Origin of the sequence: Marinifilum sp. JC120, from assembly GCA_004923195.1 — a bacterium.
Classification (GTDB): Bacteria; Desulfobacterota; Desulfovibrionia; order Desulfovibrionales; family Desulfovibrionaceae; genus Maridesulfovibrio.
Genome location: RDSB01000015.1, coordinates 57,672 through 115,129 on the forward strand (window position 1 = coordinate 57,672; position 57,458 = coordinate 115,129).

Below are 57,458 nucleotides of genomic sequence, written 5' to 3' on the forward strand. Positions count from 1 at the left end.
GAAGCGGGGACTCCGCAAACAAGATAAGGAGTAAAACCGCAATTAAGACTCTGCCGGATCATTTCCTGTACATATTTGCCACTCCCGGTAGCATCGGGAATCTGGCTCAAAAGGTGAATAATTCTCATAGCCAAGACATAGGCAGGATTTACTGCCCGGTCAACAGATCAGAGTTTACGCATGATTTGAAAGCCCAGAACCCATCAAGATTAACAATGGAAACCTAGCTGAAGAATAAAATATACCTATTTGATATGGTTTTAAATTTTCTGATACGTATTAAACAAGATGAACACAATGCAGGTTGAATCACTCATAGAACACGGAACCGGAGTCCTGAACGAAGATTACCTCCTGATGGAGGATAATATCTTCGGCGTTTTTGACGGAGCAACCAGCCTGACCCATGAAACATATGAACACGGCTACACAGGCGGTTTTCTGGCTTCGAACCTTGCTGGGGAAGAATTTAGAAAAAACGGCGGAACCATGCAGCAACTGGCAGAACGCGCCAATCGGGAAATCCGCAAGGGCATGGCTGAACGTAACGTAAACATGTCCAGCAAAAGAAATCTATGGAGTACCGGCGCGGCAGTGGTGCGCATTCAGGATAACATGCTGGAATGGGCTCAGATAGGTGATTGCAGAATAGTGTGTATTTACGATAGCGGCGATTTCGAATTCCTCTGCAAATGCCCGGATCAGGATAAGGAAACCCTGAGCATATGGAAAGAAGTGGGACCTTCCACAGAAGCAGCAATTGGGGTCGCCCTGCATGAACAGATAGCTAAAGTCCGCTGCCGCATGAATCTTGATTACGGAGTATTCAACGGAGAACCTGAAGCAATAAATTTTCTCAACACCGGGACACACAATCTCACGGGAGTCCGTAACATCCTTTTATTTACAGACGGCCTGCTAATGCCCAATGAGAACCCTTGCGAAGAACGGGATTACAGCAAACAAGTCGACTTGTTCCGTAAGTCCGGCCTCCAAGGACTCCGCGACCGCATTCGCAGCATTGAAGCCACCGACCTCAATTGCTGCACCTACCCCCGGTTCAAAACTCACGATGATATCGCGGCTGTTGCTATTGGTATGTGATGAAATGGCTTAAACTAAGCCGTTTTACCTCAGTAGATCAGCAAAGATAATTACTGGAAATCCCGTCGGAGCGTTTTGCTCGGGCGGGATTATGTTATTTGATCTCACAATATACTTACTTCACGAAATCAATAATAACTAGAACGGATTCCCCTGATTGATCAGGAAGCTTGTATTATGAAGATATGTTTCCCTAGCGCGTAAATTTACACCACCGACCAACGCAACATTGGCCTTAATATCAGTCGAAGCCCACTTAATTTCAACATAACCTACAGTACGTAACTGACTATTACCGTATCCCATTCTATACAAACGAGTCGAGTGTGCAGGAATCTCCACATCTCCACCATTAGAAACTTGCACCCAAGAACTGCCGCCACCAGCACAAAAACTTCCTCTAGCGGTTATATCTTCTCCATGAGAACCATATACCCTTAGCTGACAAGTAACTGTCTCATTAGTAATATTTGTCAACACAACATCAGGCAGCACCCAGCTGCTGGTACTTTTGAACTGGTACATAAAATTAGGAACGATAATACTTCCCTGAGCATTGAAATCCTGTGCAAATACTCCACCGCACATCGTCAAAACAATTATCAAAGATAGCAAAGCACTAAAGAAACGTCTCATTACAACTCCTTAAACTTTAAACACAAATTATACAAGCAAAAACAAAGACATAGGTATATAAAAAATAATCAAACTACAACCCGAAAAAAGGAAGCCCGAAAAAATGAGCTTCCTTATTCTTCAAGGACTTACAATTAATATTTACTCCACAAACGCCACACTCTTCAAAAGAGTACGCTCGCCAAAAAACTCTTCCAATCTTTCACGTTCAGACTCAAGGATGCGGATTTCGGATAGCCCGACTTCTTCTTTAACCCCGCCGTATATTTTCAGGGCCTGGTCAATGAAGCCGGATTCTACGAAGCAGACATTCATGGAGTAGGAGCGATCATTCCACTTCATACGGATTTTTATAATCGGATTGCGGGTCTCCTGATCGGTGACCAGATTCCCGGTGCGCACGAGGGTGTCGCGCACATTCTTGGGCAGCATAACCCCAAAACGGCTTAGATTTTCGGAAAAAGCAGGCTCAAAAGCCACGTAATAATAGGGGTCCACCTTGAGCGCGATGGATTTGCCCGGAATGTTCAGGATAAACGGATTTTCTACAAAGGCCTTGCCCAGCCCTTCCTGAAGGCGGTCAATTCGAACTTTATAATCTTGTAAGGACATTGGTGTAATCCCCCTTTAATTGAGTCATTACACCAAGTTTAATTGCATATCAAACCAGACAGTCGAGAAAGCACCATCTGCTGCGTTCCTGCAAAAAATACAGAAACTCACACATGCCTAAAGTATATTTATTACGCCTTGCATCTGGCACCTTCTCAACTATCTGGATATCATACCTTATTTCAATTCATCCTTCATACGCCTATAGGTTTCCTCGTCTATCTCGCCTGATGCGTAACGCCTCTTTAAGACATCCTGTGCTGAAGGTGCACTGGGTCCGGTATCCGCTTTGCGAAACATGCGCACGGTAAAATATATGATAAGTCCGATCACTATAAGCTGCAAAATTCCACCAAAATGGAAAGGCATCCAACTACTCATCCCATACCCGGCACCATGTCCAAATCCAGGACCGCCACACCAACTGCTTAATGCACTAATAAATTCCATGTCCTCACCTCATTTCTTTGGGTTTTCCTTAAATCAAAGCATATCCCGTGCCATGAAATTTAAGCTGAAAAACATGACCGTTACAAAAACAGCTACACATAACAGTGCAGGCCATTGCACAAGTAGACATCAAAACTTGCACGACTTAGACAACCATGTGCAGTATACCTTCCGATTTTGTGCAAAACAAAGCCCCGCAACATAACGAATGCTGCGGGGCTTTGAATTACAGATATGAACTATGCGAAACGCTTCTAATCGTTAAAAGCCTGCTTCATAAGATGCTTACCAAGTCCGCCTAAATCCTTCGGTGTGTAGCCGAACACATCCTGCCAGTTTTCGGTGGATTCCATACAGAAATAGAGTTGCTTGTCCATGCCGTGCTTGCGCAGACGGTCGACGATGAACTTGAATTGACGCAGTCGTAAGGGCCGCAGCAGACGCATTTTGTTATCATTCCCGGTGATGAACTCATCATAGATGTAGGTTGTATCCGGGAAATTCTGCTCGATGATCGACTTGAGATTTGGCATATGCCTGAATGAGCCAAGGCTGAAATAAGCGATCTGCTCCGGCTTAACATAATCAAAAATCATGTCGATGATTTCAGCGTATCCTTCGCGCCAGCCGTCAAAGCGGATGATGGGATCGAAATGCAAACAGACCCGGAATCCAGCCTCAGCACAGGTGCGGGCAGCTTCAAGGCGTTCTTTAAGTGTAGAAACCCCAAACTCCTCATGCTCATTGACGAACGGAGCATTGAGGGACCATGCCGGAAGCAGACGGTCGGTACGTTTGACTACATCCATCCATGAAAGGTCGATAATCTTGGACTTAAGCTCCAGAGAAACATTCGGATAGTCACCAAGAAATTCAATCAAATCACGACTGTATCCGGTAACCGCTTCAAGGGCGAGAGAATCGGTAAATTCACCTGTTCCTATACGGTAACGGGTAGAAAGATCAGCAGAAAAAGCCTTGCCCAGCTCATCAAAAAGATCATTCTGATTAGCCCATACTTTAAGCACATTGTCCTGAAAGTAAGCCTGCAAAATACAGTAAGAGCAGGCCATGGGACAGCCCTCACCAATGTGAATAATCCGATAGCCACAACAGTGATAGTAACGGGTTCCGGGACAGAAGCGCAGAAATTTGCCCTTGTACTCTTTCAGATACAAGGACTGCTTGCCGCCCAGTTCACCGTGAGGAAAATTATCCGGGTCCACGATCTCCACGGGAAGTTCAGGCATACGCGAAAGCACACGCTCAGTAAGCGGGACCTGCTGCATACTGCGATCAATATATATTTTTTCAATTCCCTTGAGATGGTCGGGAAGTACAAATTCATTACTCATTTTCTGAATCCAATATTATATGCACGGATTATCAAAACACAACGGCGAAGCCCTAATAAAAAAGTTTGGGATTCTTAAACCCTTTCCAAAGGGTTTAAGCCGCCGGGGGCGAAATATTTTCAATAAAAAGCGCGAAGCGCATCAGATCTTACTTATCCCGGCCCAGTTCGAAAAGATCTTCCCAGCCGTTGAATTTGGCAATTGATTCCAGATCAGCCATAGCCTTTTCCATCATCTCGCGATTCTTGAAACGGGTCTGGATCATGACTTCCCCGGTCTCGAAATTACCCATAGGCTCAACGCGCCATTTGGTCCCGGCACAAACTTCGGAAACAATCTTGTTGTGGGCCTTCTCCAACTCACTCAGCCGGGGATAACGCAACTCTTTTGCTGCCTTGCAGAAACGGGACACCGCATCTTTAGGTGATTCACTCTCACCTGCTGACTCAAATGCGGGCATAGAAATAAGTTCAGTAATAGACTTGTTCTCGCGACGAGAAGTCTCGTACAACCAAGTCAGAAAATTCACCGCATTAGAGCGGGACCAGCTCAGCTTTTCAAAAAAAAGGACCAGCGCGGCACGGTCGGACTCATCAAGCTTTGAAAGCACAGAAACAGCTGCAAGGGGAATGTGCCCGAGCTTGAGCAGTTCATCATATTCCGGCTCGAGTTCCATCCAATCCAGCCAGAATTTCATGTCCCGGGATTTGGGCTTGATGGAGAGCAGAGGAGCCACGTTTTTTGCAATTTCAGCAGCATCCATCCGGGTAGTAAAAAAACGCATAACAGCCAACTTAACAGATTCGTCTGTCAAACGCGCGCTGTTTTCTTCAAGATGTAACACCGCTTTTGAGATATCATCGGCTGCATCAATATAACGGACCAAAACTTCCACTCCGAGCCTTGAAGCGGCGGAAACCCTTGCCCTGCCTGCAATAAGCAACGTTTTCCCGGATTCATCCACTGCCAACACCGGAACAAGCTGTCCGTGCTTTTTAAGCGATGGAATGAGCTTTTCCACCGAGGATTCGGGGTGCAGTAGCCATGGACCGGAACAATCGATATCAGCTGGGGAAAGACTGCAAATACTAGGATTACTCAATTTATTTAACCTCCGAAAAACGGAATAAGATCGTGCTCAATTATTGTTTATGCACGCAATTTAATAATTTATCTACGCTTGACATGTTAGGGCGGCTGTACCTATAGGGATCATTAGGAAGAATTATAAGTTGCACCTTTAGACCTGTACATGCCGGGTCATCGGTCCCGGCTGTGAACATTCAGAGAAACGGAGTTGTTGAATGTCTGAAGCTTTACAAAACCAAAGGACTTTTGCACTTGTGGGCCACGGCGGTTGTGGCAAAACCTCTACCGCCGAGATGATTCTTTTTAATGCTGGCGTCATTGACAGACTCGGTAAAATTGAGGAAGGCACCACCGCCCTTGATACCGAGCCTGAAGAAATTAAACGCCGCGGTTCCATCCAGTCCGGTTTCGCCGGGTACAAGTGGAACAAAAACGACCACTATCTTATCGACACTCCGGGTGATGCAAACTTCTGCGGAGACCGCCCCTACTCTCTAGCCGCGTCCGACGGCGTTGTCTTTACCATTGACGCCGTGGACGGAGTCAAGCCCCTTTCCCGCAAAGCATGGGCAGCAGTTGAAAACGCAAACCTCCCCACAGTTATCTACATCAATAAGATGGACCGAGACCGTGCAGACTTCGATTCTGCCTTCGACAGCCTAAACTCTGCTCTCGGCATCAGCCCCGTACTGCTGCATTATCCCATCGGAATCAAGGAAAATTTTAAGGGCGTAGTGGATATGCTCTCTGGTCAGGCCTATCTTTTCGAAGAGGACGGAAAGGTCTCCAAAGGTGATATTCCCGCCGATATCGCAGATGAAATTGAAATTCTGCGCGAAACCATGATCGAAAACATCGCGGAAAGCGATGAAGATCTCATGGAAAAATATCTTGAAGAAGGTGAACTTACTCCTGAAGAAATCGCCAAAGGACTTACCGCCGGTGTAATGAACCGCAGCCTGTTCCCGGTCTGCGTTGGTGCCGCGCTGGAAAACAAGGGTGGTTCCTTCCTGCTGGACATGATCCAAGCCTACCTGCCATCTCCGCTGGATCATGCCGAGTGGCAGGGTGAAGAAGGCACAACTCGCGAATCTTCCGCCGACGGCCCTGTGGCCTGCTTTGTCTTCAAAACCATCGCCGACCCCTTTGCAGGACAGCTTACCGTCTGCCGCGTTCTCTCCGGAACCGTCAGCGGCGATATGACTCTGACCAACACAAACACCGACGCCAAAGAAAGAATGGGCAACATCCAGCTCATGATCGGCAAGGAACAAAAACCGCTCAAGAGCCCCGCAGGCCCCGGTGCAATCATCACCCTTGCCAAACTCAAGGAAACCTTCACCGGCGACACCCTCTGCGATGACGCTAACAAATTCACCCTTGAAAAGCCGCAGTTGGCTCCGCAGCTGATTACCTTCGCCCTTTCCCCTGCGGAAAAAGGTGACGAAGATAAAGTTTTTCAAGCCATTCAGAAGCTGCTAGCCGAGGACGTAAATCTCAGCCTTTCCCGCGATGAAGAGACCGCTGATATCCTGCTTTCCGGTATGGGCCAGAACCATATCGAAATCTCCGTTGAGAAAGCAAGACGCCGCTACAAGGCTGAAATCGTACTCAACGCACCCAAGGTTCCCTATCGCGAAACTATCAAAGGCTTTGCCGAAGTCAACGGACGTTTTAAGAAGCAGTCAGGTGGACGCGGACAGTTCGGCGATTGCTGGATCAAACTCGAGCCGCAAACCAAAGGCGAGGGATACGAATTCGTCAATAAAATCGTTGGCGGCGTAATTCCCAAGCAGTACATTCCCGCAGTTGACAAAGGTGTACAGGAAGCTGCACAGAAAGGAATTCTTTCCGGCTCCCAGATTATTGACTTCAAGGTCACTCTTTACGATGGCTCCTACCATTCCGTTGACTCCTCGGAAATGGCCTTCAAGGTTGCCGGATCAATGGCTTTCAAGAAAGCTTGCGAACAGGCCGGGGTTGCCCTGCTTGAGCCGCTGATGAACGTTGTGGTCGAAGTACCTGATGAATTCATGGGCGACATTATCGGTGACCTTTCTTCCCGCCGCGGCAAGGTGCTCGGTTCCGACTCCACCGCTGGCGTAACCGAAGTTAAGGCCCACGTGCCCATGTCCGAAATCCTCAAGTACGCACCGGATCTGCGCTCCATGACCGGTGGACAGGGAACATTCACCATGGAACTTTCCCATTACGAAGAATGCCCACCGCCCATCGCGGATAAAGTTATTGGAGAATTCAATGCAGGTAAGGATGAATAACAACATATTCACTCCATAAAAATAAAACAGATAAGGCCGGAACGAAAGTTCCGGCCTTTTTTAATTAAATACGAGTAGATAAAAGTCGATTCACGCCAGAACCTTCCTGCCTATCATTTTGGCCTACCTTGTTATTTTAATGCGAAGCAGTTTGTATCCGTAAATTCTATTTTTTCAAAATTTTGGTGGATTTTTGATTTATAGCTGCGTATGAACTATACCACTTATAATAGCACTGTGGTGTACTTTTTCACCAACTTAACAAGTACGACTCCCCCAGCACCAAAAAAACATCCATGCGGAGTAGAAATGACAAAAGAGCTTTACGGCGAAAGCTTCTATAAAAACCGCCATACAAGATCCTTATATGCTGCAGTGAACGTTCTCACGCTGATTTCAGACATTATTCCCAAAATGGATTCTGTGATTGATTTCGGCTGTGGAGTCGGAACATGGCTTCAAGTTACCCAGAATCTCGGTGCCAAAAACATATTAGGTCTTGAAGGACTTTGGCTCAAAAAGAAAATGCTTGTCATCAAAGAGGATGAATTCATCCATGCCGATCTAAGCAAGAACTTTTCCACGACTGACAAATACGACCTTGCGATATCCTTAGAAGTAGCCGAACACATTGAGAAAGAATATGCCCGACTCTTTGTTGAACGCCTAAGCCGCGCCTCCGACTTCATCTTATTTTCTGCAGCAATCCCCCACCAAAAACCCGGCCCGGAACATGTAAATGAACAGTGGCCGAACTATTGGATAAATATTTTCAATTCCCTTGAATACAAAGCAATAGATTGCATCCGGGGTTTCATTTGGAATGACCCTAAAATTCCCAGTTGGTATCGTCAGAACATCATGCTCTTCGTAAAAGATGATAGAATTGAAGATCTGAATTTGAAAAAAGTCAGCAGCCTACCAAACTTAAACGGCTTGGCCCTAGTCCACCCTGAATACTTTTATGAAGCACTGCACAGATGAAAGATATGGTATGGCATTAATTCACCAAGCCGATTTTAAATTTCCAACAAGGACAAACATGTCTGCATATTCACGCACGTTTCTATCTGCCATATTTGGAATACTCATTCTGCTCAGCCCAGCACTAAGCCAATCCGCCGAAGTAATCCCCTTAACTCTAACCGCACCGGACTCCGCAGGAATAGGCCAGCCATTCCTTGTCCAAATATCTTCAACGCAAAAACTTAATCAACTGCAAGTATACTGGAATGGCAAGACAATCACCCCTACAATAACTACCAACAATGACGAATCACACGCACTTGTCTTACTTGGCACCAGCCTGCGAACAGAACCTGCTGATATGCCACTTGAAATTCAGGCAATCACCCAAGGAATCAAACATAACCTCAATAGAATCATTCACATCGAGCCACATAAATACCAAGGGGAAAAACTTTCAGTAGCCCCCAAAATGATCACTCCGCCTGAGAAAGAACTAAAACGCATCAAGGCTGAAAGGGAAAAAGCTCTCAAGGCCATTAGAACCGTATCCGCTGAGCGCATGTGGGAAATACCTTTCGTCCTGCCCGTAAAAGGCAAAAAACTCAGCAGATTCGGTCTCTACAGAACATTTAACGGGAAGATCAAAAGACGCCATAAGGGCCTAGATTTTCGCGCCTATCTCGGCACCCCAATCAAATCCATTGCCGCAGGTAAGGTCATTCTGGTTGGCAATTTTTACTACGCAGGCAATTGTGTGTTCATAGACCATGGCAACGGGGTTGTCTCCAACTCCATCCACATGTCTACAGTACTTGTTAAAGAAGGAGACCTTATAAAACCGGGACAGAAGATTGGATTATCCGGGGCCACAGGGCGAGCCACCGGGGCGCACCTGCACTTAAGTGTTTACGTACAGGGATTATCGATTGATCCGGAGCCGCTTTTTACTTTAGGGCATACCTAAGCTGCAATTATCCTGACGCTAATAAACATTTACTATCCCACCTTATCACTCAGGAAAACATCATGAAAAAAACAATCGCCGCCTTTCTTCTCGGCGTATTAATAACCCTGATAGGATATATCCCGTTTTACATGCATGTACGAGAAAAATGGTTCGACCTTGGCCGGAACACCGGCCAGATAAATGGACTAGCAACAGCCCTCGAAGCACTGGACAAAGAATTTGGACCATATGACGGAAAATCTGATTACCGGATTTTGTTTTCCGTAAAGGCAACCAGTGTTGTTGTAATTGAAAAAGAAGGCAGGAAAGAAATCAAAATCTACTAATAAATTACTACACTTGATGTTAGAATTTTAGAAAATAGAGCCTTCGCTCAAGTTTAATGATAAATATTACTATTACTATTGACTACACGATCCGATCAACATATCCTCTTCCTACTAATAGCAAAAACATGTTAACTAAGGCTGTAATTCTTAATTCAACCATTCACGGGAGAAAGAAAATGAGTGACGAAAAAAGATGTCCGGTAACAGGGCGTACAGCAAGCCAAGTTGCGGGAAGCGGTACATCAAATAAAGAATGGTGGCCTAATCAGCTTAACCTGAACATCCTGCATCAGCATTCAACAAAATCAGATCCCATGGAAAAGGAATTCAACTACGCTGAAGAGTTCAAAAAACTCGACCTTGAAGCCCTTAAAAAAGACATTTTCGAGCTGATGACCACCTCACAAGACTGGTGGCCCGCTGACTACGGTCATTACGGACCTTTATTTATTCGCATGGCATGGCACAGTGCCGGGACTTACCGCATAGGCGATGGACGAGGAGGAGCCGGTTCAGGCAGCCAACGTCTGGCACCGCTGAACAGCTGGCCGGACAACGTAAACCTTGATAAAGCCCGCAGGCTACTCTGGCCCATCAAGAAAAAATACGGACGCAAAATTTCATGGGCCGACCTGATGATCTTTGCCGGAAACTGCGCCATTGAATCCATGGGCTTAAAACCCTTTGGATTTGCCGGGGGCCGCGAAGATATCTGGGAACCGGAAGAAGATATTTACTGGGGCGACGAAGACACATGGCTTGGAGATGAACGCTACAAAGGAGACCGCAAGCTTGATAATCCGCTTGCCGCCGTCCAGATGGGGCTAATTTACGTTAATCCAGAAGGTCCCAACGGCGAACCCAACGCCGTAGCATCTGGCAAAGACGTCCGCACCACCTTTGCGCGCATGGCTATGAACGATGAAGAAACAGTGGCCCTCGTAGCTGGAGGACATACCTTCGGTAAATGCCATGGCGCGGGTGATGCGGCCAATGTCGGCCCGGAACCAGAAGGTGCCCCCATTGAAGAGCAGGGGCTCGGTTGGAAAAGCAAGTTCGGCAGCGGCAAAGGCGGCGATACCATATCCAGCGGAATTGAAGGTGCTTGGACTCCCACTCCCATCAAATGGGACAACAGTTACTTTGAGACCCTTTTCGGATATGAATGGAACTTGGAAAAAAGCCCTGCCGGAGCATGGCAATGGCATCCCTCTGACCCTGAAGCCCAAAAGGCCGTGCCGGATGCCCACGATCCTGCAAAAACCCACGCGCCCATGATGACTACCGCCGACCTTTCTCTGCGCATGGACCCCATCTACGCGCCCATCGCTAAACGATTCCATGAAAACCCGGAAGAATTTGCTGACGCCTTTGCCCGGGCATGGTTCAAACTGACTCACCGCGATATGGGACCACGCTCCCGATATCTGGGGGCAATGGTTCCCGAAGAAGAACTTGTCTGGCAAGACCCGGTTCCCGCTGTTGATCACGACCTGATTGACGACAATGATGTTAAGAACTTGAAAGATAAAATTCTGACATCAGGTCTATCCGTCTCCAAGCTGGTAAGTGCCGCATGGGCCTCCGCATCCACATACCGTGATTCCGACAAACGCGGCGGGGCTAACGGAGCACGAATCCGACTTGCTCCACAAAAAGATTGGTATGTAAACCAGCCTCTGCAACTGCCTGAATTGCTCAAAGCTCTAGAAAAAATTCAAAATGAATTTAACAGTCAGTCCGGAAACAGAAAAGTATCCCTTGCTGATTTGATCGTGCTGGGTGGCTGCGCAGCAGTGGAACAGGGAGCAAAGAATGCAGGATTCGACGTAACAGTGCCCTTCACTCCGGGCCGCACCGATGCTTTGCAAGAGCAGACCGACCCATACTCCTTTGCCGTACTCGAACCTGCGGCGGACGGCTTCCGCAATTACCAAAAAATAAAATACTCCGTTACCCCGGAAGAACTGCTGGTGGACAAGGCCCAGCTCATGACCCTGACCGCACCGGAAATGACAGTACTCATCGGTGGGATGCGCGTCCTGAGCACTAACTTTGACGGCTCAAAACACGGTGTTTTCACTGACAAACCGGAAACATTGAACAACGATTTCTTCAGCAACCTACTCGATATGGACACGATCTGGACTCCTGTATCCGAAGATGCTGAACTGTTTGAAGGCCGTAATCGTGAGAACGGCGAACTGAAGTGGACCGCTACCCGCATAGACCTCATCTTCGGTGCCAATTCCCAACTCCGGGCCATTGCCGAAGTTTATGGCTGCGAAGATTCAGAAGCAAAATTCGTGAACGACTTTATCGCAGCATGGAATAAAGTCATGAATCTGGATCGCTTTGATCTTGAATGATTTTAGTCAAATAAAACAAATAACGCACGGCATTTCAGTCTAGCTTGAAACGCCGTGCGTTATTTAAATAAACAGAACCCTTTATTTTCATTATTTTCCCTCGCCCCCTTGTCCAGCGACAAAAATTAAACTACTTAATGGATTGCTTATTTGTTATTAATTAATGATTGTCAGTCAGATCGGCGAAATATCCGACCATGAACATATTTTCATAGCAAACAGTTTAACCGTAAATATCACCGTGAGCCTAATTAGAACCTTATTTTTCTACCTTATTTTTTTCCCGGCCACTATTTTCTTTTCCATTGTGGCCATCATCGGACGCAACCAGACTTCCGCTCACTGGAGTGAACGAAACTGGGGAAAGGTCGTTACCTGGCTTTGCGCCAGCACGGATCGAGTAGACCTGAGCGCGCTGGATAAAAACCAGACTTACGTGTTCATGGTTAACCACCAAAGTTTTTACGACATTCCCCTGCTTTTCAAGCACCTTGCTCCTTGGGAATTCAAATTTGTGGCCAAGAAATCCTTGTTTGATTTCCCAGTATTCGGTCATGCCATGAAAGCGGGGAACCATATTTCCATTGACCGCGAAAACCGCAGGCAGGGCATGCGCGACATCCAGAATGCCATCAATGTTGCCGACAGCGGGCTCTCTCCGCTGATCTTCCCGGAAGGCACACGCAACCCCGCCCCTGAAAAAGACGGACTCATGGAATTTAAAACCGGCGGAATGGTACTGGCCCTTAAATGCAATAAACCCATCGCCCCGGTGGTCATGTACGGGGTAAACCGAGTGTGCAAAAAACATAGCCTGTGGATGAACCCTTTTCAGGAAGTTAAAATCAAGGCTCTGCCACCCATTGATACTTCCGAATATAAAGTACGTGACCGCGTCAAACTCAAGGAACAACTTGAAAAAGTCATGGGCGCTGCCTACGCGGAGCTAAAAGATGAGTGATCCTCAACTTAATGTATGTCCACTCGGGGGACTGGGTGAAATCGGCCTGAACTGCATGATCCTCGGCACGGCTGAAAGTGCTGTAGTGGTCGATTGCGGCCTTATTTTTCCTGACGACGCTCTTTTCGGAGTGGACATAGCCATTCCTCGCTTCGACCATATCCTGGCCCAAAAAGACATTCTTAAAGGTATTGTGCTTACCCACGGCCATGAGGACCACATCGGTGCCCTGCCGTGGCTTCTTCCTTATATAGATGTTCCGGTCTACGGCTCAAAGTTCACCCTCGGACTGGTGGCAAACAAACTCCGCGAACATAATCTTGAAGATTACGTTGAACTACGCGAAGTTAAGCCCCATGACCGAATAAAAATGGGCGACATGACTTTCAATTTTTTCCCAGTCTGCCACTCAATCATTGATGGGTTCGCACTGGGTATTGAAACTCCAGTTGGTCGAGTGGTTCACACTGGTGATTTCAAGATAGACCGCAATCCGCTTGACGGGCATGCCACTGATCTTGAATCCATTGCTAAATTTTCCGAACAGGGCGTAACCCTGCTTTTCTCTGATTCCACCAACGTGGAACAGGAAGGACACGCCCTCACTGAAAGTGAAATCAAGAACTCCATGCGTGAACTTTTTGAAGAAGCGGAAGGCCGTATTCTAGTCACGCTATTCTCCAGTCACATCCAGCGCATGCAGGAAATTTTCGATCTTGCCGTGGAAACCGGGCGTAAGGTCGGGGTTAGCGGCAAATCCCTTGCTCGCAACATTGATCTGGCCCGCGACCTTGGAAAACTACGTTTTCCGGGCGGAACACTTATCGATATAGAAGACCTGCCCGACTATTGCGACGATGAGATAGTGCTACTGGTAACCGGATCACAGGGCGAATCCTTGGCCTCTCTTTCACGTCTTTCTACTGGGGACCACCGTCAGCTTTCCATTAAGGAAGGCGATCTGGTACTCATGTCCTCGCGTTTTATTCCCGGCAATACCAAGGCCATCACCCGGGTAATCAACAGACTCTACAAGCTCGGCGCGGAAGTCCTTTATGAAAAAGTTCAGGGCATCCATGCATCAGGGCATGCTCACCGCGAAGAACTGCGTACCATGCTGGAAACAGTGCGCCCCAAATATTTCATCCCGGTCCACGGCGAATACAGACACCTGATCAAACACTCACGCCTTGCAGTTGAGACCGGAGTCGCCCCAGAACGCGCACTGGTTATCGAAGACGGAGAACCGGTAACCTTCCTGCTGCATGGAATTCGTTTTGAAGAAAACGTTCCCGTACAATGCACTCTTGTAGACGGCAAAGGCGTCGGCGACGTGGGACAGACCGTACTCAAAGAACGCCAGTTACTGGCCGGGGAAGGTCTGGTTATTGTAGCTCTCGTGCTTGATGTTAACACCGGGGAAATCCTGAAAGGGCCTGAAGTGACCTCCAAGGGTTTCGTTTTTGAACAGACGTATTCACACCTGCTGGAAGACGCCAAATGCATTGTACTTGATGTTTTTGAGAACATTCCTCCGGGACATACCAACAAGCTCAAGGAACGTATCCGCTCCGCCCTACGTCGATTTTTCCGCAAGGTACTGGGCCGTGACCCCGTGGTCATCCCCCTTGTCATCTCCCTGACCGGAGATGAAGACAAAGACATTGATGCCAAATGCGAGAAGTGCATGCTCTAAAAATCCAAACCTTATTTGGATGATTTCCCCATTTGTGCTATTTTTATTTTTGCGACTGAACCAGATCATGCCGGGAGTTTAAATGAAAGTTTACAGAATCAGACATGGCGAGCAGGTGTTTTATGCCACTCAGGAAGACGGGCATTTCAAAAGCCTGGCTACAGGGCAGCCCGGTTCCGTACCTATCCCGGCTTCGGAATGCATAATCCTGCCTATTGTGGTTCCTTCCAAAATAGTTTGTGTGGGCCTAAATTACAAAGCCCATGCCGCAGAACTGGACATGAAAATTCCTGATGAGCCAATGATCTTTCTTAAGCCGCCCTCTGCGATTGTGGGGAACCATGATGCAATTGTTATCCCCTCCTCCTCTCAACAGGTGGATTATGAAGGCGAACTGGCTATAATCATGGGGCAGACAACTAAAAATGTACTTCCACAGGATATTACACCGCTAATTTTCGGGTACGCCTGCGCCAACGACGTGACCGCAAGGGATTTCCAGCGCAAGGACACACTCTTCACCAGGGCTAAGGGATTTGATACCTTTGCTCCGGTCGGCCCCTGCATTGAGACCGATATTGATGTCAGCGGACTGGGCATTCGCACTATAGTTAATGATAAGGTCCGGCAGGAAGGCACTGTTGCAGACATGCAGTACAGCCCTGCGGAGCTTGTCAGCTACATCTCACGCATCATGACCCTCAATCCCGGTGACGTAATCATGACCGGCACACCTCCGGGAATCGGCACACTAACCGCCGGGGACCGGGTCGAAGTGGAGATTGAAGGAATCGGCAAACTCAGCAACCCTGTAGTGGATGATGATTCGCTAAAAGCACCGGTTCAGTAATATTTTTCAAAAAAACACGCACCAAGGCTTGATTTCCGAACGGATATCCCGTAAAGGTGCGTAGCCAAATCACACATTCCGGCATCACGATGGGTGCCTGCAACGGTTGCAGGTTCATTACCGCCGGAATGGAGGAAAAACCCAGGAGGAAATTATGGCATACGTAACTATGAAGCAGATGCTTGAGACCGGTGTTCACTTCGGTCACCAGACCCGCAGATGGAACCCCAAAATGCGCCCTTACATTTTCGGTGCACGTAACGGTATCCACATCATGGATCTTCAGCAGACTGTAAAACTTTTCCGCAAGGCTCACGATTTCATCGCTGACAACGTAGCTAAAGGCGGCAAAGTTCTTTTCATCGGTACCAAACGTCAGGCTCAGGAAGCAATCGCTGCTGAAGCAAGCCGTGCTGGTATGTTCCACGTAACTCATCGCTGGATGGGCGGAACTCTTACCAACTTCCAGACCATTAAGAAAAGCATCGATCGCCTCAAAAAGCTCGAGGAAATGTTCGAAGACGGTTCCATCAAGCGTTTCCCCAAAAAGGAAATCGTAATGATGGGTCGTGAGGTTAAAAAACTTAACCTCGCACTCGGCGGTATCAAAGACCTTAACGGTTCCCCCGCTGTTGCTTTCGTCATCGACCCCAAGCGTGAGCAGATCGCTATTCAGGAATGCCGCAAACTCGGTATCCCTGTAGTTGCAGTAGTAGACTCCAACTGCGATCCCGATATGGTTGACTACATCATTCCCGGTAACGATGACGCTATCCGCGCCATCAAGCTCTTCGCTTCCCACATGGCTGATGCTTGCCTCGAAGGCGCAGCTCGCCGCAAGGAAGACAAAGCTATGGAAGCAGAAACAACCAAAGCTGCTGAGAAAGCTGTAGAAACTGAAGCTAAAGAAGAAACTCCTCAGGAGGCAAAATAATCATGGCTATTACCGCACAGATGGTTAAGGCCCTGCGCGAAAAAACCGGCGTAGGAATGATGGATTGCAAAAAAGCTCTCGCTGAATGCGATGGTAATGAAGAAAAAGCAATCAAGCACCTGCGTGAAAAAGGTCTCGCCAAGGCAGCTAAAAAAGCAGGCCGCGCAACCAGCGAAGGTCTGGTTGGCACCTACACCCACAGCAACGGCAAACTCGTTGCTATGGTTGAGCTCCAGTGCGAAACTGACTTTGTTGCTAAAGCTGAACAGTTCATCCAGCTTTCCAAAGACCTCGCTATGCAGGTCGCAGCAACCAGCCCGGTTTGTGTAAAGCCCGAAGATCTGCCTCAGGATCTGCTGGAAAAAGAAAAAGACATCTATCTCCAGCAGGCAATTGCCGAAGGCAAGCCTGAGAATATTGCTCAGAAGATCGTCGAAGGACGTATCAATAAATACTACAAGGAAGTCTGCCTTCTTGAACAGCCCTTCATCAAGGACGACAAGAAGACCATTAAAGACCTCCTCAACGACACTATCGCAGTTCTCGGTGAGAACATGAAAATCGGCCGCTTCGCCCGCATCAATCTCGCGGAAGCAGCAGCCGAAAGCGAAGCTGAATAAGACGTCATTAAAACGGGCCGCAAGGCCCGTTTTTTTTGTCCTTTTTTTAACAAGCGCAAACACACTTACCAAGGACAGGTTTGAAACAGACACCAATTGCCCCTCACTGCACCGGAAAGCCGCGAAAACGAACTCCCCTTCACAAGCGAACCCAGCAAAAAAGACTGAAGGAAGTTCAGCGGTGGATATTTTTCTAAGCTCAAATCAATACGGACATGGCCGTATGGGTTTGAGCTTTTTAAAGGGGCAATTTTCACCTGATCGATTACCTGAAGCGGGATTTTCTGGTAACATCGGGCAACTAAATCAGAAACGGATAACAACGATTTTTTATATAGCCGGAAACAGGAGGGAAGCCCCCTCCTACGCCAGAGAAATCAACTTCCGGCTACTTTATCTACTCATAACCGGACAAGATCCGCGGAAAAACGGGAGAAACTATGGACAAATTGCGCTATTCACGGGTAATGATCAAACTCAGCGGTGAGGCACTTGCAGGTGACCAGCAGTTCGGTATCAAACCTTCAGCAATCAGCCAGTTTGCAGGCGAAATTGCGGAAGTTGCCAAGAAAGGACTTCAGGTTGCCTTGGTCATTGGCGGCGGTAATATTTTTCGCGGCATGTCTGATTCTGCAAAAGGCATGGATCGCGCTTCCGCCGACTACATGGGGATGCTTGCTACCATCATGAACGCACTTGCTGTTCAGGATGCCCTTGAAAAGCTGGGATGCGATACAAGGGTTATGTCCGCTATTCCCATGCAGGCCGTGGCCGAGCCTTATATCCGCCGCAGGGCCGTCCGCCACCTTGAAAAAGGCAGGGTGGTCATTTGTGCAGCCGGAACCGGTAACCCGTATTTCACTACCGATACCGCAGCAGCACTCAGGGCCATGGAACTGAAGACTGAAGCCATCATCAAGGCGACAAAGGTTGACGGTGTCTACGACAAAGACCCGATGAAACACGACGATGCAGTAAAATTTGAATCTATCACCTACCTTGAAACTCTGGAAAAGAGACTGGGCGTAATGGACTCCACCGCCACTTCACTGGCTATGGACAACGACATGCCCATCATTGTTTTCAACCTTTTCGAGAAAGGAAACATTGAAAGGGTTGTGAAAGGTGAGCAGATCGGAACAATTGTTCACGGAGGATAATAATGATTAATGAAGTTCTTGCCGACGGCAAAAAAAGAATGGAAGGCGCGCTGACCGCACTGGTAAACGATTTCGCAAAACTGCGCACCGGTCGTGCGGCCACCTCGCTGGTGGATAGCATTTCCGTTGACTATTACGGAACCCCCACTCCCATCAACCAGATGGCTTCTGTTTCTATCCCGGATTCCCGCACCATTGCCATTCAGCCCTGGGATAAAGGAGCTTTCCCCCTTATTGATAAAGCCCTGCAACAGTCTGATCTCGGCCTGAACCCCGTTAATGATGGTGTCATGCTGCGTATTACCATTCCGCCCCTCACTGAGGAACGCCGTAAGGATCTGGTAAAAATCGCTAAAAAGTACACTGAAGACTCTAAAATAGCCCTGCGTAACGTACGCCGCGACATGAACGATACCCTGAAGAAGCTGGAAAAAGACAAGGATATTTCCGAAGATGAACAGCGCAAAGCTCAGGATGACGTTCAGAAAATCACTGACGACTACGTCAAGAAATGTGATGTAGCATGCGGCGAAAAAGAAAAGGAAATTCTGGAAATCTAATACAATGATGCCCCGACATTTAGCCGTCATTATGGACGGCAATGGACGGTGGGCACAGGCCCGTGGTCTTTCCAGAAGCGAAGGTCACCGGGCTGGAACAGAAGCGGCTAGAAATATCGTCACCCGATGCCGGGAACTCGGCATCGAATATCTGACCCTATACACCTTTTCCAAGGAGAACTGGGCCAGACCGAAAGATGAAATCAGCACGCTTTTCGACCTGCTGACAGTTTTCCTTAAAAAGGAATTGTCCAGCCTGCGCGAGCAGGGCATACGCCTGAATATACTGGGGGAGCTCTCTGAGTTCCCCTTCGGCGTAAGGCAGGTTGTGGCCCACACCATTAAAAAAACGGAAAACTGCAAGTCCATGACCCTTAATCTGGCCTTGAATTACTCAGGGCGGGACGAATTGGTGCGGGCCTGCAAGAAAATGATTTCTAATGGTATCAGTGAAGACAAAATAACCGAGGAATCACTGTCCGACTACCTGTACACAGCCGGACAGCCGGACCCGGACCTGATAATCCGCACCAGCGGAGAGCAAAGATTATCTAACTACCTGCTCTACCAAGCCGCTTACTCGGAATTATACTTCACTGATGTTTACTGGCCGGACTTCAGTCCTGAAGAGTTGGATAAAGCTCTGGAGGACTACGCTCGACGGCAACGTCGCTTTGGTAAAACCGGCGAACAAATTTAAGAAACAAACTCTAGTTTAAAATCCCGTGAAGGTAATCTTCACGGGTTTTTTTTTAATGTCCTCCTCCCTATCATCAAATTATCTCCCACAAATTCATTTTTTTATCGACAAAATCAGGTAAACTACTTTATTCTATTTAGAAAACATGCAATAAAGCCACTTTTGGAATGATTTTTAAAATCTTCCAATTACGCATATCTTATCGACCAGCGCGTTCACATGGATACAGGGAGGTTTTTCATGTCATCAAGATTGGTTTCCAGCCTGATAGTCTGCCTAACAACCTGCTTGCTAGTTGCGGGCTGTGTTCCCAAAAAAACACGACAAAATAATGCCGTAAAAACAACAGTTAGGACTGAAACCGTTGTTGTAACACCTATTGTCACTGGTAAAGCTCTTGTGAAAACCAATGTCCGTGAAGTGTCATCTTCTAAAGCTGATATAGTAGATATCCTTGCCAAAAACACGCAGGTGGAACTTATCGGCAAAAACGGGAACTGGTACAAGATCAAGCGTATGGACGACAGCGGAAAGCCCGGTTTCGTCTACCATAAACTGGTCAATCTTGATTTCGGAAATTACCTTGGCACACGTGGTAGAAACAAAGAAAAGGCGGTTGTCTATACGGCCCCGAACCGCAAATCGCCCACGGTACGTATCCTCTCACCGCAAACAACCTTTGATATCCTGAACATTGAAAACGACTTTTACCAGATCAAAGGTGAAGATTTCGAAGGCTATGCCCTCACCAAAGTGTGTGTAGCCAATCCACTCAGCCCTATCGCCAAGACTGAAACCAGAACTTTCACAGATCAGGCTCCTTGTCCCGTACAGCAAAAACCTCATAAAACAGTTGCTGCAAAACCTAAAAAGAAAAAAATTCAACCTAGAATTAATACCAAAACCAAGAAAAAAACCACCGTTAAAAAAAGTAGCGGAGACAACCAAGCCGCTATGGCCTTATTCGGGGCATTCGCATCCGCCCTTTTGGGAGGGGGACAGCAGAACATGCAGGCCCAGCAACCTCAAAGTACCAATGATGCCATTATAGATATCCTTAAAAATCTGGATACAAGTAAAGAACTGGCCAAAAAAACAGTTGAAATTCGCGAGCAGATGCTGGCAGCGCTTAATGAAACCCGTGCCCTGCAATCACTGGTAGGCGCAACTGTCTCCGCTATGAATCAGAATTACAAGGCGGCAGCCGACACCGCGCGCGGCGTTAGCTCCACCGGCATGAAAAAAATCTCCATCAAGGCCTTCATCAAAGACCTTTCATACGAACCCACCGACTCCATTGAAGGGGCAGCTGTAAAAATTGCCCAAAACGGTAAAATGCTTAAGGAACTGGAAAAACAAATCAAGTCTGAAGCTGCTGATTTTTCACAGCTCAATACGCAACAAATCCAGAACCTCGATTCCATTATCGGTTCTTTTTCCACCAACCTACACGCATCCAACGCGCTTTATGACATGAGCATGGACAAATCCGGCAACGTCATCCTGAGTATTGACCGGGCCATGGGGTCATACGCTGAAAAAGGCGAACAAATGAGTGCGGAGGTCACCAAACAATTAACAATCATAGGCCTTTCCATTGCAGAACTTGTTGCCCAGATAAGTAACGCCCAAAACAATCCTGCTGGTGCAATAGCGGCACTCCCAAGACTTATGGATACTATGGATCAATTTCAGACCCTCCAAGGTTTGTTTGACGACTTCGAAACTGATTTTAACTATATTGAACAAAATTCATCAGTTATCACACGGCAGGGTAAGGATATCAGTAGTATTATCATGACCGCACGGCGCAAAAATACGCAGGTAACTACCATGCTTGAATCTTACTACCAACAAAAACTGGCCTTAAGTAGCAGACTGAAAAAGAAGCTGGCCACTCAGGCCGCATCCGGCTTTCAACAAGTGGAACAAAAAGCCTCCTCTGTTGCTCTGGCCGAAGACATGTTAGATTAGACGAAAGAAAAAAAGGAGTATCCTCATGAAAAGAACACTTATGCTCATCCTCTGTTCCTTACTGCTGCTTGCATTTACCGGTTGCGGGAAAAAATTTACCCATGCCCAATCCGCCAAGACCTCCATGCATGACGTAGGCGAATCCGCCGGGGACCTGAAAGATGAGACTGAATCCTCCAAGCACAAAACTGAAGAGATCAAGGACACAGAAGCTCAGGACAGTGTTGAAGGACACCAGTGGTAAAAGCATGATCCGTCTATTGTGTATCATTCCGGTTCTGCTGAGCATACTGCTTAGTCCCGCATGGTCAGAAGCGAAGGAACTTTTTATTATTTCCCCTGCTATAGGCAAGGTGCGCAATAAAGAAAATGACAGGCACAAAGCGGAACTGGAAGTTATCCTGAAAGACAAAAATTTCAAAAAATCACTACGCAAGGGAGTGATGGGATTCCTCAAACGCGCAGCCGCTAAAAATGAAGGGGTAAAAATAAAAAGAGCCGGGTTCGGAGATAAATTTGACCCGGAAGCCATCCTCGTACCCTTACTCTTTGTTGATAATGTAATTTCCTTTGTGGATGAATATGGTTCTGCAGAACAACGGCTGTACAAGGGAAGAGTCTATATCGGCCTGAACTTCCTGCTTTTTCAAGCAAAGTCCGAATCACTGGTATACTCCGCCCCCATGCTCATATCTGTTCCCTATCTAGATAAAACCAAAAATTTCAGCCTTGAACCCCTTGCCGGACAAATAAGGGCTTCCATTGTGGAATTCTTCACTGACCGCAAAAGGCTCAAAGCTGATGCGCAAGATGAGCTTGGCAAATGTCTCGCCAACATGGACTATCTGTTTTCAACCAAAACCTGCGCTATCAACGACATATCCCTTTCCAAAGGGACACTCAAACGCATCCAGAATCCAGCCAAATATAAATCACTGGCCCAAATGTTGGCTTCACAGGCCCTTTCGCAAGAAATGATGGTCTTGCCTCCCAAGACAAGATTCAACGCCATTCGTAGGGGACTGCATGCTTCGGTTTCTATGTTCGGGGTATCCTTTCAGCAGGGTTCGGATAAATCCGGTTTCTCGGAAAGAGACAATGTCTACCAAACCAGTATGCGCATGCCCAAGCCGGAAACCAAATTCAGCTTGACCATCAAAACCGGGACCAAAGATAATGATCTCGGTCCATTTATTGAACGCAACTACACCACCGCAGCCTACCTGCAAGGTAACGGTGATATCATAAAATGCATCAAGGCAGTAGATGCAACTATCGCCAAGGATCATACCTCAGTGTCGGATGTGAACTACTACAACAGCCTGATCAACGCCCTTTCCGATCTGGATTCCTGCAAACGGTAACCGGAACGCAGCCAAGGAGTTTCCATGCAAAAGAGATCAACAATTTCAATCATCATTTCTGCCCTGCTGGTGCTGTCCTTTGCCACCACCGGAATATGCGGAAGCAAAGACGGGTATAAAATTTACAAAAAAACCGGAAAGCCAACCATCGTATTTTCACTGGTGCCACGTATCAAGGGGGAAAATCTTTCCCCGCAGGAATGCGAAAACCTGATCCGTAACCTGAACAAGTCCCTGCAACAGGAGTTCAACGAGGCCGGATTTCAAACCCACCGTGACCGCATGATAACCGGATTCCTGCTTGATTCCTGCAAACGCTCCTACGCGACCTCGCAGCAGACAGTAACTGAAGACGAAATAATAAGCATAGCCCGCGACAACGCAGTAGATTACGTTGTCATCGGCGCATCGGAAGTGGATATTGAATATGATGAGGATTATGAGCAATACTCCGCACTGGTGGACATCAACGGAGATTTTCTCGGAGTGGAATTTGATCCGCCCACCTCATACGCCCTGAACCTGACCGGGGAATACATGCACCCCAAAAAGGATAGGCTGATCAAGCTGGCAGTTATCGATATTGCGCGTAAAATTGCCCGTCTGAGAACTATCGATACCGTACTAACCCATTGGCAGGAAAACAATAAGAAGAGATAAACGGATCAGCAGAACGTAACAACAACACAAAAGTCCCGTCATACGATTTATGACGGGACTTGATTTTTAATCAAAAAGCACATACAAACATACTCTGCAAGACTTTATTCTATGTCTTTATCTTATTTTTCATCTCTCAAACAATGAACACCATCACAACCTCGGAGGATCGAATGAAATCTTGGATTATCAAGATTGCCCTTTTGTTATGTATTGTAGTATTCATTCCCGCCACTGCATCTGCTGGCGATAAAATTAAATTCGGTGTTCCACCATGGCCCGGAGTCACAGTTAAAAGCAACGTTGTCGTACAGCTGCTCTCAGCAATGGGCTATGAAAGCGAAATGCTCGAAGTCGGCCCTCCTATTATATATAAGAGCATGACACAAAATGATATGGACGTATTTCTTGCAGGGTGGACTCCACAACAAAACCCCATGCTCGATCCTTTGGTAGAGAAAGGTCAGGCAGTCAAGGTGCGCACAAACTTGAGCGATGCCCTTATCGGCATGTGTGTTTCAAAACAGGCATGGGACGGAGGAGTACGCTCTGTTGACGACCTGAATAAACACGCCGCTAAATTCGACAAAACCATTTACGATATTGAACCCGGATCAGGCATGCATACAGCCGTGGAAGGTATGATCAAAAATAATATCGGCCAGCTTAAAGAATGGGAACATGTCGGCACAACCACTCCGGTTATGCTCGCCGAAGCTCAAAGCCGTATTAAAAGCAACAAGTGGGTTGTTTTCGGTTGCTGGAAACCTCATTGGATGACAGTTCAGATGGACATTCGTTTCCTTGAAGGAGTTCCCGGAACAGAAGACCTGATCAGTTCATGCGACGTGTACACTGTAACCCGCGCAGGATTTGCTAAAGAATATCCCCAGATTCAGAAAATGCTCGAAAACTTCACGGTTTCCGCCCAGACCCAAAGCGAATGGATTAACGATCACGGATATAAAAATCAGGAAGCTGCGGATGTTGCCTCCAATTGGATTGCAAACAACCTGACGGTAGTAAAAAAATGGCTGGCAAACGTCAAAACAGCCGATGGTAACGACGCTTTTGAAGCAGTTAAAGCCAAGTATAGTAAATAAATTTATCCACATAATTCAAAAAAAGGGAGTGCCGAAATCGGCACTCCCTTTTTTTGTATCGTTCATGGACAAAATATCATTCTTCCAACTGCGAAGGATCAAGTTCAGCCTTGGCGTAATCCATATACAAGCCGGAGTCGATAAAGAGATTGCAGACCTCTCCGTCTATGTGCTTATCCTTAACCATGAATCCCAAGATCTTGATGGCCTGCGAAAGCTTCATGGGTTTCTTATACGGCCTGTCCTTGGCTGTCAGGGCTTCAAAAATATCCGCGACCGCCATTATCCGAGCCTGCAAGGGCAGGTCATCCTCAGACAACCCTTTGGGATACCCGGAACCATCCAACTTTTCATGGTGTCCGGCAGCAAATTCAGGAACACGGGAAAGCCGCTTAGGAAACGGCAACCGGGAGAGCATTTCATGGGTAATTGCCGCATGACTCTCAATGATCTTTCGTTCCTTATCGGTAAGGGTCCCCTTCCTTATACAAAGATTTTTAACCTCATTTTCGGTCAGCCAGTTGAAAGTTTCACCATTGCTTTCGTAGGTACGGGCGGCAATGCCCTCCACTCTGGCGATACGGTCATCCGACATAAATTCTTTGGGAATATTGCATGTATTTATAAACTGGCGGTCTTCCTCAACCTGCTCAAGCTCAACAGCATAACGCATCTCGATTTCAACCAGCGTAGAAGAATCGGCCCCATTTGATAAGACGGCAACAGTTTCTTCAAGCTGCCTGTTTTTGATGGTTTCACTGATCAACCTGAATCTGGCATCGACCATCTCAGACCTGTCAAAAATTGTTTCCAGCTTAGTGGATTTATCTACCACATGCTCAGGAATGGAAATCTTACCCACATCATGCATCCATGCAGCTAACTTCAGCTCCTCAAGCTCATCAACAGTAAAATTAACTTCAGCATACTTACCCTCAGTAAGGGAATTAACCTTCTCGGCAATCATCATGGTGATGGTCACCACCCTTTCAATATGACCGTTGGTATAAGGGGATTTGGCATCAATAGCTGCGGCAATACTCTGGATTACGGAATAAAGCAGATCTTTAAGACCCTGAATAAGCTGGGCATTAGTCAGAGCAATGGCAGCCTGCGAAGCCAGAGATCCCACAATATCAACCACTCCGGGCGAGAATTCGATAACCTCGCCCTCTTCATCAAGGGCGTTGAGTAATTGCAGAACCCCGATAATATCCTGTTCATGATTTTTCAAAGCCAATACAAGCATTGATTTGGAACGGTATCCGGTGGCGGCGTCGTATTTGCGCGGGCCGGTGAAATCAAAACCTTCGGCTTCATAAACATCTGCGATATTAATCGTTTCCCCGGTCAGCCCGCAATAAGATGAAACGTTGGACTTATTAGGCTTGTTCCCTGAAGTATAAAGAGGCACCGCTGGCAAGGTAATTTCATTACCGCTGGTACCGCCCATGCGCACCTGCATGGTGTCATTCTGGAGAATAGAAAATTCAAGTTTGCGTCCTTCACGGTCCACTACGTAGAGAGTTCCGGCGTCAGCCTTGGTCAAAACACGCGCCTCGTCGACAATCATCTCCAGCAACCGTTCAAGGCGGGTCTCACCAGACAGAGCCAACCCGATCTCAGTCAACCGTTCAACAAGATCATCATTAACGCCACAACCCTTTGCAAACACACCTTCGATATCCCGGCCCAACCTGCTGATAACAGCATGATGCTCCGTGCCCTGAAAATCGCTTAATGCTTTTTCCAAAATCTTTTGTAGCCCTTCCGCTCCGGAAGATGCATTTCCACTCCGTAACACCATCCCCTCCTGCAAGGATCAACATCCTGAAAAACAGACCACAATATAGAGCAAATAACCAACACAAGATCAATATAAGACTGACAATTTGTATATAACCTATCCACACGTAGAACAAGCTATTACTCTGATATTTATTTTATTTAGCATAGCATAAAGAATAAAGCTCTGAAACCACTCTCAACCTTTTTTGAAAAAGAATAAAGTGTATGTAGATTCTTTGTGGCTTTGAAATAATTAATATGGAAAAATAACTGTCAACGGCTTGCCCGCTATCTATTAATGAATTATAAAAATGAAGTTTTTTTGTACGATTAACCAAAATCCGCTTCCAACTGGCACTGATTTTTACTTCTTTCGGAGACATGGAACTTCCCCAAAAATAGCGGGAAAACGTCTTTCAAAAGCAGTATTCATATATTTTAATTGCATTTTGTGGAAATTTTTTAACAGAGGACTTCATGCCTTTAAGCAGCCTTCAGAAACGAATCATCACCTCCCTGCTCTTAGTTGCAGCTCTTGCCACAGCCCTCATAATGGGCGGCCATGTTTTAACCGGCGGGCTGGCTATTTTCTGTACCATCGCCCTTCACGAATTTTATGCCATGTTCTGGCAGGACAGTTCACATCTAGCTTCAAGGATAGTGGGTATGGCTGCCGGAGCAGGAATAATCCTGACATCCGCAGCGGTCTCCCCGGTCTGGATGCTTTTGATTATGCTGGGGGCTTTCTGGCTGTTCAACTTCCGCTTCCTGTTTTCATTCAGCGCAAAGCCTGATCAGGCCACCTACCATGACAGTCTGGTTCTCTTTGCCGGATTGGTTTACATTCCCGTGACTATGCAGTTCATGACTTCCATGAGCAGCTGGGAAATTCTTTTCGTACTTCTTGCAGCCTCTTCTTCAGATACGGCTGCTTTTTATGCCGGGACTTTCTTCGGCAAAAAGAAAATATGGCCTCAGATCAGCCCCAAGAAATCATGGGCCGGATCAATGGGTGGATTTTCCGGATGCATACTCTGCTGCACCCTGTACGGCTATTTTTTCGGACATGCCCCGGTTCTATACTGGATGGGCCTCGCGGCAATGCTTAACATTGCATCCCAGATGGGTGATTTTTTTGAGTCCGCCCTTAAACGCAAACTTCAAATCAAAGATTCCGGAAAAATCCTTCCGGGACACGGTGGAGTTCTGGACCGCATCGACAGTCTCGTGCTTGCTCTTCCTGTATATATTCTGGCAAGACAGATTCACTCTTTCTTCTAAACAGGGCCCTAAGCCTATAAACAAGACGGATAAACAGACTTGCAAACATATATTTCTCCATGGCCGGCAAAAGCAACATTACCGGATTTCCCCAGATCAATTTCTATTCTGGGCAGCACCGGCTCTATCGGAACCAGCACCCTCAAAGTAATTGAGCAGCACCCGGACCTTTTCAAAGTAACCGCTCTTGCCGGAGCCAGAAATGCAAAACTGCTGGCTGAACAGGCTATCAAGCATCGCCCCCAGTATCTCGCTGTGCTCAATGATGAAGCAGCCGCAGAACTGAAAGGCCTTCTGCCTGCTGACTACAAACCGGAAATACTGACCGGCCCAGCTGCGTACATTACTCTTTCCGAGCTTGATGAAGTTTCGCTGGTGCTCTCCTCCATCGTGGGAGCAGCCGGTTTTGAACCCACTCTCGCCGCCGCAAAAAAGGGTAAAATGATCGCACTTGCCAACAAGGAATCCCTTGTACTCGGCGGTCATATCATCCGTGATGCCTGCCATCGCACAGGCGCAACCATCCTTCCGGTGGATTCCGAACACAACGCCCTCTTTCAGGGACTGGCCGGACATGACGGAGAGGAAGTAAGCAGGTTGATCCTGACCGCTTCAGGAGGACCTTTCCGTGGCAAATCAAAAGAATTTCTCGAAACAGTAACCCGTGATCAAGCACTGGCCCATCCCAACTGGGATATGGGTGCAAAAATCAGCATTGATTCCGCGACCCTCATGAACAAAGGGCTGGAATTTATTGAAGCCTGCCATCTCTACGGCCTTCCGCCCGAACAGGTGGACGTAGTGGTTCATCCGCAATCCATTATTCACTCTTTAGTGGAATACGTGGACGGTTCGCAACTAGGACATCTCGGTGTGCCGGACATGCAGATCCCCATTGCATTCTGCATGTGCTTTCCCCAGCGAGTCCCATTGAAACTCAAACCGCTGAACCTAGCGGAAGTAGGAACTCTGACCTTTGAAAAGCCGGACCTCGAAGTTTTCCCCTGCCTGAAGCATGCGGCGGATTCTTTTTCGGCCGGACAGAGCCACCCCATCGTGCTCAACGCAGCCAATGAAATAGCTGTAGACCTTTTCCTGAAAGAAAAGATCCGCTTTCTGGACATTCCGGCCATCATTGGCAGGGCACTGGAAGCCCATTCCGGATGTGATGTAAGCGAAGCTGGCGCGGTTCTAGAACTGGACATCAAAACCAGACGGGATGTGATGGACTCCATCGTCTAAGGAAAAATTATGTCTTGGATAGTTGATTTTATTCTGGTCCTCGGCGGACTGATTTTCTTCCACGAACTTGGACACTTCCTTGCGGCCCGCATGCTCGGCATCGGCGTAAAGACCTTTTCTTTGGGCTTCGGCCCAAGATTGGCCGGTTTTACATGGGGAGCAACCAACTACCGTCTCTCCCTGATTCCCCTTGGCGGCTATGTAAGCCTAGCCGGGGAAGAACGGGATATGAACGAGGACAACGGGTTCAACGAAAAAGAACTTTTCATGAACCGTCCGCCGTGGCACCGTATGATAGTGGTTGCGGCAGGTCCTATATTCAACTTTGTCCTTGCATGGCTTATTTTCTGGGGAATTATCCTCAGCAACGGACAGATGGGACTGGCTCCCAAAGTAGGCCAATTGCAACCGGGCAGCCCGGCCATGAAGGCCGGTATTGAAGTCGGAGATAATGTCCTTTCCATTGAGGGGCACAAAATTGTGTTCTGGTCTGACCTTGCGGAAACAATCCAGACCAGCCAGTCCGACACCCTTGATTTCATCATTGACCGCGACGGCAACGTCAAAGACATTTCCGTCAAACCGCAGATTCAAGAACTTAAGAATATTTTCGGCGAAACCATCCGCAGACCTGTTGTTGGCATTGTGGCTTCAGGGGATTCCAAAACCGTTGAAATGGACGGAATGGATGGAGCTGTTGCCGCAGCGGAACAGACCTGGAACGTAACCAAACTGATCTGCACCAGCATCGTCAAGATGGTTGAACGGGTCGTGCCCATGGATTCTATCGGCGGGCCAATCATGATTGCGCAGGCCATTAAGCAGCAATCCGAGCGCGGACTGCTGGAACTGCTCCAGTTCACCGCCTTTATCAGCATCAACCTCGGGCTGCTCAACCTGCTGCCCATCCCGGTGCTGGACGGCGGACATCTGCTGTTTTTCAGCCTTGAAACCATCCTGCGTAAACCGCTTAACGAAAAGCTTCAGGGCGCAGCAACCCGCGTGGGACTGCTGCTATTGCTCTGCCTGATGGCATTTGCAATTTTCAACGATATAGTACGAACATTAAGCAGCAAATGAGTTTATCCATAGATAACAATGAAGACCTTCTGTTAGCCATTAACGGCGCAGAGGAAACTTTACAGATAGTACTGGCTCGCCGTGCAGAGGATGAAGAATCATATTCTTTATTGGAAACTAAGAAATTGGTTGTGCCGGGGCGCTCGGTCAACTTTCTGGTTCCTTCCATCCGGGATTCCCTGAAACTTTTCGGCTACGATGCCGGAAAGATTTCCCGCATTGCCATTGCGGCCGGACCGGGGAGCTTTACCGGACTACGCCTTACTTTTGCAGCCGCTGCCGGACTTTCTGCGGGAAGCGGCTGCCCGGTATGTGCCATGGAATATCTACCTATTGTAGCTAAAGGGGCGGCCCTTGTCAGCGGCCTGCCTGTCTGGGCCGTCACCCATTCCAGAAGAATGCAGGTCTACCTTCAAGGATTTGAACCTATCAATGAGAATGGCAGTTTAAGCTCCATCACTCCGCCTCTTCCGGTCACAATTCAGGAAGCCGCGGAGGTTATTTTATCTTATGGGCAGAAAAATGCTATGCTGGTCGGAAGCGGACTGCTGAAAAACAAAACCTTCTTTGACGAATTTCTGGCCGACAATCCCCAATACTCAGCCATGCCTGCCAGATTCAACATTCCAGGAGAACAGGACATACTTGATGCAGCCGTAGAGGCTGAATATTCATATGAAATGCCCATGCCCATGTACCTTCGGGGATCAGATGCTGAAGAAAATCTGGAAGCAATAACCCGTAAACGGGGCATCTCCCTTGAAGCAGCCCGGGAGCAGCTAAAGGACATTACACCCCGCTAACTTTTTTTTATTAAAATTAATATTCTTAGAAGGGATCTCCATAAACGGAGGTCCCTTTTTTTATTGAAAAAACAAAAAAAACACCAGAACCCTAAAGTAATCTAAGTTTCAGACGATCAAGTAGGCACGAAGAACCAGTATGGCTTTGTGAACCTTTCGTTCCAAGGCAATGTTTTTGGCAAGGAAGCCAAAGATCACTTTTCAAGGAGGAAAACATGTCCTTAGTAATTAACCACAACTTGATGGCGATGAATGCTTCGCGCAACTTGCAGGAATCATACGGCAACCTCGGTGTATCAACCCGTAGACTTTCTTCAGGTCTTCGTGTTGGAACCGCGGCTGACGATGCTGCAGGTCTCGCAATTCGCGAACTTATGCGCGCAGACATCAAGTCACTCAACCAGGGTATCCGTAACGCCAACGATGCAATTTCAATGATCCAGACCGCTGACGGCGCTCTCGGTGTTATTGATGAAAAGCTCATCCGTATGAAGGAGCTTGCAACTCAGGCCGCAACCGGTACCTACAACTCTGACCAGCGTCTGATCATCGACTCCGAATATCAGGCCATGGCTTCAGAAATTACCCGTATTGCGAATGCAACTGACTTTAACGGCATTCACCTGCTTAATGGTAACGTCTCCGGTGCTCACAGCGGTGCTGGCGTACAGTCTACTGGTAAGATCAAGGTTCACTTTGGTACTGCAAACGACTCCGCCGAAGACTACTATTATGTTTCCATTGGAACCTCCACAGCATCAGCGCTTGGTGTAGGTCTTGCTGCCAACAACTCCATTTCCACCCAGCAGATAGCGCAGGAATCCCTGGATACGCTGAATAATGCGATCATCTCCAAGGATAAGATCCGTGCTAACCTCGGTGCCTTGCAGAACAGGCTGGAAAACACCATTACCAACCTGTCCATCCAGGCTGAAAACATCCAGGCTGCGGAATCCCGCATCTCCGATGTTGACGTTGCAACTGAAATGACTGAGTTCACCCGCAACCAGATCCTGACCCAGTCCGCTGTGGCTATGCTCTCGCAGGCGAACAGCATGCCCAGAATGGCAATGCAGCTCATCGGTTAATAAACCTAGCGCAGCATAAGCATTCTGACCAAGTCAGACTAAAGAGGAAAGCCGGGCCCGGTCCAATCGGACCCGGCTTTCAGCTTAGCTGAGACTAAGCACTTCAGAACCATTAACATTACTTAATCAATCATTAACGTTTGGCACTCTGATTGCATCAGATGAGGTGAGAATAGAACCAGGGAAAAAATTTCCCGGAGAACATTATGTCTGATTACACCTCAGGAAATATCAACTTTACCGGACTCGGGTCCGGAACAGACTTCCAGTCACTCATCGACGGGCTGATCAAGCTTGAACGAGTCCATATTAACAGACTCGAAAGCTGGAAAAGCACGTGGAGTGATAAAGTTGAAAAATTTCAGGAACTAAACACCGCCCTACTCGGCTTGCAGACTTCACTCAAGTCCATGGATACTCTTGATGAGTTCATGAGCAAGACTGTGAGCACTTCTGACTCAGACGTAGCCACTGCTACAGCAAATAGCGAAGCAACCGTCACATCCCACACAGTTGAAGTTAATCAACTGGCCCAAAATGATATAATAGTTGGATACCACGGTACGGCCTCCGAAAAAGATACATATTTTACCTCCACTGGAGAATTCACATTTTCCTACGCTGGAGAATCAATTACGCTCAGCAATATTCCCGCAGGAACCACCTTGCAGGGATTTGTCAGCATGATTAATGCCCATGCTGACACTCGTGATAAAATCAGGGCCGCAACCATCAATGATGGTAGCGAAGTCCATTTACAAATTTACGGCCTTGATCTCGGTGCTGAAAATGCTGTCATTCTGTCCAACCTATCTGGAACAGTTTATGATGAGACGGACTTTTATCGCTCTCAAAATGCTCAGAATTCACAAATCAAAGTAGACGGATATCCTTTTTTAGCTGCCCAGTGGATCGAACGCGATACAAATACCGTTGATGATGTTATTCCGGGGGTAACCCTAAACCTGAAAAAAACCACTCCCGCAGGTTCCCCTATCAATATTGGTGTAACAACTGATAAAGAGGGGATGGTCGAAAACGTCCAAAAATTTGTCGACCAAACGAACACTGTCCGGCAAATGATTAAAGACCTGACTTCGGTCACGACTTCATCTGATTCTGCAAAAGGTTCAATCCTGACCGGTAACTACGGTGTCGAACTTTTGGTCGGTCAAAGATTAAAAGACGTAACTGCCAGCAGAGGTATCGGCTTTTCCTGGTTTCATGAAGATCCTGCAACCGGAAACACCTCTGGAGACAGATATTCTGCTCTCTCCCAGTTAGGCATTAAAACCAACGCTGATTCCGGCGGAGCCAACATGGGGCTGCTGGAACTCGATACAGACGAGCTTACCAAAGCTTTGAACGACGATCCGATGGCCGTGGCCAAACTTTTTTCTGCTAACTATTTAGGCGAATCAGAATCTCCGAATCTGACTTATTTGTCCCACATCAGCAATGTTACAGAAGCGGGACAATATAATGTTCAGTACGAAGTCTCCGGTGGCAAGCTTATTTCAGCCTCAATCAACGGGCACACCGCATCAGTTGATTCCACAACATGGCAGATAACTGGAGGAGCGGGTACACCTGCTGCAGGTATGGCTATACGTGTAGAAAACAGGGCGGACGGAGTCTATGGCAACTCCAATACCAAAGCTTCTGACGCCATGAACGTCAACCTGAAATTGGGTAAGATCGGCGAAATGGTCGGTATTCTGGGAGAAATCACCAGCGAAGAAGGTCCTCTTGAGATTCTTCAGGATAACTATGATTCCATCATGAAGAATATCGATAAGAAGATTGCATCAGAAGAAGACCGCATCGCGTTGAAAAAACGTATGCTGACGCAAAAATACGCCAGACTGGATGCACTGCTCGGTAACTATCAGGGCAAATCAGCGCAGCTCACTGCCAGCGTAACCCAGTTGATGAAAGCTTAACCTGAATTGAAAAAAATAAAAAAGAGCCTAATGTTTTCAGAAAAGCCTGCCGATTAATAAGTCAGGAGGAGCAAATACATGCACAAAGCCGCTCAAGCTTATCTTTCAACTCAGGTCCATACCACTTCCAAGGGAGAACTTCTCCTTATGCTTTATGATGCTGCAATCAAGTTCATGAAGCAGGCCAAGGTAAAGATCAACGATAAGGACTACGCCGCCAAGGGAATTCTTATTTCAAAGGCCATTGAAGTTATCTCAGAACTTACCGCCAGCCTGAACAAAGAAAAAGGTGGTGAACTGGCAGAGAACCTCAGCAAACTTTACATTTATTGCAATACCAGACTGCTGCAAGCAAATCTGAAGATGGATAATGAAAAGCTTGATGAAGTAATAAAGATTATCGACGGAATTGCTTCTGCATACCGGGAAATTATCCCCACTGAAGAAGCACAGGCTGCAGTACCTATCCAGACCGCAGCAACCGCAAACAGTGGCACTACCAATATAAACCGCAGTTTTGTCAACGATGCCGGCTATGGCATGCCCAAAGCTCAGAATATTCCCGCCCCTAACTCCATGCGACTCAAAAAAGCCGCAAACGCTTATGGAGGCGGAGCATAACGCGACAACTTTTATTTGCTCCGAATGTTTTAACTTTACAGGCCCCTGCTTCGGCAGGGGCTTTTTATTAATTAAAACAATGCAGAAAACGCCCTCCCCCTTTACTTAGCACCGCGTATCTGTCATTTATTTCTATCATGAAAACTAACAGAATCAGGGTACTTCAGGTCGCCCCGTCACTGGGACTCGGCGGCACTGAAAAAGTAATGCAATCCTTTGCCGTCAATTTGGACAGAAACAAATTCCAAACGGCAGTATACTCCCCTTCCAACGGCCCACGTGGAAAACTTATTCGCGAACAGGAAATCAAAACCTTTATTGGGACAGACCTGCTTTCTGTACTTGATCATTTCCAGCCCCATATAGTCCACATTCACCGCGCAGGTTGGGCTGAACCGGGATCATTACGCCCCTTCAAGCTAACAAAAACCCCAGTGCTGGTTGAAACAAATGTATTCGGACACCACGACCCCAGCCCTGAGGGAAAACTGATTGACCGCCATTTGTTTGTCTCCCATTTCTGCGCTGAAAGATATGAAAGAGTTAACTCCATTCCTACTGTAGAGCCGAAATATTCAGTACTCTACAATCCGGTGGATACTGATTTCTTTCGCGAGAATTGTCCGCCTGACAGAATATTTCCCCGCAACAGCTTTGGTCGAATTTCCCGTGCGGACAAAGGGAAATGGTCCAACCTTGCACTTGATTTCCTGCCCATTCTTCAAAAACAGGTAGACGATGGTGAATTTGCCCCATTCCAATACAGAATAATCGGAGGCATCCCGGAAGCGGAGAAATTCGTTGCCAACAAGAATCTTGATGAGTTCGTCAACTTTCTCCCTCCCGTGCTGACTGATGGAGAAATTGCCGATTTTTTGAATTCCATCAGCTTTCTGGTTCATGCCAACGATACCGGAGAATCTTTTGGGTTGGTCATTGCCGAGGCCATGGCCGCGGGACTCCCGGTTATAACCCACCCCAGCAAAGACCTGCGTGATAACGCTCAACTGGAGCTAGTAGACCACGGTGAGACCGGTTTTATAGCTCACGACACACAAGAATTTGCAAAGGCCATTCGCTTCCTGACCACCCACCCTCAAGAAGCACGGCAAATGGGCGAAAAAGGGCGAAGCAAAGCAGCACAACTTTTCCGAGCGCAGGACATTGCCCTCAAATTAGGCAATATTTATATAGACCTGCTTAAAATGAAAAAAGTAATCTAAGCTATGCCTCATACCTTTGATATATATTCGGAACAGATTCTGAATTACCAACTTTCCGGTCAGGAATTGGAAGGACTGAAAGAAACTCTCGCCACGCCAGAGGAAACAGCGGAGAGACATCTACGCTACGCAAAGCGTCGCAACGCGAAAGCCATAATTATTTTCGGTGCCGGAGATGGAAGACTTGTCAAAATCCTCGCTGAAAAAAAATCAGCAGAACAAGAATTCATAATCTGCGATCTCTACCCTGAACACATCAGGCTGTTAAATAAATATGGTTTTGATAAAATTAAAGAAAACAGCAACTCAAGTCTGCTGACCGACTCTTCCATCTGGGCTTTACTCCTACTGCTCATCCAGAACGGCTACTCCGCAACTGATTCGCACCTGATCCTAAATCCTGATTTGGATGGTAAAAGCAAAAGCAAACATCAAAACCTGCAAAAACTGTTTTCCGGCACCAAACAAATTGAGCCACCGACACATACTTCCCTCTGCAAAATTTCTGCGGCAGCGATCCTAAGCCCGGATGAACCAGAACTTAAAGATTTCATTAACAACTTCCCTGATTGGATTGACGAAATTGTGCTGGTCTGGGATTGCTCGGGGTCTGAAATTGTCCCGGAATTGAATGAATTTCACCGGGCTGAAATTATCAATGTCCGCCACCCTCTTGAAACGAACTTTTCAGCACAACGCAACCGTATGCTGGAAAATTGTTCCGGTGAATGGATTATTTATCTTGATGCAGATGAAAGACTTAGTGAGGAAAGCTGGGAGTCAATGAGACCTCTGACATCCTTTGAAGATTGCAATGGCTGGTACCTTCCCCGCATGACTTTTTATCCGGACCATGAGCACTGCCGCGTTGGCTACGGCCTTTGGCCGGACCTGCAACTCAGAATTTTCAAAAACAATCCTAACCTTAAATTTATAAACAAAATTCATGAACAACTGACCGGGCTGGAGGGCGCATCAGGCATTCTTCCGCATTGCCCGATTCAGCATTTGACCCATCTGCTAAAAAGCAGAGAAAAAATTGAATCTAAACTTGATAATTTCAACCGATCCACCGATGGCCATTTCAATCACAGGCTGGGCAACGAATTTCCGCATATTCCAAACCAATTGCTTAGCCCCCGAAAAGGTAATAAAATCGGTGCCCTGTTACTTCCGGATATTAATATGTCATGATGTTTGTGCACAATTGGCATTGCCTAACAGTATAAAATTTATTAGGTCTGACCGAAATATTCAGACAAACAGCTTCAAGGATTTAATATGAAAGTTACTTGTCCCGAGTGCGATTTCAACAGTGAAATCCCGGTAGATAAAATTCCTGCCACTGCGCAGCTTGCCACCTGTCCTAAATGTCAGGCCAAATTCAAATTCAGAGAACTGGATCAGGATACACCCCCGGTTCCGGGTTTAGCACCTGAAGACATCAGCCATCCTCAACCGGAAGGTGATGAATATCAGGATCCTGCAACCTATGCAGAACAACAAACTAAGGAAGAACAATCTCCTGACGAGCACAGCTACGATCAACCTGCTCCCTATGACGAACAGTTCGGAGAACAACCGGACCAAGTCAATAAAGAACCAATTCAGGATGAAAAATCCGATATCTGGCAGCACCTTGACTCCATGAAGCCCGAAGAGAACCTTCATGAAGAGCATGCTTACGCGACTGAAACCGAGAGTGAAAAGAACGAAGTTCCATTTGAAAATCTGGAAAAATACGGTTTTTTCCCCGGTCTTTTCCTAACTATCAAACAGGTTATCCTCTCCCCGGCAACTTTTTTCAAAGACATGCCACTCAAGGGATTCTTGATGCCTCTGTTTTTCTTCGTCCTGCTGGCCGAATTTCAGGAAATCTGTAATTTCGTCTGGGCCATGACCGGAGTTGATACTTCCATGGGTGCCAACGTAGGACAGATCATGGACGATTCCATGATTGCTGATTCCCTGCAAGACGGAACCGGACCGGCACTGCTCTCGCTGCTTTTATACCCGCTAATGCTAGCAGGAATAAGCTTTCCGCTGATCGGTGTTACCCACATTATGCTCATGATATTCGGAGCCGGGGACCGGGGTTACCAAGCCACTTTCAGAGCCACCGCCTACTCTTACGCCCCCATCATCCTTTGTATTATACCCATTGTGGGAGATATGATCGGCGCACTGGTCAGCGTGGCCATTTCCATCATCGCATACAAAAATATCCATAATACGACATACATGCGGGTTGTGCTTTCAATGGTAATGCCCATTGTGTTACTATTGGTTATTCTGGGCTTCTACATGCAGTTCAACCAGCCCACAATCTAGTTATTGCCGAGGATACTTTATGTTTGGATGGATCAAAGGAAAAGTTGCCAACGCCAAAGAGCGAGTTCGTATTGCAAAAGAAATCAATCCCAAGAGCTTTAGAGTAATGGCCAGGGAAATTTCAGAACTTGCTGACGCCTGTTCTCAAGTATGTTCGCCTAAAAGTGAGATGCTGCAAAAAGTTGAGAGAGTGAAAGGCGAAATGGAGCAACTTACCGAGCTGACCCGGCAACCGGAATTCAAAAAGCTCTCCGTACAACGGAGAATAGAGTTGCGGGAGAGTATGATCCAGTCCAAGGAACAGATACTTGAATCCATGCAGGCTGCACCGTCCCCAACCAAGCTGATACAATAAAAAAGCAAAAGCGGTTCTTCGAAAGAAGAACCGCTTTTTTTGTTGCCTCGAATCATACGGCATAAATATTGCTTTTATTTTAACAGCTATTTTATGGTCAATTTTCAGACACATTTAAACCCAAGTCCGGTTGCCGATATGAAAAAATATTTGCTGATCCTTCTGCTGACCCTGTCTGCGTGCACTCATTTTGAACCGCAGCTCGCCACCCAATCCGTATATTATCAGGATGCCGAGGTGCAGCTATCGCAGCTAATGGTCTACTCAAGGCCTGAAAAACCGCACTACGGACCACTCTCCGCACTTTTTTACCCCTTTCACGTGACTCAGACCATGCATAAGGGCAGTGATTGGGGGCAGCGGGTCTCTAAAGGCATCTGGCAGAACTGGACCAGCCTGCAAGTTTTCCCGTCCATGGTCTATGACGACAACCTGACTTACCGAGGGCTTGACGAAGCTCTTTTCACTGCCCGTTCACTAGGCTATGACCTGCTTGTAGTCGGTTTTGTGCCCTATCTCTATCTGGGACACACCATGGATGATTCCGCTGTCTCTGTTCAGGTTAAAATTTACGAAACCAAACGCGGACAGATGGTCTGCTCCTTTGAACAGAGCGGACGTATTGAAAAGAAAATGGATGACGACTTCATCATAGTGAAACGCGAACACCGTATGCCGGACTCGGCCTTCTATAAAATAATTCAAGCCATTGCCACTGATATGGCCGTGCCGCTCACCTCGTGGGCACGTTACGAGAAAACCAACCAAGGCATGGTCGCAGCACTTATGCCCAATATGGTGGAAATGCAGGCTCCTCCGCAAAGCGGACAGCCCATGCAGCAAAACACTGCCCCAAAGCAGCCCATGGCAGCAAAAAGAACTGCTCCGAAAACAGCACCTGCTCAGGCACAGGCTCCCCAAAAACAAGCCAAACCGCGCTCAATAAACCTTGCGGTTCAGTTTGACGTGGACTCTTCCCAGATCAAACCGGAATCATATCCGCTGCTAAACGAACTGGGTAAGGCTCTTATCAGCGACAGGCTGAAAGACAAGCGGGTTATTATCGGCGGACATACCGATTCAGACGCCAGCCCGGAATATAATACCAAGCTGAGCAAGGACCGTGCAGAGGCTGTCAAAAAATACCTGACCGAGAACTTTCCAATTGCTCCGCAGCGTATCGGCACAACAGGATTCGGTGAATCCAATCCACTGGTGCCTAATACCAGCAAGTACAACAAACTGCTCAACAGACGGGTGCAGGTTTCTATTGCGCCATAAATTTGCCTCCGGCGACCCTTCGGGGACCAGAGAACCCTTTGAAAAGGGTTCTCTGGACTCTCCTAAACTTTTTGTTCTGGCTTCGCCGCTTGGTATGTTTCCTCAGTCTTGAACGACAATTCCCCCTTTCACACACAAATACACACCGACTGAGGAGGTTTTTCATTCTAAGCCATCAATGAATGAGAACAAAACTCAATTATTTTTGCTTATTTTTCAATACCTTAATCCGTACAACACAACTCGATATTTTGCTCTTTTCCCCAGCCTTCATTTATGTTACTCCAAAACTCGCTCTCTCGTTACGCATAATCGATTGATTTTCCCGGTTGACGGCAAGCAAACAGTAATTATTATTACTTCACAGCATGGGAAAACATCGTCAAAACTGATAGCCTGGCTCGTTTTTACGCAGCTAGGGAGGATTTTATAAATGATTGGTATTTCTAAACTTTACTGTGGCGCGGTAGAATCTTCCGATGCCCTGCGTTACGGTCGTGAATCCGGCAAACTGCCTTCACATCTTTTGCAGTTTTCCAAAGATAAAAAGCCTGTTGTTGTCTGGAACATGACCAGACGCTGCAACCTTAAGTGTGTTCACTGTTACGCACAGGCTGTTGATCCTGATGGACAGGATGAAATTTCCACTTCGCAGGCAAAGACAATCATTGATGATCTCGCGGCATTCGGTGCTCCCGTAATGCTTTTTTCCGGCGGCGAACCACTGGTACGCAAAGACCTCGTTGAGCTGGCAAGCTACGCCACCAGCAAAGGTATGCGTGCGGTTATCTCTACCAACGGCACCCTGATCACCAAAGAAAAAGCCCGTGAATTGAAAGAAGTGGGTCTTTCCTATGTAGGTATTTCCATTGACGGAACCGAAGAGACCCACGACAAATTCCGTGGTGTTCCCGGTTCTTACAAGAAAGCACTTCAGGCTGTTGAGAACTGTAAAGCCGAAGGGCTGAAAGTCGGTCTGCGTTTCACCATCAACAAACGCAACTGGACTGAAGTACCTTCCGTATTTCAGGTTCTGCGCGACCTCGAAGTTCCCAGAGCATGTTTCTACCATCTGGTATACTCCGGCCGTGGTTCCGAGCTCATCAAAGAGGATCTGACCCACGCTGAAAGCCGCCAGCTGCTTGACCTGATCATGGACGAGACTAAAGCTCTCTACGATGCAGGCATGCCTAAAGAAATCCTCACCGTTGATAACCACGCTGACGGTGTATACGTATACCAGCGTCTGCTGAAAGAAGATCCCGAGCGCGCTAAAGAAGTGCTTGAACTGCTTCAGTTCAACGAAGGCAACAACTCCGGTCGCGGTATCGGTTGTATCTCCTGGGATGGTCAGGTTCATGCCGACCAGTTCTGGCGCAATCACACCTTCGGCAACGTTCTGGAACGTCCTTTCTCAGAAATCTGGATGGACGAAAAGATCGAACTTCTGCACAAGCTCAAAGATAAAAAAGCCCACGTTGGCGGACGCTGTGCTGAATGTCGCTACCTGAACATCTGTGGCGGTAACTTCCGTGCCCGCGCTGAAGCATACCACGGCGATATCTGGGCAGAAGACCCGGCTTGTTACCTCACTGACGAGGAAATCAAAAAGGACTAGGCCCGCCTGTTTTGACAAGATTTGCAAGACAGTCGTCCTGTCGACGATAGATATTACTAAATCCCGGCGGGCCTACAAGGTCTGCCGGGATTTGTTTTTGATTTGATGCGCTTCGCGCTATTAGATAAATGATTTCGCCTCCGGCTGCCAAAGGGGATAATCCCCTTTGGAATCCTTAACGGTTTAAATTGCCGAGGCTTCAACAAACATCATCTCGCTAACAAGGCGAAGCCCTAATAAAAGTTTTTGGGATTCTTAAACCCTTTTTACAAAAAGGGTTTAAGCCCCCGGAGGGCCGCCGGAGGCATTTATATGGTATTCGACTTTCATAGGGGACGCAGACTTAGGCGCACCCCGATTATTCGTGATCTGGTCAGGGAAACCACTCTTTCCGCCAATGATCTTATGATGCCCTACTTCGTCTATGAAACAGACGATGAAAATTTCAAAAAAGAAGTTTCCTCCATGCCCGGTCAGTTTCAGCTCAGCCTGAAACAGCTGGAAATTAAAGTGGAGGAAGCTATTGCAAACGGACTGAAAAGCCTGATCCTCTTCGGCATTCCCGCTGAAAAGGACCCCGCAGGCACTCAGGCCTACGCCGAGGACGGCATTGTGCAGCAGGCCGTGCGCATGCTGAAAAAACGCTGGCCCGCGCTGCTGGTCTGTACTGACGTGTGTTTGTGTGAGTTCACCTCCCACGGACATTGCGGACTTGTTAAGGATGAAGAAATCCTCAACGACGCAACTCTGGACCTGCTGGCTAAAACAGCCCTCTCTCACGCCAAGGCTGGAGCGGACATGGTCGCACCGTCTGACATGATGGACGGACGTGTTGCCGCTATCCGTGAGATTTTGGATGAAAACGGCTACGCCGACCTGCCACTCATGTCCTATGCGGTTAAATATGCATCCGGCTACTATGGTCCTTTCCGTGAAGCAGCGGAAGGCGCACCCCAATTCGGCGACCGCAAAACCTATCAGATGGACCCGGCCAACGCCCGTGAAGGCCTGCGTGAAGCAGCAGCCGACGTGATCGAAGGTGCGGACATCCTCATGGTAAAACCTGCCGGACCTTACATGGACATTATCCGCCAGACCCGTGATAATTTCGACCTGCCCGTGGCAGCTTATCAGGTCAGCGGTGAATATTCCATGATCAAGGCTGCGGCCTTGAACGGCTGGATCGACGAAGAATCCGTGGTCCATGAATCCCTCATCGGCCTGAAACGGGCAGGAGCGGATTTGATTCTGACCTACTTTACCGAAGACGTACTCAAAAGACTGAGCGAGAAATAATATGAGCGATAAAAAAATGACAGGTGGACACCCCGGCGGACATCCGGGTGGCGGTCATCCCGGTGGAAAAACCGGACATCCCGGTGGCGGACATCCCGGAGGACATCCGGGCGTACATCCCATCCCCCAGAAGAATGCTGACGGCTCACCGCCGCTCAGACTTATTGCATGGGAAATCACCCGCTCCTGCAACCTTGCCTGCAAACATTGTAGAGCTGAAGCACACCCCGAACCTTATCCGGGTGAGCTTTCCACCGAAGAAGCAAAAGCACTTATCGATACCTTCCCTGAAACCGGGGACCCGATCATCATCTTCACCGGCGGCGAACCGCTGCTGCGCCATGATGTTTTCGAACTGGTCTCCTACGCCAATGACAAGGGTCTGCGTTGCGTAATGGCTCCCAACGGAACCCTGCTTACCGCAGAAAATTCCGTACAGCTCAAGGAAGTTGGCGTTCAGCGTTGCTCAATCTCCATTGATGCGAAGGAAGCTAAATATCACGACGAATTCCGTGGCGAAAAAGGTGCATTTGATATGTCCATGCAGGGCATCCAGTATCTGAAAGATGCCGGAATCGAGTTCCAGATCAATACCACTGTGACTCGTAACAACCTGCACATGTTCAAGGATATCTTCCATCTGGCAAAAGACCTTGGAGCAGCCGCATGGCACATTTTCCTGCTGGTTCCCACCGGACGTGCAGCGGAACTTGGGGCGGAAGTAATTTCTGCTGATGAATACGAAGAAGTCCTTAACTGGTTCTACGATTTCCAGAAAACCACCGACATGCAGCTCAAGGCCACCTGCGCACCGCATTATCACCGCATTCTGCGCCAGCGGGCCAAAGAGGAAGGCATTCCGGTCAACTTTGAAAACTTCGGCCTGGATGCGGTCAGTCGCGGCTGTCTCGGCGGTGTAGGATTTTGTTTCATATCACATCGCGGACAGGTACAGCCCTGCGGTTATCTTGACCTTGATTGTGGTAACGTGCGCGAAATTCCTTTCCCGGAAATCTGGGCAAAATCACCGCAATTCCTGAATCTGCGCAACCCCGACACATATGATGGCAAGTGCGGTCACTGTGAATACGAAAAAGTTTGCGGCGGCTGCCGTGCGCGCGCCCAGACCATGGAAGACAACTATCTCGGACCTGAACCGCTCTGTTCTTACGAGCCTAAGAAGAAGCCAAAGACTAAAAAATAACCCGTATATTTTATCAACCACAACGCTTACGGCGAAGCCTTAATAAAAGGTTTAAGAACCCGGCAGGGCCGCCGGAGGCTTTCTAAAGGACAAATACATGGACGCAGTAGATAAAAATATTCTCGGCATTATCCAGTCTGGGTTCCCCATTGTTTCCCGCCCTTACGAAGAGATCGGCAAAATGGTTGGTGTATCCGAAGACGAGGCTCTTTCACGGGTGAACGTCCTGCGCGAAGACGGTGTTATTCGCCGCGTAGGTGCCAACTTCGGTTCCCGTGAACTGGGCTGGCATTCCACTCTTTGCGCAGCAAGTGTGCCCGAAGATAAAATTGATGAATTTGTAGCCGAGGTTAACCGCCACAGCGGAGTTACCCACAACTACCTGCGTGAAAACGACTTCAACATCTGGTTTACCTTCATCGGTCCGGACAAGGAGACCGTACAGGCCACTCTCAGCGCAATTACTGAGAAGACCGGTATCCGCGTTCTCTATCTGCCCGCCACCAAAATGTTCAAAATCAAGGTTGATTTTGACATGAAGGAAGACAAGGAGAAAAAATAATGGCAGCCAAGGAAACCATCATTTCCCCATCCCTACTTTCCTGTGACTTCAGCCGTCTTGCCGACGAACTGAAAGCACTGGAAGAAGCGGGCCTCAAGTGGGCGCACCTCGACGTTATGGACGGAAAATTCGTGCCCAACATCACCTTCGGGCCTCCGGTAATCAAGTCCATGCGCAAGGAATGCAATTTGTTCTTCGACTGCCATCTCATGATCGAGCAGCCCGAACGCTACATTGATGAATTCTGCGATGCCGGGGCTGATCTGCTCTGTATCCACGCCGAATCCACAGTACACCTTGAGCGCGCAGTGGCAGCCATTGCCGAACGCGACGTGAAACCCGCAGTTGCCCTCAATCCCGCTACACCGCTGGAATCCATCAAATACCTGCTTCCGCAGCTGCACATGGTGCTGATCATGTCCGTCAACCCCGGTTTCGGCGGTCAGAAATACATCCCCTTCTGTACCCAGAAGGTACGTGATCTGCGAGCTATGATTGATGAAATGGGTGCCGACACCCTTATCCAGCTGGATGGTGGCGTGACCATGGAAAACTGTCGTGAACTGGTCGAAGCAGGCGCGGACGTGCTTGTTTCCGGCTCCGCGTTTTTCAAATATCCGCCTTACGCAGAGAGACATCAGCTTTTTCTGGAGACCTGCGCAGGCTAGTTTTCCGGTGCTGGGTAAGGGAACTTTTGCACGAGTATGCCCTTACCCAGCCCTAACGCCCTTCAGATAAGATCCACTTATTACTTTATCACACATACATCCTTAAGACTTTCGCACGATTTCAGCAGATCTCCCGGTGTGGTAAACATGTTTCCATAGTCATTCAAGTCACGCAGTAATTGGGGAACATTCTGCGTTGACAACTCCAATGTCTGCCCAGAAAGGGCAAGGCTATGCGCGTACGCAAATTGCGAAACCGCCTCAACAAATTCATCGGAAACAGTCCCCGCAACCTCCTTGGAGTTATCTAAAAATACTTCCTGTAATTCCTTGCACAACTCCTCACCTGAAGGGATCATTTCCTTCTCTAGCTCAAAAGCGGATGCCAACAGTCTTTGTCTTTCCGGCAATTCAGCTTGATCCAGTTTATCCAAAACCTGTTCAATTACATTTTTTTCCTCCAGCTGTGCCGTTGCAGACTTCTGTAGGAGTCCCCCTTTAAATTTGAGTTTATATTTAGGACCAGCATTGGCATAACATTGAGCCACAAACTGCGAACACACCATCGGGGCCTTACCGGGACTTTGATGCTTATGTATATATTCGACGATTGAAGCTGTTATTTTTTTGAAAATTTTGATCATAATTCGCTGCCGAGCCGTACTGGGCGTGAACTTTCTGTATAAAAGCAACAGTCCCACAAAATACAAGCCACTTTGATCGTATGGTTCCTTATCATTAAGATAGGCATTAGCGACAGCTATAACTGGAACCATAGGCAACTCATTTTTCAAACGTCGGACAGTAATCTCCCTGCCCTTAAAGCGCTCAAGCGCTTTATTGGTTGCTACCTGAGGAGGACTCTCTTCAATAATCAGCTGCTTGGGAACATCATAAAACATTGCAGCATGACTCACAGGTGCATCAGTTAAAAATGTAATCGCCCACGAAATAAAACTACCCTTTTCAGCTGAAAAAAGCAGGACATCACCTGCTTCTACATTTCTAATATTCATATGTACTCCCTATTTAGCGCAACTAAACTAGGCATGAAAAAGACTCTCACCACCGACACTACAAATATTATAACATACCCACTTACAAAATAGCTAAGATATTTTCCATATGAACAATTTAATCCTTTCCAACCCACTCTTCTTCTCAAATTTCCAATAAACCTTCTATCCTACCGATTCTGATGGTATAGTGCAGTTAAATTTCCGTAAAAATTTGCAAATACTATGGGAACAACGGCAGCATGTCTTTCAAAAATACATTTCTTATACTAATCTTGACTATATCTATAGCGTTACCCGCATTTGCTGCTGAAAAATGGACGATAACCTCTTTGGACTGGCAACCTTATTCAGGAAAGAATTTACCTGATCAGGGCAAATCCATAGTAAAGCTACGGCAGGCCCTGCAATTAAACAGCATCAAGCTTGAGGTAAAATTTCTCCCGTGGGCCAGAGCCAAAGCCATGGCAACCCAACCTGGGTACATTGGCTATTTTCCTGCGTGGCCGGAAGAAGTAAATGAAGGATTTATCGCGTCCCCACCCGTTGACTGGTCTCAGATTGCCATCATGTCACGGGGAGAAAGAACAATCCCTGCCGATCTTGATTCATTATTTTCCACCCATATTGTCGGGCTCATACGAAGCTATGTATACCCGAAAGAAATAGAAGAAGCGGCCAACCGACACAAAAACAACGTAGACGAAGCACCGGACGAAAATTCACTTGTCAAAAAACTAGCCCGCGGAAGATGCGATATTGCGATCACTGACCCGGCAGTAATGAAGTATTACGCTGAACAAAATAAAATTGAGGACATTGTTGTTTTGAAGCAGATTTGCAAAATCCCCCTGGTTATGGCGATCAAAAAGTCAAAGAGCAGCACTCGCATACTGGAAATATTAACTAAAAACCTTCCCCAACAATGAATATGTAACAAAAAACAGTCTGCTGAGAACATAAAAAAGCCTCCGATAACTTTTCAGTTACCGGAGGCTTGAATTGTACAGTTAATTACTTATTGTTTCCTTTGCCGTTTCCACCCTTATTGCCCTTACCGGAACTCTTGCCCTTGGAGCTGCTTGAGGCGGCATTGGAATTAGAGGTACTTGCGCCAACTCCGCCATCCACACTACCACCGGAGTTTCCACGTCCACCGGAAGCCTTGCCGCTAGAGGCGGATTCAGAGCCCTTGCCGCCACTCTGTGCCTTGCTGGAAGCACGGCTGAGGCCGACAGACTTATCGCCCTTTCCACCAGAAACACCCGGAGTCTTGGATACACCGGACTTAGTATTTCGCGAAGTTGCAACGTTAGACTTCTTGCTCTGTCCGTAATTCTTAGCGGTTGCAGCAGTACCCAGCGCAGTGGTTGCTGCGGCGCTGCGCTTCTGAGCCTGCTTCTGATGTCCAAGCCCGAGAGTACTGGGGTGTACGCCCAGTTCATGGGCTATTTCACCCCAACCCATGCCCTGTTCGCGCATGGAAGAAATGGCTCCGGTATCAATTGAAGCTGCGGCTGCAAGTGTTTCGTCAGCAGTAGTCTGAGCGATTTCAAGACTGCTTTGCGCGGCAGTAAGATCAGCTTCAGCCGCTTCACGATCAGCCTCAGCTGCCGTCAGACTGGATTCAGCTTCAGCTTTAGCAGTCTCTGCCGTGGCCAATTCAGTCTGAGCTTCGGTGAGATCAGCCTGTGCTGCGGCCAGTGCATCAGCATCCTCAGCCTCAGTGGCTGCTGTTACAGCTTCAGTGGCTGCGGTAACAGCATCAGTGGCTGCTGCTACGTCCGCCTCAGCGGTTTCAACCGCAGTATTGAGACTGTCTACAGAAGTCTGGGCAGTCTCCACAGCAGAAGTTGCGGTATCAACATCTTCCTGTGCTTCGGAAACGCCAGCTTCTGCTTCAGCGATAGCTTCGCCGAATTCTTCAGCCTTGGCTTCAGCATCAGCCGCAGCAAGGGCCTCAGCTTTAGCTGCCTGAGCAGGGTTGGAAAATGACGGTGCTTCAGTTTCTTCGCCTGCACCTTCTTCACCGGTTCCGGGATCAGTTGCACCGGGGTCAGTAGTACCGGGATCAGTTGTTTCCGTTGTTTCCGTTGTTCCTCCTTCAGGAGTATCCTGTGCAAACGCAACAGGCACTACCAGCGCAATACACAGAACAAGGACAACAAGCCACCAGATTGATTTTTTAAACATAGTTTTCATAGACTCCTCCCTCCCCTAGTTAACTACAGTTATAAACTGTATGGATTCGTCAAGCTTGAAAGTCCTGCCACTTCTCTCGACCTCTTCAGCTGCACCGAACCAGCTTAAAGGCATTCTTGCAGGATCAAAATCAGGATGCCCGCTCAAAATATAATCACGTACATTCTTGGCACGGGTCTTTGCCAAATCTTCATTTCCATTCACATAAGCCACAATGTGAAAACAAAGTTTCTTATTCTCTTCCATCATTGCTGCAATCACATGCAGGGAACTTTTACTTTCCAGATCAGAATCAACTTTTCCGGGCTTATATTTAATGCTGCGCAAAGTTATATTGCGGGTCCCGAAAATAAAATTGCGATAGGTAAAATCCCCAAGCAAATTTAATTTTTCTGTACCGCTCATGGCCAGTGTACCGTCCGGATAATACTCAAGGAATTTCTTCCAAGCTTTGACAGCTTCATCTTTCTTGCCCTGCCTTCCCAGTATGTCAGCACGGTTGTAGAGAGCTTCGGGATTGTACTTATCGAGTTTGATGACCTTGTCATAAAGGATGAGAGCTTCAATAAGCTTTCCTTCTTCAAGGTAACTGTGGGCGAGGTAGAGATTGGCAGAAATATGATCAGGATCAAGCTTCAGAACATCACGATAGGCAGCCCTTTCCTTGCTGTATTGCTTCAGGGCCCAATAGTTGACGCCGGACCAGAACAGGTAATCAACATTATCAGATTCAATGCTGACGGCTTTTGAAAAATACGGCCGGGCTTCCTTCGGTTTTTTCAAGGCCATGTAATAACGGCCAACATAGTATGCGGAATCTGCATCTTGAGGACTTTCTTGCAGTTTTTCGCTGAATGCCTTGATACCTTCCTTATACTTGTGATTATTCAGGTAGTATGGACCTGAAAATTTAGCACATCCGGTCGCAACAAATACAAGAAAAAACAAAAAGAACAAAAACAAACGTTTCACAACGACCTCCATCGTTTGGAGTTTGTGTCCGCCCCCTAAAAAAAATCCCGTCTACAGATAATATAATACCTGTAGACGGGATTAACAATTCTTTAGATCGTTTAATTTTATAACAGAAAAATTCCAACCTGAATCAAACCAATAATAAAACCGAGAATACCGCCGATGATTTCAATAAATTTAAATTCTTTTTTCATAATGGAAAAAAGGATTGATTCAAGCTGCTCCATGGAAAAACATTCCACTTTGTCCTGAACAATACACTTAAAATCGAGCGAACACTCAAGCTGGGAGGAAGTGGTTTCAATAAGCTTAGGCAGCATGGAGTCAAGTTCCTGAGAAAGCATACCCTTTACGGTCTTCATAGTTTCATCATTAAGAAACATGCCTACCATGGGATGCAGGGAAGTCAACTTCTCCCGAAAAAACACATCCAGATATTCAAGAACAACGTCTTTATGCTTATCGATAAATGCTGGATCGTGAATGACATTTTTAATGTCAGTATGGGAAATCAACTCCCTTTCAATCATTTCACCAAGACGAAGGGCCAATTCTTTCTGCCGCTTAGGGAAAATACCCTGAATGGTAAATGGACCAATTTTAATTGGATTATGCGGATGAAAAAGCATCTTGACTGCAAGAAAATTTGTAAACCAGCCGATTAGAGCACAGATTACAGGAGAAAGAAGAAGCTTCATTGTTATCATTATATTTTTCCTGAATTATTTTTTCTGTTTATCTTAACTTAAGTGCGCGCACATGTTTGTCTAATTTGCAACAAAGTGCAAGTAAATAAACGGCCCCACCCACCTTATACAGATAATACTTGCTTAGTTATAAAATCAGTGTAAACTACTCTGCCTAATAGGGTGGAGTAAAGTGAAGGGTGGTATTATATGAAAAATCTTAGCAGTTCTCGGTCTATCTATACTGAACTGGCAGAACTCAGGGACAAAAATAAGAACCTGAGAAATTCACTACTTTCCAAATGTCCGGATTGTGGACAATTCCGGTTTCGGGATCTGTTTTCAAATGCAGCGTCCGCCATCGTCATTCTGGATAAGAAGGGCAAAATACTCTTTGCCAACTCTGCTTTCACAGCAATCATAGCTTCTACCGAAGAAGAAACTCTCGGTAAGTTGCTGCATGAACTGCTTGTCTCCGAGCATGACACTGAAAGCCGAAAATATTTACACACCCTTTTTTGCGGTCCAGCAGGAAAAGCCAATTTAAGTATGGCTGTCACCGACAAGAATGAAGAACAACATTTCATCGACATGTCAGTAGCTAATATCGACGCTTCCTGCGTTACGCCTGAGACATGCATCTGTATTATGCAGGATGTTACCGCTGAAAAAGAAGCCGAGCATCACCGAGAAAATTTGATTGAAGAGCTGATGGAAGTCAAAGAACTTCAGGAAGACAATGCAGCGCAGCTGGCTACCCTGCTCCATGAACTGGATGAAAAAAATTACGCCCTTGAGCAGGAAATAGCTGAAAGAAAAAAAGCGGAACAGAAACTGAAAGAAAGCGAAGAACGCTTTAAAAATTTAAGCATTACCGATCAGTTGACCGGACTTTTTAACCGTCGGCATATGCTTGATGTTGCAGAAAAAGAGATTTTCAAAAGCCGGAATACCGGAAACCCGTTAAGCGTAATGCTTATGGATGTCGATGACTTTAAAATGTTCAACGACACCTACGGTCATGCAGCCGGGGATGATATCCTTGAAGCCATCGGCTTGATTATCAAGAACAACATCCGCGGCAGGGACAAAGCTTTTCGCTATGGCGGAGAAGAATTTATGGTTATCCTTCCGGAAACAAACGGATTGGAAGCCATAAAAGTAGCTGAAGCTATCCGAACCGCCCTAGCGGCTTACGAATACCGACCGGTAAACGAAGAACCTGTTTACAAGACCATCAGCATTGGTGTGGCGGAATTTTCCAATAACGAATCATTGGAAAGAGTCATTAAACGCGCTGATGACAATATGTACCGCTGCAAAATAAAAGGTAAAAACAGGGTCTACTTTTCCTGTGAATAGCCCTTAGCGGCATCAAAATGGTTTGCCTGAACCGTTTCAGCAAGGTCTTTTTCCAGCTCAACGAAAATCTCATTAAGCCCCGAACTCATAGCTTTTACCAAAGCAGCTGGATCGGTTGTGCCGATTGCTATCTCACGGCTGAAATCGCGAGAATAAACTATAGGCATGTCAGGGGTGCCGTTATTAAGCAGGACGAATTGCATCCTGATGACCGCCTTTGGTTCCGGACCTGAGTAATCACCATAAATAGAATTAACTACCCCTTCCAGAAGCAACTCCCCTGTACCCATGCTGTCCGGCCCCAACACATTGGCAAATATACCGGAATCCCCCATCCAGACACGCAATTCCTGAGTTATCAATGATGCAGGCGGTACAAAAAAAGAATTGTAGTAATCCGCTTCAAAAGCGTTCTCTCCCACCTTGTAAACAAAATCACGATCCTCATAGGTCGGAGAAATCTTAACCCGGCGCACAATAAGATTATTTACTGCATGAACCTTATTCTTCTGCTTGTCCGCCCGAACCACCTCAAGGGTGTAATACTTACGGTCGAGGCTGGGACGCTCCAATTTTACGCACCCCGCTAATCCGCAAGCAGCAATCAAAACAGACAGGACCATAACCTTATAAAAATCAAATTGTGATATTATAGAGATACTCATCACTTACTCCCCTGCTTAAGCGGAGCCTTTTTCGGAGGATCACCGAAAAGGACACCGGAAGGATATTGTCTGGCCTCGCTGCTCAGTTCACGCAGATTTTCCATCAGCTTACGAACATTATCCAGAATAGCTTCGATATTACCCTGCTGCCCGGCCACAGTCATATTCACCCTTGAAAGCGTTGATTCAAAGCGCACAGCCGCCCCTTTGATCCTGTCAGAAGCTTCACTGATATTATTCAGTGTCGTTGAAAGATCAGCCAGAGTCTGCTTGCCTTGAGGACCTGAAAGATACTCCTCCATGCCTCCGGTTACATTCTTTGCACTTTCGGATGCTTTACGGATATCTTTCATGGCAGCCACAATATCCCCGGAAGAACTGTCCATAACCTTACGCATATTGCGGGCCGCAGCAGCCACATCAGGCATAAGACTGTCCACTTCCGGATCAGCCAGCAACTGGTTAATACGCGCGATAAATTTCTCAGCCTCGGTCAGGGTTCCGGTTAATCGTTTGCTGATCTCCCCGGTATCGGAATTTTTAAGAAAAGTACTCATGCTCTGAGCCACGGAACGCACATCTTCAATTGCTTCAGCGATATTGGACTTGTTGATATCTTCCAGCGTATCACTGATGGAGGCCACCGCGCTTTCCACTTTACTCATCATGGATGGTGCGGAAGGTACATACATATTTTTCGGATTCCATGTAATCTCGAGCGGGGGATTCTTCACGGGATTCACATAGTCAATTTCAAGAAAAAGCTGACCGGTAAGTCCCAATGAAACAGGACGGGCGCGTAGCCCCCGGTCCACTTCCTTGTTCAAGGCACGGACAAGATCCTGCCCCTCCTTGGTCTTAAACATTTTATGGTTAAGATCACCAAGAAGATATACATAGCGCAAAGCACTCTGCCCAAGATCCACATAATGATCGGTAACAAAGCCGATATGACTGACCGTACCGATTTTCACCCCGCGAAATTTAATGGGGGAGCCGACCTCAAGGCCGTTCACAGATTCATTCAGATAGGTTTCCATCTTGACGCTATGCTCAAAAATCTTGCCAGCACCAAGAATTGCCAGCACTGAAATAAACAGCAAAACACCGACAATTATAAAAATCCCCAGCCTGAAAGGATTAGTTTTCCGACTCATATATTCTCCATGGCCGCAGGAGTTTCCCCGGCTTTTCCTTCAACTTCACGATGAAAAAATCTGCGCACCTGCGGATGATCCGACTCCTCACGAAGAAGACGGGGATCACCTTCGGCAATAATTCCACGGGTACCCTTATCGAGCATTATGACCCGGTCCGCAATGGAAAAAATTGATTGCAACTCATGGGTTACAATCACAAATGTCACTCCCAGCGAGCGGGAAAGACTACGAATAAGCTCATCAAGTTCGGCAGACGTTATAGGATCAAGCCCAGCTGATGGTTCGTCCAAAAAAAGAATTTTCGGATCGAGAGCCATAGCTCTGGCAATAGCCCCGCGCTTAAGCATTCCTCCTGAAAGTTCAGAAGGCATCTTATCAGCCGACGCTTCCAGACCGACTAGCGAAAGCTTCATACGCGCTGTATAATCCATAGCCTCACGAGGCATTGAGGTAAACTCTTCCAGCGGCAGACGAACATTCTCCAGCAGGGTCATGGAACCAAACAATGCCCCCATCTGATACATAACCCCGATACGCTGCAAAATTTCCAACCGTGTTTGCCCATAGGCAGAACCGATATCATCCCCATCAATAAATATCTGGCCCGCTGTCGGGGGATAAAGTCCGATCATATGTTTGAGCACGGTACTTTTACCGCAACCGGAACCACCAAGTATGACAAAGATTTCACCTTTTCTGACATCGAAGGAAATATTTTCGATTACAACGGTTTCACCATAGGCACAACTCAGCCCCTGCACATTAATTACCTTTTCAATTGCACTGCTCATTAAATCCCCGTCAGGAAAAATATGACTGCAAAAAGTCCGTCAAACACTGCAATAAGAATAATCCCGCTGACCACGGCACTGGTGGTGGAATCTCCCACCGCACTGGCTCCGGACTTGGTAACCAATCCTCGCTGGCAGCCGATTCCGGCCACAAGAAAACTGAAAACTACGGCCTTGATCATACCGCCGGAAAAATCCATCCAATGCACATTCTGGAAAACACGGCCGGTAAACGTACTCAGAGGATAACCCATGGAAAGCATTACTAATGCGCCACCCACTAGGCTCATGAAGTTGAAAAAGAGAGTAAGCAGCGGAGTCATGCAAACTGTTGCCAGCACCCTCGGAAGGACCAGAAAACTAACCGGATTAAGGCCCATGGTATTCAGGGCATCCAATTCCTCATTGACCTTCATGGTTCCGATCTCAGCGGCAAAAGCGGACCCGGTCCGTCCAGCCAGCAGGATTGCTGTGACCATGGGGCCAAGCTCGCGAAACATGACCAGCCCGAGCATGTTGGGTACGAAAATTTCAGCCCCGAAACGCATTAGGGATACGGCGGACTGGAAAGACATAATCAAGCCCATCAAAAAACCGATCAGAAGGATGATAGGCAGCCCATCGGCCCCAACTTTTTCACAAGTCAGCCAGAAATCAGACCAGCGCAGTTTATTTTTACTGGTCGCGGTGCTCAGGGAGGCAATGACGCAATTTCCGGTGAATTCAATCTGCTCACGCATGTCTGCGGCCACAACCTGACCTGAAAGCCCGATGGAAGTAATCCAGCCCCGTATTCCGCCCTTCCCTTTATCCTGCCTCTGCGGGGGAGCTGCTTTATCCACATCGAACAGATCAAGAAAACCGGCAAATTCAGGGCGCAACCCATTAATAGACAAAACAGTACCCCGATCCCGACAACCAGCCTTCATCATCATGAACAATGAAGCACCGCCGCCGTCCAGATACTCAAGCCCGGAACACTCCACAGTGGAACACCCCGCCGCCACAGCGGAACGGGCCTGTTCCCAGACTTCTCCGGCTCCTTCGGCATCTAAACGACCCGAGAGGACTACGCCTGAAGTAGATTTCTTAAATAACACTGAACCTGAAACCATAATTATAATTCACTCTTTTTAAATTATACATCATGTTTTAGCAGGTGGTTACTTGAAAGGAAAGCAAGAAGTGTGCGCCATACCAATGTTACCTTATTTACTTTATCTATAAGTTTCCATTTCGCGACTACGATGATATATTCTTAGCTTATGAAAAGAAATCATCAGCAACCACAAACCAATACGGCCTATGGAGGCATGTCAATGACTATAAAAATGAAACTGTGGTCTATCGGAGCACTGGCCATTGCAGGTTTTCTGGCTGTTTTTGCTATTAACTACTTCGGCGCGCAACAGGTTCAAAAAGACCTGATCATGGAAGAACACGCCCTTCAGCTCGAAATTGAAATGTTGCAGGCCCGGCGGTCAGAAAAAGACTTTATCCTGCGCAAAAAAACTGAATACATCGATACGCTAAAAGCAAAAATCGGCACTATGCAGGTGCATCTTGAAGAACTGGCACACGGTCCCTTTAAAGAGCTTGCTGAACAAGGTAAATCCCTTACTTCCGGCTATGAGAAACAGTTCATGGTCGTTGCCAATAGTTACATAAAACTCGGCCTGACCAAGGACTCCGGCCTGCTTGGAGAGTTGCGAAAAGCTGTTCGCGATGCGGAAAAAGCAGTCATGGGGAGTGACAAGCTTTATGAAGCTGGAATTCTCAGACTGCGCAGAAATGAAAAAGATTTCATGATCAGAATTGATTCAAAATATCTGGATAAATTCAATAAAAACATGGCCACACTGGTCTCAAATGTTGAACAATCAGACTTTGCTCTGGAACGCAGACAATACATTCTTGATAAACTCAAAATATATAGTGAAGGCATGGATAGATATGCTCAGGGAACTCTCCGCATAGAATCTGAACAAAACAAATTCAGGGCCATAATCCATAAGATGGAACCTATTCTTGAAGAACTGGCCCATAAATCTGAAGAACAACTGCACCAGCAGCAAAAACTGATAAGCACCTCTACAATCGTAGCAGAGTTGATTGCCGCAATATTGCTCATTAGTGCAATATTATTCATAATCCGATCCATACTCGGCCCACTTTCAGCTTTACAGACATGCGCTCAGGATGTCAGCGACGGCGACTTTGACTCCTGCGACAGAATTAGCTTCCATGGCGAACTTGAAGCCCTACGCGTGACCATTGCTGAGATGGTCGTCCAATTGAAAAAGAGTATGGACGAAGCCGAACAAAAATCTATCGAAGCAGACAAGCAGGCCCAGAAAGCACAGGAGGCTATGGAAGAGGCACATTCTGAAAAAGAATATGCAACCTCCCTGCTTGAAACACTTTCCGCAATTGCTGACGATGCTGGGGACATTACCTTGAGCCTCAACTCTGCGGCAGAACAACTTGCCCGCCAGTCTTCGGGGATCATGAATGGGGCCGACAACCAGAAGCACCGGGTGCAGGAAACCGCTACAGCTGTTGACCAAATGAGTGCAACTATCCTTGAAGTTGCCAGCAATTCTTCCAATGCCTCAGAAGGCACCCGTGACGCTGCCGAAAAAGCACATGAAGGATTTTCCATTGTTGAGCAGGTGGTCGGAGCAACCAATCAGGCTCAGGAAAGTGCCGGAGAACTTCAAACCGCCCTCGCCAAGCAAGACCAGCAAGCCGAATCCATCGGACAGATCATGAATGTCATTTCCGACATTGCCGATCAGACCAACCTTCTAGCCCTGAATGCTGCCATTGAAGCAGCACGGGCAGGTGAAGCAGGACGCGGGTTCGCAGTTGTAGCGGATGAAGTCCGTAAGCTTGCGGAAAAAACCATGACCGCTACGCAAGAAGTAGGCAGTGCCATTTCAGAAATTCAAAACGGCACGTCCGCCAGCCTGTCCATCATGAAGACAACTGATGACGCGGTGACAAAATGCTCTGAATTAGCGGAGGATGCCGGGAATTCACTGAAAAACATCGTTGAAATCGTTAACGAATCAGCAAATCAGGTTGAATTGATCGCCACCGCAACCGAAGAACAATCCGCAGCGGCCGAACAAATCAATTCATCCACCATGGAAATAAGCACCATCTCAGCTGAGATATCAGAGAATGTAACCCAGTCCGCAGAGGCAGCCGATAACGTCAGCCAGCTTGCATCTGAGCTTCAGGCACTTATTGAAAAGATGAACGAAGCCAAAGATAATCGTTAATCTGATCAGTCCTTTCAATAGCTCTCCCTGAATTACTTAAAACATAAAATACCATGTCAGCACTCCCCTGTTTAATCTGGTAGTATACCAGTAAAAGTGAAACTAGCAGGAGGCTGACATGGCTAAAATGACAATATCATCAGTTGGCAGGTTTGTGGAAGCATTTCTCGGGCAACGTTTTTTCGTAGG

At 47.2% G+C, this 57,458-nt stretch carries 54 protein-coding genes (1 of these 54 only partly in view); 39 read left to right on the plus strand and 15 right to left on the minus strand.

Translation table 11 applies throughout. The annotated features are described in order from the left end of the window. On the minus strand, positions 1-128 hold the beginning of the coding sequence (locus D0S45_14615) for a glycosyltransferase (GenBank protein ID TIH13542.1). It extends 1,138 nt beyond the left edge of the window; the window shows 128 of its 1,266 coding nt (coding positions 1-128); it begins with the start codon at positions 126-128; its stop codon lies beyond the left edge, outside the window. Positions 129-297: 169 nt separating this feature from the next. Between D0S45_14615 and D0S45_14620 the strand changes: the two genes are divergently transcribed. Continuing rightward, the gene (locus tag D0S45_14620) at positions 298-1,104 is read left to right on the plus strand and encodes a hypothetical protein (protein ID TIH13543.1); all 807 of its coding nucleotides are present in this window, start codon (positions 298-300) and stop codon (positions 1,102-1,104) included. Positions 1,105-1,242: 138 nt separating this feature from the next. On the opposite strand, the gene D0S45_14625 is transcribed toward D0S45_14620, so the two are convergent. The 5 genes from D0S45_14625 to D0S45_14645 all read right to left on the minus strand — a co-directional run bounded on the left by D0S45_14625 (position 1,243) and on the right by D0S45_14645 (position 5,259). Next, positions 1,243-1,740 carry a hypothetical protein gene (locus tag D0S45_14625; protein TIH13544.1) on the minus strand — a complete coding sequence of 166 codons (498 nt, stop codon included), beginning with the start codon at positions 1,738-1,740 and terminating at the stop codon, positions 1,243-1,245. Between the two features lie 141 nt (positions 1,741-1,881). After that, positions 1,882-2,352, minus strand: coding sequence for a hypothetical protein (locus D0S45_14630; protein TIH13545.1), 471 nt, complete (start codon positions 2,350-2,352; stop codon positions 1,882-1,884). A gap of 177 nt (positions 2,353-2,529) precedes the next feature. Continuing rightward, complete coding sequence (locus tag D0S45_14635) at positions 2,530-2,802, minus strand: hypothetical protein (protein ID TIH13546.1); 273 nt, start codon at positions 2,800-2,802, stop codon at positions 2,530-2,532. Between the two features lie 254 nt (positions 2,803-3,056). Next, positions 3,057-4,157 carry a radical SAM protein gene (locus D0S45_14640; protein TIH13547.1) on the minus strand — a complete coding sequence of 367 codons (1,101 nt, stop codon included), beginning with the start codon at positions 4,155-4,157 and terminating at the stop codon, positions 3,057-3,059. Between the two features lie 148 nt (positions 4,158-4,305). After that, positions 4,306-5,259 (minus strand): chromosome partitioning protein ParB, encoded by a 954-nt coding sequence (locus D0S45_14645; protein TIH13548.1) that lies wholly within the window; start codon positions 5,257-5,259, stop codon positions 4,306-4,308. 202 nt (positions 5,260-5,461) lie between these two features. Here D0S45_14645 and fusA point away from each other — a divergent pair, with 202 nt between their 5' ends. The 18 genes from fusA (at position 5,462) to D0S45_14735 (ending at position 24,741) form a co-directional block, all read left to right on the plus strand. After that, entirely contained in the window at positions 5,462-7,525 is a 2,064-nt protein-coding gene (gene fusA / locus D0S45_14650; GenBank protein TIH13549.1) for an elongation factor G, read from the plus strand. Between the two features lie 309 nt (positions 7,526-7,834). Further along, complete coding sequence (locus D0S45_14655) at positions 7,835-8,509, plus strand: class I SAM-dependent methyltransferase (protein TIH13550.1); 675 nt, start codon at positions 7,835-7,837, stop codon at positions 8,507-8,509. Next, on the plus strand, positions 8,490-9,458 hold the full coding sequence (locus D0S45_14660) for a M23 family metallopeptidase (GenBank protein TIH13551.1): 969 nt from the start codon (positions 8,490-8,492) through the stop codon (positions 9,456-9,458). The genes D0S45_14655 and D0S45_14660 overlap by 20 nt, the downstream gene beginning before the upstream one ends. 62 nt (positions 9,459-9,520) lie before the next feature. Then, complete coding sequence (locus D0S45_14665; protein TIH13552.1) at positions 9,521-9,787, plus strand: hypothetical protein; 267 nt, start codon at positions 9,521-9,523, stop codon at positions 9,785-9,787. Between the two features lie 179 nt (positions 9,788-9,966). Further along, the gene (katG, locus tag D0S45_14670; protein ID TIH13553.1) at positions 9,967-12,159 is read left to right on the plus strand and encodes a catalase/peroxidase HPI; all 2,193 of its coding nucleotides are present in this window, start codon (positions 9,967-9,969) and stop codon (positions 12,157-12,159) included. A 241-nt stretch (positions 12,160-12,400) separates the two neighbouring features. Further along, entirely contained in the window at positions 12,401-13,120 is a 720-nt protein-coding gene (locus D0S45_14675; GenBank protein ID TIH13595.1) for a 1-acyl-sn-glycerol-3-phosphate acyltransferase, read from the plus strand. Next, positions 13,113-14,816, plus strand: coding sequence for a ribonuclease J (locus D0S45_14680; protein ID TIH13554.1), 1,704 nt, complete (start codon positions 13,113-13,115; stop codon positions 14,814-14,816). The genes D0S45_14675 and D0S45_14680 overlap by 8 nt, the downstream gene beginning before the upstream one ends. An 82-nt stretch (positions 14,817-14,898) precedes the next feature. Next, complete coding sequence (locus tag D0S45_14685; GenBank protein TIH13555.1) at positions 14,899-15,666, plus strand: FAA hydrolase family protein; 768 nt, start codon at positions 14,899-14,901, stop codon at positions 15,664-15,666. Between the two features lie 154 nt (positions 15,667-15,820). Next, positions 15,821-16,600, plus strand: coding sequence for a 30S ribosomal protein S2 (gene rpsB, locus D0S45_14690; GenBank protein TIH13556.1), 780 nt, complete (start codon positions 15,821-15,823; stop codon positions 16,598-16,600). After that, positions 16,600-17,220, plus strand: coding sequence for a translation elongation factor Ts (gene tsf, locus D0S45_14695; GenBank protein TIH13557.1), 621 nt, complete (start codon positions 16,600-16,602; stop codon positions 17,218-17,220). Before rpsB ends, tsf begins: the two co-directional genes overlap by 1 nt. Before the next feature lie 440 nt (positions 17,221-17,660). Then, positions 17,661-18,380, plus strand: coding sequence for a UMP kinase (locus D0S45_14700; protein TIH13558.1), 720 nt, complete (start codon positions 17,661-17,663; stop codon positions 18,378-18,380). Then, positions 18,380-18,940, plus strand: coding sequence for a ribosome recycling factor (locus D0S45_14705; GenBank protein ID TIH13559.1), 561 nt, complete (start codon positions 18,380-18,382; stop codon positions 18,938-18,940). Before D0S45_14700 ends, D0S45_14705 begins: the two co-directional genes overlap by 1 nt. 4 nt (positions 18,941-18,944) lie before the next feature. Continuing rightward, the gene (locus tag D0S45_14710; GenBank protein TIH13560.1) at positions 18,945-19,640 is read left to right on the plus strand and encodes an isoprenyl transferase; all 696 of its coding nucleotides are present in this window, start codon (positions 18,945-18,947) and stop codon (positions 19,638-19,640) included. Positions 19,641-19,880: 240 nt separating this feature from the next. After that, complete coding sequence (locus D0S45_14715) at positions 19,881-21,614, plus strand: SH3 domain-containing protein (protein TIH13561.1); 1,734 nt, start codon at positions 19,881-19,883, stop codon at positions 21,612-21,614. Between the two features lie 25 nt (positions 21,615-21,639). Then, positions 21,640-21,858 carry a hypothetical protein gene (locus tag D0S45_14720; GenBank protein TIH13562.1) on the plus strand — a complete coding sequence of 73 codons (219 nt, stop codon included), beginning with the start codon at positions 21,640-21,642 and terminating at the stop codon, positions 21,856-21,858. A gap of 4 nt (positions 21,859-21,862) precedes the next feature. Beyond that, on the plus strand, positions 21,863-22,978 hold the full coding sequence (locus tag D0S45_14725) for a hypothetical protein (protein ID TIH13563.1): 1,116 nt from the start codon (positions 21,863-21,865) through the stop codon (positions 22,976-22,978). Between the two features lie 24 nt (positions 22,979-23,002). After that, positions 23,003-23,638 carry a hypothetical protein gene (locus tag D0S45_14730; protein TIH13564.1) on the plus strand — a complete coding sequence of 212 codons (636 nt, stop codon included), beginning with the start codon at positions 23,003-23,005 and terminating at the stop codon, positions 23,636-23,638. Positions 23,639-23,811: 173 nt separating this feature from the next. Continuing rightward, the gene (locus tag D0S45_14735; protein ID TIH13565.1) at positions 23,812-24,741 is read left to right on the plus strand and encodes a glycine/betaine ABC transporter substrate-binding protein; all 930 of its coding nucleotides are present in this window, start codon (positions 23,812-23,814) and stop codon (positions 24,739-24,741) included. A gap of 76 nt (positions 24,742-24,817) precedes the next feature. Here D0S45_14735 and D0S45_14740 read toward each other — a convergent pair whose 3' ends face one another. After that, positions 24,818-26,545, minus strand: coding sequence for a GAF domain-containing protein (locus D0S45_14740; GenBank protein ID TIH13596.1), 1,728 nt, complete (start codon positions 26,543-26,545; stop codon positions 24,818-24,820). 461 nt (positions 26,546-27,006) lie between these two features. Here D0S45_14740 and D0S45_14745 point away from each other — a divergent pair, with 461 nt between their 5' ends. From D0S45_14745 to rpe, 17 genes are all read left to right on the plus strand, one after another. Next, positions 27,007-27,810, plus strand: a complete 804-nt coding sequence (locus D0S45_14745; GenBank protein ID TIH13566.1) for a phosphatidate cytidylyltransferase — start codon at positions 27,007-27,009, stop codon at positions 27,808-27,810. A gap of 39 nt (positions 27,811-27,849) precedes the next feature. Continuing rightward, the gene (locus D0S45_14750; protein ID TIH13567.1) at positions 27,850-29,052 is read left to right on the plus strand and encodes a 1-deoxy-D-xylulose-5-phosphate reductoisomerase; all 1,203 of its coding nucleotides are present in this window, start codon (positions 27,850-27,852) and stop codon (positions 29,050-29,052) included. Positions 29,053-29,061: 9 nt separating this feature from the next. Next, positions 29,062-30,132 carry an RIP metalloprotease RseP gene (gene rseP / locus D0S45_14755; GenBank protein TIH13568.1) on the plus strand — a complete coding sequence of 357 codons (1,071 nt, stop codon included), beginning with the start codon at positions 29,062-29,064 and terminating at the stop codon, positions 30,130-30,132. Further along, positions 30,129-30,935: a tRNA (adenosine(37)-N6)-threonylcarbamoyltransferase complex dimerization subunit type 1 TsaB gene (gene tsaB, locus D0S45_14760; GenBank protein TIH13569.1), complete on the plus strand. Its 807-nt coding sequence runs from the start codon at positions 30,129-30,131 to the stop codon at positions 30,933-30,935. Before rseP ends, tsaB begins: the two co-directional genes overlap by 4 nt. Positions 30,936-31,150: 215 nt before the next feature. Continuing rightward, a complete protein-coding gene (locus D0S45_14765; GenBank protein ID TIH13570.1) occupies positions 31,151-32,023 on the plus strand; it encodes a flagellin in 873 nt (290 codons plus the stop codon). A gap of 206 nt (positions 32,024-32,229) precedes the next feature. Then, positions 32,230-33,966, plus strand: a complete 1,737-nt coding sequence (locus D0S45_14770) for a flagellar hook protein (protein ID TIH13571.1) — start codon at positions 32,230-32,232, stop codon at positions 33,964-33,966. A gap of 78 nt (positions 33,967-34,044) precedes the next feature. Next, entirely contained in the window at positions 34,045-34,587 is a 543-nt protein-coding gene (gene fliS / locus D0S45_14775) for a flagellar export chaperone FliS (GenBank protein ID TIH13572.1), read from the plus strand. Positions 34,588-34,724: 137 nt separating this feature from the next. Further along, a complete protein-coding gene (locus D0S45_14780; GenBank protein TIH13573.1) occupies positions 34,725-35,810 on the plus strand; it encodes a glycosyltransferase in 1,086 nt (361 codons plus the stop codon). Between the two features lie 3 nt (positions 35,811-35,813). Then, positions 35,814-37,004 (plus strand): glycosyltransferase, encoded by a 1,191-nt coding sequence (locus D0S45_14785; GenBank protein TIH13574.1) that lies wholly within the window; start codon positions 35,814-35,816, stop codon positions 37,002-37,004. Between the two features lie 87 nt (positions 37,005-37,091). Continuing rightward, positions 37,092-38,141 (plus strand): hypothetical protein, encoded by a 1,050-nt coding sequence (locus D0S45_14790; GenBank protein TIH13575.1) that lies wholly within the window; start codon positions 37,092-37,094, stop codon positions 38,139-38,141. A gap of 19 nt (positions 38,142-38,160) precedes the next feature. Further along, positions 38,161-38,496, plus strand: a complete 336-nt coding sequence (locus D0S45_14795; protein TIH13576.1) for a hypothetical protein — start codon at positions 38,161-38,163, stop codon at positions 38,494-38,496. 93 nt (positions 38,497-38,589) lie between these two features. Continuing rightward, the gene (locus tag D0S45_14800) at positions 38,590-39,777 is read left to right on the plus strand and encodes an OmpA family protein (protein ID TIH13577.1); all 1,188 of its coding nucleotides are present in this window, start codon (positions 38,590-38,592) and stop codon (positions 39,775-39,777) included. Between the two features lie 433 nt (positions 39,778-40,210). Beyond that, positions 40,211-41,395 (plus strand): 12,18-didecarboxysiroheme deacetylase, encoded by a 1,185-nt coding sequence (gene ahbC, locus D0S45_14805; GenBank protein TIH13578.1) that lies wholly within the window; start codon positions 40,211-40,213, stop codon positions 41,393-41,395. 312 nt (positions 41,396-41,707) lie between these two features. Continuing rightward, entirely contained in the window at positions 41,708-42,691 is a 984-nt protein-coding gene (gene hemB, locus D0S45_14810) for a porphobilinogen synthase (GenBank protein TIH13579.1), read from the plus strand. A gap of 1 nt (position 42,692) precedes the next feature. Beyond that, positions 42,693-43,895, plus strand: coding sequence for a heme b synthase (gene ahbD, locus D0S45_14815; protein ID TIH13580.1), 1,203 nt, complete (start codon positions 42,693-42,695; stop codon positions 43,893-43,895). Between the two features lie 97 nt (positions 43,896-43,992). Then, a complete protein-coding gene (locus D0S45_14820) occupies positions 43,993-44,457 on the plus strand; it encodes an Lrp/AsnC family transcriptional regulator (GenBank protein TIH13581.1) in 465 nt (154 codons plus the stop codon). Further along, positions 44,457-45,125: a ribulose-phosphate 3-epimerase gene (gene rpe, locus D0S45_14825; protein ID TIH13582.1), complete on the plus strand. Its 669-nt coding sequence runs from the start codon at positions 44,457-44,459 to the stop codon at positions 45,123-45,125. The genes D0S45_14820 and rpe overlap by 1 nt, the downstream gene beginning before the upstream one ends. Positions 45,126-45,205: 80 nt before the next feature. Here rpe and D0S45_14830 read toward each other — a convergent pair whose 3' ends face one another. Beyond that, entirely contained in the window at positions 45,206-46,141 is a 936-nt protein-coding gene (locus D0S45_14830) for a hypothetical protein (GenBank protein TIH13583.1), read from the minus strand. Positions 46,142-46,383: 242 nt separating this feature from the next. Here D0S45_14830 and D0S45_14835 point away from each other — a divergent pair, with 242 nt between their 5' ends. Beyond that, positions 46,384-47,070 (plus strand): hypothetical protein, encoded by a 687-nt coding sequence (locus D0S45_14835; GenBank protein TIH13584.1) that lies wholly within the window; start codon positions 46,384-46,386, stop codon positions 47,068-47,070. Between the two features lie 85 nt (positions 47,071-47,155). On the opposite strand, the gene D0S45_14840 is transcribed toward D0S45_14835, so the two are convergent. The 3 genes from D0S45_14840 to D0S45_14850 form a co-directional block, all read right to left on the minus strand. Beyond that, entirely contained in the window at positions 47,156-48,343 is a 1,188-nt protein-coding gene (locus D0S45_14840; GenBank protein ID TIH13585.1) for a hypothetical protein, read from the minus strand. A gap of 15 nt (positions 48,344-48,358) precedes the next feature. Then, positions 48,359-49,327, minus strand: coding sequence for a tetratricopeptide repeat protein (locus tag D0S45_14845; GenBank protein TIH13586.1), 969 nt, complete (start codon positions 49,325-49,327; stop codon positions 48,359-48,361). 95 nt (positions 49,328-49,422) lie between these two features. Continuing rightward, entirely contained in the window at positions 49,423-50,025 is a 603-nt protein-coding gene (locus D0S45_14850) for a DUF445 family protein (GenBank protein ID TIH13587.1), read from the minus strand. 189 nt (positions 50,026-50,214) lie between these two features. Between D0S45_14850 and D0S45_14855 the strand changes: the two genes are divergently transcribed. Then, a complete protein-coding gene (locus D0S45_14855) occupies positions 50,215-51,366 on the plus strand; it encodes a sensor domain-containing diguanylate cyclase (GenBank protein ID TIH13588.1) in 1,152 nt (383 codons plus the stop codon). Here the strand turns inward: D0S45_14855 and D0S45_14860 are convergent. The 4 genes from D0S45_14860 to D0S45_14875 are packed head-to-tail and all read right to left on the minus strand — an operon-like array spanning position 51,348 to position 55,097. Then, positions 51,348-52,031 (minus strand): hypothetical protein, encoded by a 684-nt coding sequence (locus tag D0S45_14860; GenBank protein ID TIH13589.1) that lies wholly within the window; start codon positions 52,029-52,031, stop codon positions 51,348-51,350. The genes D0S45_14855 and D0S45_14860 overlap by 19 nt on opposite strands. Beyond that, positions 52,031-53,188 (minus strand): MCE family protein, encoded by a 1,158-nt coding sequence (locus tag D0S45_14865; protein ID TIH13590.1) that lies wholly within the window; start codon positions 53,186-53,188, stop codon positions 52,031-52,033. Before D0S45_14865 ends, D0S45_14860 begins: the two co-directional genes overlap by 1 nt. Next, positions 53,185-53,982: an ATP-binding cassette domain-containing protein gene (locus D0S45_14870; GenBank protein ID TIH13591.1), complete on the minus strand. Its 798-nt coding sequence runs from the start codon at positions 53,980-53,982 to the stop codon at positions 53,185-53,187. The genes D0S45_14865 and D0S45_14870 overlap by 4 nt, the downstream gene beginning before the upstream one ends. Continuing rightward, positions 53,982-55,097 carry an MlaE family lipid ABC transporter permease subunit gene (locus tag D0S45_14875; GenBank protein TIH13592.1) on the minus strand — a complete coding sequence of 372 codons (1,116 nt, stop codon included), beginning with the start codon at positions 55,095-55,097 and terminating at the stop codon, positions 53,982-53,984. Before D0S45_14875 ends, D0S45_14870 begins: the two co-directional genes overlap by 1 nt. Positions 55,098-55,301: 204 nt before the next feature. Between D0S45_14875 and D0S45_14880 the strand changes: the two genes are divergently transcribed. Continuing rightward, positions 55,302-57,269: a methyl-accepting chemotaxis protein gene (locus D0S45_14880; GenBank protein ID TIH13593.1), complete on the plus strand. Its 1,968-nt coding sequence runs from the start codon at positions 55,302-55,304 to the stop codon at positions 57,267-57,269. Positions 57,270-57,458: the final 189 nt, after the last annotated feature.

What these genes read in the sequence shown, in the direction of transcription:
- D0S45_14620 (TIH13543.1), top strand. Translation starts at nt 298, where the DNA reads ATGCAGGTTGAATCACTCATAGAACACGGAACCGGAGTCCTGAACGAA.
- D0S45_14625 (TIH13544.1), bottom strand. Translation starts at nt 1,740, where the DNA reads ATGAGACGTTTCTTTAGTGCTTTGCTATCTTTGATAATTGTTTTGACG.
- D0S45_14630 (TIH13545.1), bottom strand. Translation starts at nt 2,352, where the DNA reads ATGTCCTTACAAGATTATAAAGTTCGAATTGACCGCCTTCAGGAAGGG.
- D0S45_14635 (TIH13546.1), bottom strand. Translation starts at nt 2,802, where the DNA reads ATGGAATTTATTAGTGCATTAAGCAGTTGGTGTGGCGGTCCTGGATTT.
- D0S45_14640 (TIH13547.1), bottom strand. Translation starts at nt 4,157, where the DNA reads ATGAGTAATGAATTTGTACTTCCCGACCATCTCAAGGGAATTGAAAAA.
- fusA (TIH13549.1), top strand. Translation starts at nt 5,462, where the DNA reads ATGTCTGAAGCTTTACAAAACCAAAGGACTTTTGCACTTGTGGGCCAC.
- D0S45_14655 (TIH13550.1), top strand. Translation starts at nt 7,835, where the DNA reads ATGACAAAAGAGCTTTACGGCGAAAGCTTCTATAAAAACCGCCATACA.
- D0S45_14660 (TIH13551.1), top strand. Translation starts at nt 8,490, where the DNA reads ATGAAGCACTGCACAGATGAAAGATATGGTATGGCATTAATTCACCAA.
- D0S45_14665 (TIH13552.1), top strand. Translation starts at nt 9,521, where the DNA reads ATGAAAAAAACAATCGCCGCCTTTCTTCTCGGCGTATTAATAACCCTG.
- katG (TIH13553.1), top strand. Translation starts at nt 9,967, where the DNA reads ATGAGTGACGAAAAAAGATGTCCGGTAACAGGGCGTACAGCAAGCCAA.
- D0S45_14680 (TIH13554.1), top strand. Translation starts at nt 13,113, where the DNA reads ATGAGTGATCCTCAACTTAATGTATGTCCACTCGGGGGACTGGGTGAA.
- D0S45_14685 (TIH13555.1), top strand. Translation starts at nt 14,899, where the DNA reads ATGAAAGTTTACAGAATCAGACATGGCGAGCAGGTGTTTTATGCCACT.
- rpsB (TIH13556.1), top strand. Translation starts at nt 15,821, where the DNA reads ATGGCATACGTAACTATGAAGCAGATGCTTGAGACCGGTGTTCACTTC.
- D0S45_14700 (TIH13558.1), top strand. Translation starts at nt 17,661, where the DNA reads ATGGACAAATTGCGCTATTCACGGGTAATGATCAAACTCAGCGGTGAG.
- D0S45_14710 (TIH13560.1), top strand. Translation starts at nt 18,945, where the DNA reads ATGATGCCCCGACATTTAGCCGTCATTATGGACGGCAATGGACGGTGG.
- D0S45_14715 (TIH13561.1), top strand. Translation starts at nt 19,881, where the DNA reads ATGTCATCAAGATTGGTTTCCAGCCTGATAGTCTGCCTAACAACCTGC.
- D0S45_14720 (TIH13562.1), top strand. Translation starts at nt 21,640, where the DNA reads ATGAAAAGAACACTTATGCTCATCCTCTGTTCCTTACTGCTGCTTGCA.
- D0S45_14725 (TIH13563.1), top strand. Translation starts at nt 21,863, where the DNA reads ATGATCCGTCTATTGTGTATCATTCCGGTTCTGCTGAGCATACTGCTT.
- D0S45_14730 (TIH13564.1), top strand. Translation starts at nt 23,003, where the DNA reads ATGCAAAAGAGATCAACAATTTCAATCATCATTTCTGCCCTGCTGGTG.
- D0S45_14735 (TIH13565.1), top strand. Translation starts at nt 23,812, where the DNA reads ATGAAATCTTGGATTATCAAGATTGCCCTTTTGTTATGTATTGTAGTA.
- D0S45_14745 (TIH13566.1), top strand. Translation starts at nt 27,007, where the DNA reads ATGCCTTTAAGCAGCCTTCAGAAACGAATCATCACCTCCCTGCTCTTA.
- rseP (TIH13568.1), top strand. Translation starts at nt 29,062, where the DNA reads ATGTCTTGGATAGTTGATTTTATTCTGGTCCTCGGCGGACTGATTTTC.
- tsaB (TIH13569.1), top strand. Translation starts at nt 30,129, where the DNA reads ATGAGTTTATCCATAGATAACAATGAAGACCTTCTGTTAGCCATTAAC.
- D0S45_14765 (TIH13570.1), top strand. Translation starts at nt 31,151, where the DNA reads ATGTCCTTAGTAATTAACCACAACTTGATGGCGATGAATGCTTCGCGC.
- D0S45_14770 (TIH13571.1), top strand. Translation starts at nt 32,230, where the DNA reads ATGTCTGATTACACCTCAGGAAATATCAACTTTACCGGACTCGGGTCC.
- fliS (TIH13572.1), top strand. Translation starts at nt 34,045, where the DNA reads ATGCACAAAGCCGCTCAAGCTTATCTTTCAACTCAGGTCCATACCACT.
- D0S45_14780 (TIH13573.1), top strand. Translation starts at nt 34,725, where the DNA reads ATGAAAACTAACAGAATCAGGGTACTTCAGGTCGCCCCGTCACTGGGA.
- D0S45_14785 (TIH13574.1), top strand. Translation starts at nt 35,814, where the DNA reads ATGCCTCATACCTTTGATATATATTCGGAACAGATTCTGAATTACCAA.
- D0S45_14790 (TIH13575.1), top strand. Translation starts at nt 37,092, where the DNA reads ATGAAAGTTACTTGTCCCGAGTGCGATTTCAACAGTGAAATCCCGGTA.
- D0S45_14795 (TIH13576.1), top strand. Translation starts at nt 38,161, where the DNA reads ATGTTTGGATGGATCAAAGGAAAAGTTGCCAACGCCAAAGAGCGAGTT.
- D0S45_14800 (TIH13577.1), top strand. Translation starts at nt 38,590, where the DNA reads ATGGTCAATTTTCAGACACATTTAAACCCAAGTCCGGTTGCCGATATG.
- ahbC (TIH13578.1), top strand. Translation starts at nt 40,211, where the DNA reads ATGATTGGTATTTCTAAACTTTACTGTGGCGCGGTAGAATCTTCCGAT.
- hemB (TIH13579.1), top strand. Translation starts at nt 41,708, where the DNA reads ATGGTATTCGACTTTCATAGGGGACGCAGACTTAGGCGCACCCCGATT.
- ahbD (TIH13580.1), top strand. Translation starts at nt 42,693, where the DNA reads ATGAGCGATAAAAAAATGACAGGTGGACACCCCGGCGGACATCCGGGT.
- D0S45_14820 (TIH13581.1), top strand. Translation starts at nt 43,993, where the DNA reads ATGGACGCAGTAGATAAAAATATTCTCGGCATTATCCAGTCTGGGTTC.
- rpe (TIH13582.1), top strand. Translation starts at nt 44,457, where the DNA reads ATGGCAGCCAAGGAAACCATCATTTCCCCATCCCTACTTTCCTGTGAC.
- D0S45_14830 (TIH13583.1), bottom strand. Translation starts at nt 46,141, where the DNA reads ATGAATATTAGAAATGTAGAAGCAGGTGATGTCCTGCTTTTTTCAGCT.
- D0S45_14835 (TIH13584.1), top strand. Translation starts at nt 46,384, where the DNA reads ATGTCTTTCAAAAATACATTTCTTATACTAATCTTGACTATATCTATA.
- D0S45_14840 (TIH13585.1), bottom strand. Translation starts at nt 48,343, where the DNA reads ATGAAAACTATGTTTAAAAAATCAATCTGGTGGCTTGTTGTCCTTGTT.
- D0S45_14845 (TIH13586.1), bottom strand. Translation starts at nt 49,327, where the DNA reads ATGGAGGTCGTTGTGAAACGTTTGTTTTTGTTCTTTTTGTTTTTTCTT.
- D0S45_14850 (TIH13587.1), bottom strand. Translation starts at nt 50,025, where the DNA reads ATGATAACAATGAAGCTTCTTCTTTCTCCTGTAATCTGTGCTCTAATC.
- D0S45_14855 (TIH13588.1), top strand. Translation starts at nt 50,215, where the DNA reads ATGAAAAATCTTAGCAGTTCTCGGTCTATCTATACTGAACTGGCAGAA.
- D0S45_14860 (TIH13589.1), bottom strand. Translation starts at nt 52,031, where the DNA reads ATGAGTATCTCTATAATATCACAATTTGATTTTTATAAGGTTATGGTC.
- D0S45_14865 (TIH13590.1), bottom strand. Translation starts at nt 53,188, where the DNA reads ATGAGTCGGAAAACTAATCCTTTCAGGCTGGGGATTTTTATAATTGTC.
- D0S45_14870 (TIH13591.1), bottom strand. Translation starts at nt 53,982, where the DNA reads ATGAGCAGTGCAATTGAAAAGGTAATTAATGTGCAGGGGCTGAGTTGT.
- D0S45_14875 (TIH13592.1), bottom strand. Translation starts at nt 55,097, where the DNA reads ATGGTTTCAGGTTCAGTGTTATTTAAGAAATCTACTTCAGGCGTAGTC.
- D0S45_14880 (TIH13593.1), top strand. Translation starts at nt 55,302, where the DNA reads ATGACTATAAAAATGAAACTGTGGTCTATCGGAGCACTGGCCATTGCA.